This window comes from Streptomyces malachitofuscus (assembly GCF_055571035.1).
On record NZ_JBVIGA010000002.1, the window covers coordinates 451,841 to 509,511 of the forward strand.

Consider the following 57,671-nt stretch of genomic DNA (forward strand, 5'->3'; position numbering starts at 1 on the left):
GTCCGCTGCCCGTACCCGCTCCGGCCGCCGCCACCAGTAGCCGATCAGCGCCCAGCTGGTGGCACCCATCACCTCCCAGGCCATCAGCAGCAACGGCAGCGTGGTCGCCGTGACCGTGGCCAGCATGGACCCGGAGAAGACCAGCATCAGGCCGAAGAGCCGCCCCCGGTTCTCGTCCGGTCCGAACTCGCCCGCGGCGAAGGCCAGGACTGCGGTGGTGACCGCCGCCACCGTGACCACCATGAACGCCGACAGCCCGTCCACCGCCAGACCCGCCCGCAGCCCGGCGAACAGCGGCGCGCTCGATTGGGGCCGGGTCACCGACGCGGCGACGGCCACACCAAGAGTCGCCACGGCCACCGCCACACCGAGAGCGGGAACCAGCCGGTTGCAGCGGGTTCCCGTCACGCCCAGGACCGCTCCCGCGCCGAGGGGGAGGCAGATCAGCAGCCAGATCAGCGCGCTCATCCCTTGAGCTCGGCGGCCATGTCGGTCATGTCGACCTGGCGGGCGCGGTAGATCGCGGTGGTCACGGCGAAGCCCATGGCCATCTCCACCGCCATCGCGACCACGGCCGCCACGATCACCACCTGGCCGCTCGGCGCCCCGGGGGCGAGGAAGTGCCAGAAGTCGGCGGCCGCGACGATGACGCCGCCGATCATCAGCTCGATCCCCATCATGATCATGACGATGGACTGCTGGGACAGCGCGCCGAAGAGGCCGGTGGAGAACAGGCCCGCGGCCAGCACCAGGATCAGTTCGAAGGTCACCGGCCCACCCCTCCGCCGACCGGGTCCTCGGCCGGCCGCTGGTCGAGGTCGTCGCCGAAGCGGTCGTAACGGCCCCGGTGCGTGGCGAGGACGGTGGCACCGACCATGGTGGCCAGCAGCACGAACCCCAGGATGACCATGGTCAGCATGTGTTCGGCCATCAGCGCCCTGCCGACCTGGAAGGTCGTGTCCCGGGGCCGGGACGCGGTACGGTCCGGCCAGGGCACGAGGAAGATCCCGGCGACCAGCGCCGTGAAGACGACGCCGCTGATGGTGAGGGCACCGCGCGTGTTGTGCAGCATCGACATCGGCATCAGGCCGGCCGGGTTCATCATGTAGGCGATCATGAACACGGCCATGATCACCATCTCCATGACCATCATCAGCACGATGACCACGCCCAGATAGGGCAGGCCGAGTACGGCCGTGACGCCGCCGACGCAGACCAGTGACGCCAGCAGCGAGAAGGTGACCCGGGCCATCGAGTTCAGCGTGAACACCAGCACGCCGAAGACCAGGGCGAGCACCCCCAGAGCCACCAGCAGCACGGTGTCGGTCGTGCCCATGAAGCGGTCCCTCCCTTGTCCTATCGGTCGAGGTTCACCAGAGCCGGTACCAGGGCCTGCGCGATCGTCAGCGGGATGAGCACCACCCAGGCGAACTCCACGTACCGGTCCGCGCGGACCGCCGGCAGCCGCCGCAGCACCCACACCAGCAGACCGAGCACCAGCAGCGTCTTGACCAGCGACCATGCCCAGGGCGGCAAGCCCGGCCCGGCCCCTCCGCCCAGGAACAGCGGCACGGCCATGGCCGCGCCGGACGCGAGCCACAGCCACCGGCCGGCCTGGAGCAGCAACCGGTCCGCCCCGGACACCTCGCCCAGGACACCGCCGGCCAGGTCACGGCCCGCCGGATAGGCGAACGGGCCCAGGAAGCTGAACGCCAGCACACCGGCCAGATAGGCGGCGAAGGCGACCGGCATCCACACCGCGTACCACAGCCCGTCCTGCGCGGCGGCGATGTCACCCACCCGCAGCGACTCGGCACCGGTGGCGGCGGAGATCAGCGCGAACATCAGCGGCAGCTCGTAGGCCAGGCCCTGAGCGAGGAACCGGTACCCACCGATCAAGGAGAACGCGGCGTTGGGCCCCCAGCCCGCCAGCCACAGCCCGGCCCAGGTCAGCACCTCCATGGCGTTGAACCACACGACCCCGACCGACGGGTCGGCGACCGCACGGCCGCCGAAAGGGATGACCAGCGTCGACAGCACGGCCGCCACCGGCACGGTCACCACACCCGTCCGCCACAGCAGCCGGTCCTGGGCGGGCAGCCGCCGCGGCTGCGCCACCAGCGCCCGGGGCACACCGAGAAACGGTCGGACCGCGCCGGCGACGCCGACGGGCCGGCCCGCGTCCCTCGCGTCCAGCACCGCGTTCGCGGCCACCGCCAGCGCCGCCAGGACGACCAGCAGTCCCGGAGCGGCCAGCAGCGTCCACCACTCCCCCGCCTCAACCACGCGCCACCTCCACGACGCCGCGGGAGACCAACTCGTCCGGGTCGGGGTCGAGACTGGCCACGACGAGGCGGGCGGCAGCCAGCTCGGCTCCCTCAAGCAACCGGGGCAGCAGCGCGATCAGGGCGGCCGACGGCGGGTTCTCGGCACTCCACGGACCACGCGGGCTCTCCTCCACCGCCACGTCCAGAGGCGAGGAGTCCTCCAGCCGCGGCAGGTCGTGCCCGATGTCGGTGAGCCACTGCCGGTAGCGGGCGGTCACATCCCCGCCGGCCCGCGCCGCCGGCCCCCTCACCCCGAACTCCCGCGCCTCGTGTGCCGTGACGACGCCGATGCCGCGGGTCAGCCAGGCCAAGGTGCGGGACCGGCCGACCCTGCGGGTGAAGCGTTCCAGCCGAGGCGCGACCGCGGCACGAGGCGCGCCGGACAGCAGGTCGTCCCGCAGCCTGCGGGCCCGCACCGCCTCGGCGGGCCAGCCCGCCACCGCCAGGAGCCGACCGAGGCTGTCGAGATGCGCTGCCGCGCGCCGACGCACCGCCTCTCCCAAGGGCACCGGCTGCCCGGAGACCGCCCGCAGCCACGGCTGAGCCCAGAAGGCTTCAGCCGCTGCGCCGTCAGAGGGCCTTGCCGGTCCGTCGACGTCGACCTGCTGGACCACGTCACCTTGCAGCACCAGGCGGACCGTCAGGCCCGCGGGCCAGTCGGCCAGGAATGGCCCCAGCGGCAGATGCAGCTGATCCAGCGTCAGGCCGTCACGGTCCGCGCCCTGCTCTGCCATCGGCAGCCCGCCCGGCATGTCCGTCTGTCCGCCGGCGTGACCGCCATGACCGCTGTGTCCCCCGTGGTCGCCGTGCTCGTCGGCGTCCTGGCCGTCGTGGGGCTGGCCCCCGCCACCGTGCCCCGCTGCCTCGTCCTGGCCGGCCGCGTGCGGGGCGTGCTCGCCGTCGGGCCCGCCGTGGGCGTCATCCGCCCGGCCGACCTCCCTCTCCCCGGCACCGTCACCGTCGTGGCCGGGAGCCTGGTCATCACCCTCGTGCCGCTCCAGTGGGCCGTGTTCTCCCTCCCGGTGTCCGCCAGCTTCGGCCGGGTGTGCGGCCGACTCGTGCTGGTCGGCCGGTGAACCGAGGAGGGCACGGCCGGCGTCCAGCGCGGCCTCCACCTCATCAGCCGTGCGGGCGTGCACCCGGGCGCGCGGTGCGGGCAGGTCCCGCCACAGCCGCTCCAGTGCCGCCCGCAGGTCAGGGCGGTCGGGACCGGCCACGAGGAGCAGATCGGCCTGCGCCGGAGTGGACGCCTGCGGCCAGTCCCGCGCTCTCAGCAGCCGCTCGGCGGCCAGCCGGACCGCTGTCCCGCCCGGCACGGTCGCCAGCAGCACGTGCGGTCGCGCCGCGGCGGCACGCAGGGCCAGGCTGGTCAGGTCCATCGCAGCGCGCCCTCCCGCCACGCGTAGACGACCCCGGTGACGAGGACGGCGAGGAAGACGAACATCTCGATCACCGCGCTCGGCCCCATGGCGGAGATCACGCGCGTCCACGGATACATGAAGACCATCTCCATGTCGAAGGCGAGAAACAGCATCGTCACCGTGTACCAGCGCACATGGAATCGGCTCACCGCGTGTTCCGTGGGCTCCAGCCCCGACCCGAACGGCGCCGCGCCCGGCGTACCGGAACCGATCCGCACCGCCCACGCCGCCCCGTACACACCGCCGACGGCGATCAGGGCGATGCCGAGCAGCGACAGCGCCGCTGCCGTGCCGCTCATACGCCCTCACCGGTCCCGGCGGCGACCCAACGGCCGGACCTGCCCGGCGAATTCCGGCTGCCGCGCGCCGCATGCACCGGCGTCCTCGCGTCCACGGCCATGCGATGCCTCCTCGTGGCACGACTGGCCCGCTGCGTACCCCGGGTGGCACCGGGCATTCCGTCAAGAACCATCCCGCCGCTGACGACCGGCCGGCGTACGGACGGCGTGACGCTCGCACTCGCCGCCCGGCTTTGCAGGTGGCGCACTCGTTCGCGCGGCTGCTGTCGGCGTCGTGGCCGGTGTTGCTTCTCCCGGTCCACCCGCCCGGATCGGCAGGAGAGGTATCGAGCGTGCCTTGACTGCAGTGGTCACAACAGAAGCCTCCAGCGGCGTCCGGCGACGGCTGATGCCGTCCACGTAGGGGTAACACGGCGCCGGACGCCGCAAACCAGACGGCCGCCTCAGGCTGATCATCCTTCCGCGTCGCAGACCAGGAGGGCGATGCGCCACCCGGTTCTCGACCGCCGGCTGGGCGAACAGCCTGCCTGTGTGGGCTTTTGACGGTTGCAACGCCGTTGCGGGCCGGTGGCTGCGGCGATCACTCGTGCCGTGGCTGACGGAGACGGCACGGGATGGCCCTGCATAACGGTCCGCACCGCGTCGGGTGACGACGATGGGCACACGCCCGGCCGCGGAGCCGGTCTTCGAGAGCCTCTCCCCATGCTCGAGCGCGATGCCCGGCGCGGAGGTGTGCTCGGGACCGGGCGTGGCCGTACCCTCCTGCCCTGTGGGCGGCTTTCATATCAGGGACCAGAGCGGGTAGACGGTGCCCATCCCGTGAGACGGGACCTCACAAGTACAAACTCATCTGACTGAGAGTGACGATCTCCATGTCTCAACCGCTTATGAAGCAGGCGGACGAGCAGGGACCGGACCACACTCTGCGTCGGCGCCTCGCCTGGAGCGGTTCCCCGCCCACGGCCGCCCGGGCCCGGGCCGAGGCCGGCGCACTGCTGTCCGCCCTGCAGCGCACCCTGCAGCACACCGTGTCCCCCCGCGCCGCCGACGACGTGCGCCTCGTGGTCAGCGAACTGATCGCCAACGCCGCACGACACGCCCTCGGCCCCGGACGCCTGGAACTACAGGCAGCCGAGAACGGCCGCATCGTGCGGATCACCGTCTGGGACACCTCTCCCGCGCTGCCCCGGCCCCAGCCGACCGACCCCGGCCGTGTCGGCGGACACGGCCTGGAAATCGTCAGAGCCCTCAGCAGCCGCCTATCCGTCCAGCACACCGGCGAAGGCAAAGAGATCACCGCCGACGTACCCCTCCGACAGGCGCGTTCCCCCGACAGTCCCGGGCGGTACCACATCGACGGAGCGCCCGACGGCACCCTGGGATAGACGCCGGACCACCGTGGCTTGGCCCGCACCGCGGGCACACCCGCAGACACGCGGCACGACCGCACCCGGCGAGCGTCGACGCTGGTCAGGAGCGGTCGTGTTCGGAGCGGAGCTGCTGAGCGACGTCGCGCAGTTTGATGTTGTGGTGCTGGGAAACGCGGCGCAGCACGTTGAAGGCGTCGTCTTCGCTCATGCCGTGGCGTTCCATGAGGATGCCCATGGCTTCGCCGATGGCGTGGCGGGTCTCCATGGCGTGTTCGAGCTGGTCGATGGTGCGGGCGCTGGCCAGGGCCACGGCGGCGTGGGAGGCGAGCATCCAGCCGGCGGTCTCGATGTCCTCGGTGAAGGTGCCGGGGCGGCGGGCGTAGAGGTTGAGGGCGCCGAAGTCCTCCTTGTCGGTGTACAGGAGGATGCCGGTCATGCTGCCGATACCGAGCCCGCGGGCCGCTTCCGCGTAGTCGGGCCACTGCGGCTGGGGCCGGGTCATGTCGGTGATCCGGTAGGTGCGCTCACCGCTGTCGCGGCGGGCGAGGTCGTAGCACGGCCCCTCACCGAGCTCGCCCTGGAGGCGGTCGGAGGCTTCGACCATCTCCCCGCACGAGGACAGCGTGATCGCCCGGCCCTTGCGGACCGCCAGGATCCCGGCGGCGTCACATCCCTCCACCAGATCCACCGCCGCCGCCGAGATGGCAGCCAGCGTCTCCTGGACCGACTTCTTCTCCAGCAGATCCCGGGCCAGCTCAGCCATCTGCTCACCGAACCTCTGCCACTGCATGTCGCCACCACCACCCACCTGGGCACGCCGATCGAGCCGTCCGCTCACCCTAAATGCCCCACGCCTGCCCGTCGCCCATTGGGCCGTGCGTATGCCGCTGCCGTTGGGCTCGCGGTCGCGGGCGCACCGTCCGCGAGTCGGTCGGCCAGGTCGGGTCTGCCGGGCGCACACCAGGACTCGGTGGCTCGTACGCACCGGCGGGCAGCTGTGTCCGGCTGTTGGCCGCTCGGACGACGCGGTCGCGAGCCGTGCCGGACTCGGGCGCGACCACGATCTTCACGAGGAGGGACCCGGTGCCGGAACCCCTGCGCGCCCGCGTGCCGATCGCGGAAGCAAGAAGGAAGCGGTGCGGAAGCGGTCGGGGGCTCCTCACGGCAGCACCGCCGCGGGTTTCCTCGGAGGAAGGTGTCCGCCCGGCGCGGTGGGCACGTCGTGCGGGCTGAAGGAGGCCACCCATGCGCGGGCAAGAGGCGCAGTGTCCACGGGGCGACCTGCCCTACGCGGAGCTCAGCCGCGACGAGTACGCGGAGACCGCCGCACGCGACTTCGTCCCGTTCCTGGTCTCGGCGGGCATCACCCTTCTCGAGGGCCCGTGTCCACGGTGCCGGGGGGCCATGTCCGTGCATCTCGTGGAGGACGTCGTCCGGGGCGGCGGGTCCACCGCGGCCACGGCCGATCCGTACCACACCCTCCGGTGCGGGTGCCGGAGCGCACACGCCGGGCGGCCGGACGGCCGTACCGGCTGCGGAGCGTACTGGAACATCGTCGTGGCACGGGCGGAACCGTCGTGACCGGGCCGGTACTGCGGCCCGGTCCCCCGGCGACACCCCGCGACCTGCACCGGGCACAGCATCGCGAGGAACTGCTGAACGGGGCGGAGCTGGAGCGCATCCGATCGGCGGCGGTCGCCTGGCGCAACGGACTGGGCGGGCTGATGGCCGGGCTGATCGGCTTCGGTCTGGTCAAGGGCCGCTCCGACATCACCCAGCTCGCGCCCGCGCCGGGCATCGCGGTGGGCGTGCTGCTGGCGCTGGCCGCCGTGACCGGCGCAGTGGCGGCCTGGTGGGTGTTGCGGGCCGCGCACGGCATGCCCCGGGTGCTGCCCGCCGACCGGCTGCCGGGCCGGGTCGCGGACGAGCACGGGCAGGCCACCGCCGCCGCGCGTGACCTGCGCCGCGGCAGTGCCCTGGTGGTGGCGCACGCGGTCGTGCTGATCACCGCGGTCGGCGTGACCTGGTACGGCCCGGCCCGGGCGAAACCCCGGGTCGAGGTGATCACCCCCGACGTCACCGCGTGCGGCGTCGTCCGGCTGGTCGAGAACGGCACCATGACCGTACGCACCGGGAGCGCGGACCTGCGCATCAGGCTCGGAGAGGTGATCGGCCTCAGCGCGGTCGACTCGTGTCCGGCCCGCTGAGGCCCGCCGGTGGTCAGTGGCCCATGTGCACGAAGGGCGCCCACAGCGTGACGGCGCCCTCGGACGCGGCGATGTCCCGCAGTCTCCGCGTCGCGCCGTGCAGGGCCCGCGCCACGTCGTCCGCGGTGGGGTCGGCCCGCTCGGCGACGGCGGCGAAGACCGCCTTGGCCGCTTCGGCGATGGCCGCGTCGTTGGCCGTCCACAGCGAGCCGATCACGTCCCGCCAGCCCGCGAAGCGGAGTGCGGCGGTCAGACTGATGGCCTCGTCCATGTTGACCAGTCCCCCGTTGGCCGTCTCGCACGCCGCCAGGAAGGCCAGGTCACCGCTGTGGGCTTCGCCCGCGAGCCGAGCCACCGTCAGCACTCCGTCGTGGAGCAGCAGTCCGCCGCGGGACGGGTCGGCGAGGTCCTGTCTGCCGTGGCAGCCGAAGTGGGCGTAGCGGTGCCCCCGCAGCTCGTCGAGCACCCGCGCCCCGGTGGCGCTCACGCGTTCCAGGAGGGTGTGCCGCTCGTCCGGGAACAGGTCGGCCAGCGTCTGCTTCTCCAGCAGGGCGAGCCCGGGGTGGCCCTCGGTCTCCGGCATCGCGACGACGAGCAGCCGCGCCGGTTCGGTGTGCGGCGCCGGGGCCGGCTCGGCGGCGGTCAGCAGGTGGAGGGTCGGGGTGTACGAGGAAACGACCCGGTCCATCACGGTGTCGCCGGGCTCGCTCCCGACGCCGTGGCGACCCGCGGCGTGCAGGGGCACCAGCGACAGCACACTCGTCGGACACCACCAGATCCGGGGCAGGTCCTCGGCATCGGCCCGCGGGGCGTGGCCGAGCGCCGTCATGACCGGTTCCGCGATCATCTCCCAGGCCCACTCCAGCAGGTCCCGCGCGTGCGCGTTGCGCTGCGCACGGTCCGCCGCGACCTCCCCGAGCAGCACACCCAGATGCGCGAAGAGGGTGTCGAGCGCCTCGCCGAACACGATCCCGGGCAGCGGCACCACCCGCACGCCGGCGGCCGAGACCACCAGCGCGTCACTGCGCCAGCGACTGAAGTTGACCAGTACGGCGTCCCCGTCGACGGCCCAGTGCTCCCTCAGGTGGGGCAGGGTCACCTCGGCCGGTTCGCCGGCGGACGCGGCGGCGAGCGACTGGGCCCAGATCACCCCACGGCCCCGTTCCAGCAGTTCCACGGCCAGGGCGGGGTCACCGGTGTTCAGCGCGCACGCCGCCGCGTCGGCGGCCAGTCCGATCCAGGCCCGTCGCGCCAGGTGCAGTTCCTGGTCGGACCGGTCGAGTCCGCGGTGGGCCAGCAGCGGCAGGGTGTGTACGGCGATCCGGTATGCCTCGAGTGCCGAGGTCCAGGCGTGGCGTTCGGCTTCGAACATGGCCCATTTCTGGGCCGTGTCCAGCCGCGCCCAGGCATTGACGCCGTCCGTCCGGGTCACCTCCCGCCAGGCGGCGACGGCGGTCTCGGCGTCGTCGGCGTCTCCCGTCAGGTCGTACCGCATGCGTGCCGCCGTGGCCCGGTTGGTCAGGATCTGGCCGCGGCTGCGGTGCTCCCGGGGCAGCACCGCCATCAGCGTGTCGCTCGTCGTTCTCGCCTCGTCCAGGTGGTCCACGCGGGCCAGCAGTTCCCCGGCCCACATCAGGGTGGCGACATGGTGGTTGAGGATGTCGCTCCGGGCCGGGTGCGCGGCCGGGAGGCTCCGGACCGCCTCCCGGCTCGCCTCCACCGCCTCCGTCAGCAGGCCCTCGTCGCCGTCGGCGCGGCGACCGGCGTGGCTCAGGACGAGCGCGAGGTGGGAGAGGACCAGGGGCCTGTCCGCATGGTCCGGGCCGGCCGTCCGCGCGGCTTCGCGGCACCGTCGCACCGCCTCCTCCAGGTGACCGCCGTCCTCGGACATCTCGTACTCGAACAGCAGGGCCATCCCCAGCGCAGCGAGGAACGGCGCGCGGTCGGGAAAGTCGGCCGGCACCCCGTCGCACACCTCGCGCAGCAGTCGCATCCCGTCGGTCAGGTCCTCGCGCCGACCGACGGCCTTGAACCGGCTGACGAGCGCGCTTGCGACGCCGTGGGCCACCAGCACCCGCAGCAGGGGGTGCGGCCACTCCCCGTCCAGCAGGGGTCGTCCGAGCGAGATCGCCTCGTCGAGGTGGGCGGTGTCGCCGCCGTCCCCCTCGTACCGCAGGCACAGCGCCGTCACCCGGTGTCCGACCGCCACGAGACGGGCCGGATCCCCCTCGGGGAGGAGGCCGAGCAGGTCCCGCGACTCGGCCGACAGCCGCATCAGGTCCTGCGCCGATCCACTGAGGCGGTAGCGCAGCAGCAGCGCGCTCAGGAGCTGGATCCTCGCCCCCGCGGGATCGGCCGGCGCGTTCTCCGCCCGCCGCGTGAGGTGGCCGACCAGCGCGTCGAGGCGGTCGGCGGGCAGCCTGCCCAGCCCGGCCTCGGTGAGCTGGAGGTCGATCTCCTTCTCCTCCCTGTCGGCGCGGGCCTGTTCCGCCAGTGCGGTACGGGCCTCACGGACCCGGTTGAGCAGCCTCCCGAGCATGCGTCACCTCACCTCGTGCTCAGGGCGTCGGACCCGGCGGCGCCGTGGCCCGGCAGCACGCCCAGTCGCCTCGCCGTGCTCTCGATGTGGCGGATCGCCAGCACGAGCAACCCGATGTCGTCCAGGTACACGGGGTCCGGAAGCAGGTCGACGGGGCTGAGCGTGTAGAGGAGGGACACGTAGAAGACCATCTTGTTCGAGAAGGGCATCTCCTCGTGGCGGAGCAGCTTGGAGACCTTCCACAGTTTGACCGTGAGCGCGATCGCGATCCCCAGCATGGTGACGACCGCGACCGCGATGACGATCAGCAAGACGGTGGGCAGTCCACTCATCGGTTCCTCCTGCGCGTTCACCGCACCGCGCGAACGGGCGGACGGGGCATGCGCCCGTGACACCCATGGGACAGTCGCTGCCGCTTCCGCGGGAATCACCCGCCGCTTCCGGTGTGCTTCCGGACGGCTTCCGGTGGGAGAGCGGGGGCCCGGTCGTAGGCGTGCAGGGCACCGAAGTCCCCGGCGCTGAGCCAGTCCTGCCCCTGGCGGCGGACCGGGCACCCGGCGAGTTCCAGCCGGCTGGCGAGTTTCGACCGGAAGTCGGGGGTGTCGGTGACCGTGATGTGGTTGAGGCCGCCGAGATCGGTCGCCGGGCGCAGTTCACCGAACTGGAGCAGTACGGTGCGGGAGGGCTGGAAGGCGAGGGCCATGCCCAGTTCCAGCAGGACGTTGGGACGGGCCTGGAGGCCCGGTTCGCGCTCCGCCCGTGGTTCCCTCGGTCCGTGCAGGCCGGGGTGGAGGTGGACGATGTCGTCGGGGGTCAGCAGCACGACGACCGCGCGGGCCAGCGGAATCGTCCGGGCGACGGCCTCGCCGAGCGTGGGGGTCGCCTTTCCCGTGCGCCTGACCACCTCCTCCCACTCCAGGGGGTTCAGTCCGATGGCGCGCAGGAAGTCGAACACCGCGCGGCGGGCCGGTTCGTCCCGGCCGTGGACGACGAAGACGTTGCGGGCCGGATCGGAGTCCTCCGTGCCGGTGGACGGGCCGGGTTCACCGGGCGCCTCGGCAGGCGGCTCCGGCGCGGAAGCCGGACTCGGGGCGGGGGTCGGCGCGACGGCGGGCGGCCCGCCGGACGCGGACGTCAGCGCGGCCCGCTCGGCGGCCACCGCGAGGTAGGCGAGTTGGTCGTCGAGGCGTTCCAGGAACGAGCGGGCGAGAGCCGCGTCGTCGGCGAAGGGCCCCCCGGGGGTCAGCATCCCCTCCAGGTCGAAGGCCCGGGTGAGATTGTCGGCGGCGATCTCGACCGTCCGGTGCATCTCCTGCAGGCCGGTGCTCAGCAGGAGGGCGTCGAGCCGGCGCAACCGCAGCAGGTCCGCGTCCGCCCCGCCGCCCGCCCCGAGTGCGCGCAACCGTGCTGCGAGCCGGTCGATCGACTCCCGCAACTGGCGTGCCTGGCCGTCGCGTCGCCACACGCGGAGCTGGTGGCGGAGCTTGGCGGCGTGCGCCAGGTAGCGGGCCAGCGGCGGGATCCCCGTGTCGCCGTTCGACCAGACCCACGCGCTGGCCACCGGGTCGGCGTCCGGGCGGATCGCCAGCACGAACCGCCGTCGCGCCCGTTCGTCGGGCGCGGCGGGGTGCTCCCACAGCGCCGCCGCGCCGTCCGGGAGTACGACACCGGGTTGGGAGCCGGGCGGTCCTTCCGCGCTCTCGGGAAGCAATGCGTGCAGCGACGCGCGGAGTTCGGGCGCAGCCGCTCGTATGCCGGCCTCCGCGTCCACACGCGTCAGATGGAGCCGGGCCTCACCGATCATCAACGGCAGGTGGTCGGCGACCAGGGTGTGCCACTGGTAGTCCTGGGTCCGCCACCACGGCCATCGCGTGCCGGTGGCGCCGTCCGCGGCCAGCCGGGCCTCCGGCGGAGCCAGTGCCACCGAGAGAGTGAGCAGGTCGTGGTGGCGGCGCAGGATCGCCTGGCAGTCGGCACCCGCCCGCTCCAGGGCGGCGACGGCACCCTCGCCGTCGGGAAGGACGTCGTCCAGGCGGTCCGGCGGCACCGGGGGAAGCCCGGTGCCCGGCACGGGCTCCGTCATGCCCAACAGCAGCGCGCACCCGCGCCAGATCTCCTTGAGCCGTCGGTAGGCGGCGGTCGCGTCGGGGCCGTCGGTCGGCGCGTAGAGGTGGGCGACGAACTGCTGGTCAAGGATCATCGATGCTCCCGGTGACCGCCGTCGGTGAGTCCCCTCGCCGGTCGTCCCGGGCGGCCCGCGCGCCGTCGCGGTGCCGTCCGTCCCCGGTCAGCGCCTCCACGTACCGGGCGACCTCGGACAACCGCACTCCCCGCAGGTCCTGCGGCCGTAGGACGATGCGCAGTTCGGGGGTGACCGGCCCCTGCCGGCAGGCCCGGAGGAACGACTCCACGATGATGACGATCACTTGCTCGCCACGGAGCGGGACCCGGGCCAGACCGGCTCCCACCAGCGGTATCGCCACCGGCCGGAGCAGTCCGTGCACCGCCACGGACTCCCACAGCCGCTCCAGTGACAGGCCCAGGTCCTCGGGGGTGGAGCGGGCGACGAGGTCGAGACCCTGGTGGCTGTACGCGACCGCGAACGCCCGCCCCCCGGGCTCCGGCGGTGACAGCGGGACCACGGTTCCTATCGGGTAGCGAAGCCGTTTGCCCTTCGGTTTGTCCCGGGCGGACTCCCGGCGGACCGGTGTCACCGTGCGCAGCGCGGAGCGCAGTTCCCGGTCGAGGAGTGTCCGGTCACCTCCGTAGCGCCGGTGCAGCAACTGTCCCTGGACGCTGTCCCGGCTGATGATGGCGTCCCTCTCGGTGGCGGTGTCGAAGGTGTCGCCGAAACCGGCGACGAGGCTCGCGTCCGTCTCCTCGAAGAGATCGCCCCGCTTGACCACCACCGAGGTACGCAGGGCGGGGAACTCACGCCGCAGGAGTTCCGCCCCGTGCCGTTCGCGCAGCCGCGCGCGGAGCTTGGTCAGGGCGGCGAGGGCTTCGAGATCGTCCGGGCGCTCGGCCACCAGCCGTTCGGCGACCTGCAGGGCCAGTTCGGGATGGCCGGAGTCGGTGTGCAGGGCGATCAGTTCGGCGCAGACGGATTCGTAGGTCGTGGTCAGCCGCCGTATCAGGGGCTCGGCGAAGACCGCGTCCGCCACCTCGGGAAGTGGCCTGCCCCGCCACAGGCCGAGTGCCCTGGTGAGGAGCACCGTCGCGGTCGCCGGGGCGGCGTGCGCGGCCTGGTTGAACAGGCCGGTGAACTCCAGGACGTCGAGCTGTTCCGGGGTCAGCACCAGACGGTAGGCCGAGTCCCGGCCCTGTCCCGTCAGTACCTGCTCGGTGCGCAGCACCGAGGTGCCGTCGCCCGGCCCCGCGGAGTCGAGGGCGCGGCGCAGTTCCAGGACCCGTTTCTGGACCTCGGTGCGGTGCGGGCGGCCGATTCTGCCACGGACCGGTTCTCCCCAGAGGTCCGTGTAGAGGTCGCCGCAGGGCACCGCCTCACCCTCGGCCGTGACGAGCCGGAGCAGCAGCCTGGTGGTGAGGGGGGTGAGTCCGATGTCCTCGCCGTCGCGGCGCACCGCGGTGGTGCCCAGAACGCCTATGCGGATGCACGTCACTCACGACTCCATCGCCGACCCCGTTCCCCCTGGGGGGATATCGAGCCTACCAAGAGCGTTCGGGGGCGCACCGTACGTAAGTATGTTCCCCTCCCGGTGAGCCTGGGCAGCCCATAGGCTGAAGTTCATGCCGCAGCCCCACTCGCCCTCGCCCCGGTCGTCGCCCGACGGGGACGGCAGGACAGCGCTCGTCGCGCAGGTCCTCACCCTTCTCCAGCACTCGGTGGCGACATGGCAGTTGCCCGACACCGACTGGCAACGGCTCGAGGAGCCCGTCGACGCGCTGACGGCCGCGGGAGCCGACAGCGACGTGGCGACCCTGCGCAGGGCGCTGGTGCAGCTGCAACTCGCGGCGCCCGACCGCATCACCCGGGCGACCAGGCCCGCGGCGACCGCCGCGCCCGCCCGGCTCCGGGAGAGGGTCAACCACTTGGTGCACACGCTCCGGGGCGGCGGCGAGGAGCCCGTCCCCGACCATGCCCCGCGGCCCGCCGACGAGCCGCGCGGCATCGGGCGCAACGACTGACGTCGGCGACGGCATGGTCAGCGGTTTTCAGCCAAGATAATCCGGAGTTGACAGTTCCGCATGCAGGTCTTTCGGTTCATCATTTCCGCACCTCGCCGTGGCGGGACGTCCACGGTTCACACGGCGGGGCTTCCCGTCGAGCCGGCCGCACATTGACGGGCACCTTTGACAAGGCGAGTTTCTGTCACATGTGATGCCCGCCACACGAGTAAAGGCTTGATGATGGAAGCGTAATGAGTCGTACTGTTGAACTAACGTCGCATTAGCGGACGGAAGGGTCAGTGAGCACCGGGGAGACACCCGCATGTCATCTGGCCATTTTCGGGGAGAGCGCGAGAAGTCTGACCACTTTCTCGTGATGCATCACTGAAATTCACACAGTCTTCGGGGGACTGAAACGCGATGGCGGGGAACGTAAAATCCGATAAATCCGGCGAAGGTCTGAAGATTGGCCTCTACATCGAAGATGATGTGCTTCGAGCGGGCCTGGCCTCGCTCCTGTCGCAGATCTCAAGCATGGTCGAGATAATCCCTCCGGACGATTTCTCGCGTCACCGGCCGGTGGGGCCCGCGGTGTCGCTCGATGTGTTCGTGGTGACCAGTTCCAATCGATTCCACGGTTCGAAGGATGAGGGCTGGGGCGGCTTCAGCGCGCCGCGCGTGCTCATGATCCTCGAGGAACCCGAGCTGGGCTCTGAGGTGGATCTCTTCTCCGACTATCCGGCCGACAGCTATCTGATGCGGACGGGGCTCACGGTGGAGGCTCTGGGCCAGGCCCTGTCACAGGTCGTGTCGGGGCAGATGCTCATGCCGCTCAGTGTGGGCCGCATGCTGATGAGCCGGGCCGTGGAGAGCCCCACCCCGGCGGCCACGCTCACCTCGCGCGAAACCGGTGTGCTCCGTCTGCTCGCCGAAGGGCTGAGCAACAAGCAGATCGGCAGGCGGCTGGACATCTCCGAGCACGGTGCCAAACGGCTGGTCGGTTCCGTGCTCGCCAAGCTCAACACACCGAACCGCACCTCGGCGGTCGTCCTGGCCATCAAGGCGGGGCTCCTGTGAGGCGCCCAGCGCCTCTTGGGCAGAGTTCTGGACGCCCGGGACGTGCACCGGCGGCTACATGGGGGGCGCGTCCGCGCCGGTGGCCGGCCGGGTGAAGTGGGCGCGGGAGTCGCGCCGGTACAGGAGGATCAGCGCGGCCAGGCCGACCAGCCAGGAGACGACGGCGAGGATCACGGAGAGGACGCCGGTCGGGTCGGCCAGGCTGATGAGGGTCATGACGGTGGCGATGGCGAAGAGGACGGCGGACGTGACGCGGGCCCAGTTGTGGCCGGCCTTGGCGGCCCAGGCCATCCACAGCCAGAGGGCCGCGCCGATCAGGCTGAAGACGATGCCGGAGGCGATGACGAGACCGCTGGAGACCTCGGTGCCCGAGTCACCGGATCCCGACAGGTCGCCGCTGAGCTCGTCGGCGGTGCTGATCACGACGATGATCTCGCACAGGGAGAGCACGGCGCCCGCGTACATGAGCCTGGCCGCGGTCAGGACCGACGGCGGGGTCGCACGGTATCCGGTAGGGGTCTGCGGTTCCTGGGGGTAGGACGAAAAGCTCACTGCTTGCTCCTGCGTGGTTCGGCCGGGGGGATGTCAGGTGTCTCGCCTGCGGAGCAGCACCGCGGCTGCCAGCAGGGCGGTGAGGACGTAGGCGACGAAGACCCCGTAGCCGGTCCAGGGGCCGAGCATCGGGTTGTCGCCGGTGGTGGGGCGGAGGCTCCAGATGGCGGATCCGGCGTTCGTGGGAAGCCACTTGACGACGTGTGCCTCCCACGCGGACGGCAGGAAGTTCGCCAGGAGCGGGACGACGAACAGCAGGCCGATCGCCGTCGAGATCGCCGCCGCGGTGTTCCGCAGCAGGGCGCCGAGGGCCAGCGCGAGGAGGCCGCCTGCGGCCAGATACAGGCCCCCTCCGACGACGGCGCGCAGCACGCCGGGGTCGGTCAGCGCGACGTGCAGGTCGAGGTGGGTGACGGTGTCGGCGGCGCCGTCCCGGTCGGTGACCGTGGCCTTCGCGAAGAAGCTCTGGCCGATGAAGAACGAGACGAAGCTGCAGAGCAGTCCGCAGGCAAGCACGACGCACGCCAGGACGGTCAGCTTCGCGGTGAGGACGGTGACGCGCCGCGGGACCACGGTGAGGGTGGTGCGGATCGTTCCGGTCGAGTATTCGGAGGTGATGGCCATGGCGCCGATCACCGCGACGGTCAGCTGACCGAACATCAGCCCGGACATGCTGTCGCGGACCGGGTCGACGTCGGCCAGGAACGACGGCTCGAGATGCGCCGAGACGGCCCAGGCGAGCAGGGCACTGGTCCCGATGGTGAGGACCACGGTGGCGACGAGCGTCCACACGGTCGACCGCAGCGACCGGATCTTCGTCCACTCCGAGCGGAGCACGCCGCCGAACGTCAGGGTCGCGGCGCGTGCTTCGGGGGCAGCGGCAGCGGCAGCGGCAGCGGCGGGCTTCATGACCGCACCTCCGCTTCCGGTGCTCCGGCGGACGGGCTCGCCTGGTATTCGACGCTGGACCTGGTGAGCTCCATGAACGCCGCTTCGAGCGAGGCCTGCACCGAGACGAGCTGGTGGATGCGGACCGCACCGTCGAAGGCCAGATCCCCGACGCGCACGGCGTCCAGCCCGCCGACGACCAGCGAACCGTCGGGTTCGGACCGCACGGTGCCGCCGTGGTCCTCGAGCAGCGCGACGAGCCGGGCCGGCTCCGGGGTGGTCACCCGCACCTCCGTCCGGCAGTTGCGCTCGATGAACTCGTCGACGGTGCAGGACGAGATGAGCCTGCCCTTGCCGATCACGACCAGGTCGTCTGCGGTGTGCTCCATCTCGGACATCAAGTGGCTGGAGACCAGCACCGTGCGGCCCTGCGCCGCCAGTTCCCGCATCAGGCCGCGGATCCACACGATCCCTTCGGGATCCAGCCCGTTGACGGGTTCGTCGAAGAGCAGCACCTCCGGATCGCCGAGGAGCGCCACCGCGATGCCCAGGCGCTGTGACATGCCCAGGGAGAAGCCCCGCACCGGCCTGCGGGAGACCTCGGCGAGCCCGACGAGTTCCAGCACCTCCTGCACGCGCCGTCGCCGCAGGCCGTGGGTGTGAGCGAGCGAGAGCAGATGGTCGTAGGCGCTTCTGCCGCCGTGGACGGCCCGGGCGTCCAGCAACGCGCCGACCGTCGACAGCGGGCTGCCGTGCCGGGTGTAGGGCTGCCCGCAGACCGTCACCGAGCCGCCGGAGGGGGCGTCCAGCCCGACGATCATGCGCATCGTCGTGGACTTCCCCGCGCCGTTGGGTCCGAGGAAACCGGTCACCCTGCCGGGGAGCACGTCGAACGACAGGTCGTCGACCGCCAGACGTTCGCCGTACCGTTTGCTGAGATGTAACGCCTCGATCACTCATTTTCCTTTCCTACGGGACGAGTTCGCCGTGGCTCACCCGCCGCTGTCGGTGAGGGCACGCATCACCCTCGCCTGCTCCACATCGACGCCCTGGCGGCGCAGGTCCGCTGTCTCTTCGGCGGTGAAACCCGCCCCGCACCAGGCCGAGACCTCGTCGATGGGTACGCCCGCGCGCCACCAGTCGGTCATCACCGAGATAGCGTCCGCGCCCTGCGCGGCCACACGTTGGGCCTCCGCCGGGGAGAACCCGAGGGCGTGGAAGAGCTTGGCCTCTCCGGCGTCGAGCGACCGTTCGGCCCAGGCGACGGCTTCGGTGCCGTGCCAGCCGAGGTCGATGTACGGCCTGGCCTTCTCCGCCGGGATACCGGCGCGCAGCATCGCCCGCATCGTGGCGGCTTCCTGTTCGTCCAGGGTGCGGCCGACGCCCCGGCGGGACCGGCCCGGGCGCAGCCGCTCGGTCCACCGCTGGGGGCGGGGGTCCTCTCCGGCCAGGTGCCGTTCCGCGGCCTCGGCCGCGGGGACACCGAACTCCCGCCAGCGGACGGCGTCGCGGGGGGTCATCCCGGCGCGCAGCATCCTGTCGACGGTGTACGGGGTGGCACCCGCCGTGCGCCATTCACGCGCTTCGTCGGGCTTGTACACGCCCGAGGTGCGCCAGCGGTCGGCGTCGTCGAGCCCGAACCCCTCGGCGATCCACCGGCGGGCCTCGCCGACGGCGTAACCGCGCTCCCGCCAGGCGTGCAGCGGTTCGGGAGCGGGCGCACCCTGGTCCGACCGCCGGCCCGGCTCCTCCGGCTCGTCCGGATCTTCCTCGAAGAAGGCGACGTTCATCGTTCTCTCTCCTCCACGTCTGCGGGGATGCGGACCCGGGCCGCCCAGTCGGGGGCCCGGCCGTCGTCCCCGATCAGACAGACCAGCACCTTCGCGGGCGGTCTGCGCTCGGGCCAGGGCGTCTGACCGTCGGTCATGACGAGCACCAGGTCGGGGGCGGGCCGCAGCTCCATGGCCGCCTCGAGGCCGGCCCGCATGTCGGTACCGCCACCTCCGACCAGCCGGAGTTCCGCGGCCTTCCTGATCTCCTGCACGGGATGCGCCTTGGTGTCGCAGCACAGGACGCGGAGCCTGCGGCCGGGCCCGCTGACCTTGTCGATGATGCCCGTGACCTCGCCGACCAGGCGTTCGAGCACCGGTGCGGTCACGCTGCCGGAGGTATCGAGCACCAGAGCCGTCTCCGGCACCGGACGGGTCATGGCGGGCGTCACGAAGTCGCCGTAGGCGGCCGCCCGCCGTGACGGGCGGCGGTAGCTGAAGTCGACCCGGCCGGATGTCTCGGTCAGCCCCTTGCGGATGAGCGAGCCGACCTGCGCGCGCCAGTCGATCCGGGGCCGGAGTCTTGCCTCGGCCCAGCGCACCCAGCCGCCGGGCACGTCGCTGCGCGCGCTGGCCCGCTCCTGGATCCCGGCCGCGAGCGAGCGTTCCAGCATCTCCCGTTCCAGCTCGGACAGTCCCGCGCCGCCCGCCCGGTCCCAGGGCCGTTCGATGCCGTCGGCGGCGCTGCCGCAGTCCACGGCGTCGGACAGGGTGGTGCCGCCGCGGACCAGGGCGTCGTCGAGCACATCGAGCAGGCTCAGGTACTCCTCGGCCATCCGGTTGCCCGGCAGGCCCAGTTCACGCGGTGAGACGACGCCGTCGGGGCCGGTGAGCCCCTCCGTCTCCAGATCGTCGTTGATCTCGGCGTCCGCGGCCTGGTTCCAGCGGTGGGCGGCGCTGTCGCGCTGCCCCTCGAGGCCCATGGCGTGCGTGGGTCCCGTGGCTCCGGGAGCGGGACGTACCGGGGACCTGGCGGCGTGGCCCCTGACCAGGTGCCCGACCTGGTGCAGCAGCCACCACCCCGTGCGCTCGACGGGGTTGGCGAGCACGGTCGCCGGGTCGATGTGCACGACCCAGTTCGTGTTGGCCGGGAAGGCGGCCAGACCCGGGTCGGGCACCCAGGCACCGGTGTCGGGGTCCGTGCCGGGTTCGAGGAGGGCGGGCGTGAGGGCGAAGATCGCACTGGCGAGGTAGGGGGCCTGGTGGCAGGCCCACAGGCGTGCGCCCGCGAACTTGGCCATGACCTCGTCCGTTGCCGTGCCGGGGTTCATGGCAGCAGGCCCGCCACCCGCAGGATGGGCGCCAGTTCGAGCATCGCGGCGGGCGGCGCGGCACCCTCGGGCCGGCCGGCCACCAGGGCCCTGGCCGAGCCGGCCGCCACGTCGGGGGCCGACTTGGCCACCCGCGCGATGACCGACCAGGCCCGTTCCCAGGTGTCCCGGCCGCCGTCGGCACGGACATGCGCGACGAGCGCCCCGAGCAGGGCGTGCAGCTGGTCCAGGCGTTCCGGCAGCGGGGCCCGCGGGTCGGTGAGCAGGGTCTCCGGGTCGGGCAGGTCGAGGCTGCGCAGCCAGGTGATCAGCTCGAACCCGGCGGCGTCACCGACGGCGCCCAGGACGAGTGCGGCCTCCACCTCCGGGCGGGCGCCGGCGTGTTCGCAGGCGGCGACGGCCTTGGCGGCCATCTCCCAGGTCCTGGGGCTCGGCCATCCGCGACCCGCCCGGTCGGCTCCGTCGGGTACGGCCACGACCAGTTCCGGACGGACCCGCAGGAAGGCGCCGACCAGGGACCTGGCGCGGGCGACGGTGTCGTCCGGCGGCGGGTCCTTGTGCACGAGGGCGGGCACAATGAATCCGCCGGCGAAGCCCGCGGCGATGTCGGCCGCCTCGACCTGCCAGTCCAGGTGGATCAGCCGGTTGGCCAGCGGGGCGGACAGGTCCCAGCCGTCGGCGGCCTGTTCGGGCGGGTTGGCGGCGGCCACGATCCGCACGGCGTCGGGCAGCCGCAGGTCGCCGACGGTGCGTTCGAGCACGACCCGCAGCATCGCTGCCTGCACGGCCGGCGGAGCGGTGGTCAGCTCGTCGAGGAACAGCAGGCCCGAGCCGCCCGCGGCCAGCCGTTCGGCCCAGCGCGGCGGGGCGAACCAGGTGGTCCCGTCACGGATGACGGGCAGCCCGGAGAAGTCGCTGGGTTCCCGGATGGAACCGATGACCACCTCGACGGGCAGGTCCATGGCGTCGGCCAGGGCGATCACCGACGAGGTCTTCCCGGTTCCGGGGGCACCCCAGAGGATGACCGGCAGGTTGGCCGTCACCGCGATCGCGACGGCGTCCTGGACGACTGACTGGTGAGCCATTCACGAACCTCCGGAAGTCTGTGTTCGGGCATGCCGAATCACCGCGTCCGCGCCCGTGCGGGCGCGAAGCGGCCGATGGTGACGGCTGGTTCAGTCGTCGCTGCGGAAGAGCCTGCGGCCGCCGTGCTTCTTGTGCACGGCCTGCCTGCTCACGCCGAGGACCTCGGCGATCCGGGCCCAGCTCCTGCCCTGGGTGCGTGCCCGCCGGACCAGCACCGCCTCCTGGCGTTCCAGCACCTTGCGCAGTTCGGCGATCGCGGCCAGGGCCTCGATCGGGTCGCCGTCCCCGGTGCGCTGTGCGAGCCGGGTGAGCTGGGGGAGCTCGTCACTGTCCATGAACGCAACTTTAGTTGACACCCCCTCGAGTGTCAAACGTGGTTGACACTCGAGGGGAGGCGGCCGCGTCAGGAGGCCAGGAACTCCAGCAGGTGGCCGTTGACCTGGTCGGACTGCTCCATGTAGCCGAGATGCCCGCAGCCGGCGACCTCCAGGTACCGGGCGCCCGGCATGGCGTCGGCGACCTCACGGACCATGTGCGGCGGGCAGAGCAGGTCGTCCGCGAAGCCCATCACCAGGGTGGGTGTGGAGATGGCCCGGTAGGCCGGCAACCGGTCGGGCAGCTCGTCGAGTTCCAGCTGGCGCCGCAGCCCGGGCATGGTCCCCTCGGGAATCTCGAAGACCTCCAGCCAGTAGCGCGCGGCGTCCTCGTCGTCCATCGTGCGATGGCTCAGGTAGCGCATCATCTGAACCGTCGCGCGGTACCCGGCGGGCAGGTCCACCTTGGCGTCGTACAGGTCCCGCTCGGCCCGGGACAGGGCCAGCCGCATGGCGTCGGTCCGCCCGCGCGTGGCCATCAGCACGGCCCGGCCGACCAGATCGGGCCGGGCGACCAGCAGCTCCTGAACGATCATCGCGCCGAGCGAGAACCCCACCAGCCGGCAGCGGGTGAATCCGAAGTGCTCGATCAGCGCGACCGTGTCGTCGACCATGTCCGCCAGGGTGAAGTCACCGGTGTCCTCGGGCGAGAGGCCACGGCTGTCGAACGTCACGACCTGGTATCCGGCCGCCACCAGCGCCGGCACCTGGTGGAGGTGCCAGACCCGTCCGGCCGCGCCGCTGCCCATCACCATCACGACCGGCTCGCCGGCACCGGTGACCTCGGCCTTGAGCGTGGTGCCGCCCGTCGGCACCCGCACCTGGCTGCGCCGCCCGCTCACCCGTCCACCTCCGCGGGCACCGGGGACCCGGCGGTGACGGCACGGTCGCCGCTGAGCAGCTGCCCCCGCGCCAGGTCCCGGTAGAGCTCGTCCTCGGCCATGAGTTCGTCGTGGGTGCCGGTCCTGCGGACGCCGCTGTGGTCCAGCAGCACGATCACGTCGGAGGCCGCGACCGTGGACAGCCGGTGGGCGATCACGATCATCGTGCAGCCCGCGGCGAGCTCCTCGATCGCTTCACGCAGCGCCGCCTCGTTGACCGAGTCGAGCTGCGAGGTCGCCTCGTCCAGCAGCACCAGCCGGGGCCGGCTCAGCAGGAGGCGGCCGATGGCCAGCCGCTGGCGCTCGCCACCGGACAGCTGCGTGCCGCGGTCACCGATCTCGGTGTCCAGGCCGTCGGGAAGCCGGCGGACCAGTGCGCCCAGCCGGCTGGCCTCCACCACCGCGTTCAGCTGGTCCTCGGTGGTGGCCGGCGCGGTGTAGAGCAGGTTCTCGCGCAGCGTGCCCGCCAGTGCCGGGGCCTCCTGCTCCACATAGCCGATCTGGCGGCGCAGCTCGTTGAGCGGGATGTCCGCCAGATCGCGGTCGCCGAGCAGGACACGGCCCGTCTCGGGCTCGTAGAAGCGTTCGAGCATGGCCAGGACGGTGGTTTTCCCGACGCCGGAGGGGCCCACCAGTGCCGCCTTGGCGCCGGCCGGGATATGGAAGGACACGTTCCTGAGTACGGGGACGTCCTCGCGGTAGCCGAAGCTCACGTTCTCGAACGTCACCGACGAGGGCGGGCCGCTCGACGGCGCGGCCGGCCCGGCGGTGCCTCCGCTCCCGGCGAGCGGGACGGCGTCGCCGACCACGGGCGCCGCGCTGCCGGGCATCGGCTCGACCTCCATGTCGTTCACCGCCGCGATGCGGGCGGTGGCGGCCGAGGCCTTCTGCAGCTGGGTGACCGCACCCACGATGATCATGATCGGGGAGGCCAGGTACAGGATGTAGAGCAGGAAGGCCACCAGGTCGGCGGCCGAGATGGTCCCGTTGGCCACGCGCACACCGCCGACGCCGAGGACCATCAGGAACGACAGTTGCACGGCGAGGCCGCTGGCGACGCCGACGACGGCGTCCAGTTTCACCGACCGCACGCCCGCCGTGTACGAGGTGCGGGCCCACTCACTGATCCGCTCGGACTCGCGCTCCTCGGACACGCTGGCCTTCACCGTGCGGATGGCGCCCAGGGCCCGCTCCAGGCCGGCGGTCATCTGCCCCAGCCCTTCCTGCGCCCTCTCGGTGGCGGTCTTGATCCGGCTCAGCGCGGGAACCACACCGAGGCCGACGACCAGCAGGACCGCCAGCACGGACACCAGTTGCACCCAGTCCAGGTAGGCCATCAGCGCGATCGCGCCGACGAGCATCACCACGGAGGAGACCGCGTCCAGCACGTTGGCCGTGATGACCGACCGCAGCAGGGTGGTGTCGGCTCCGGCGGTGGACAGCAGATCGCCGACCGAACGGCGGTCGTACTCCTTCATGCGCAGCCGCAGCAGCCTGCGCACCAGCGTCAGTCGCAGTCCCAGAACCATGCGCTCCCCGGAGCGCTCCAGGATGAACAACTGGATGCCGGACAGCGCGGCGCCGCCCAGCACCAGGGCGACGAGAAGCAGGATGGGCCTCATCAGGCCTCCGTCCTGACCAACCCGCTCCAGCACCTCACGTGCTGCCAGAGGCTGGGCCAGCGCGGCGCCCGAGCCGAGCAGCCCCAGGCCGATACCCACGAGGAGCGCCCCCCGGTAGGGCCTGGCGAACCTCAGCAGTGCCTTTAAGCCCGCGGGATCGAACTGCTCCTCGGCGGTGTCCGGCTGCTTCTCCTTTCCCGTCCCGGCCGGAAGTTCCTCGGCCCTTCGTACGTCACCCATCCTGTTCCCCTCACCTATCCCTCGTTCGTCAGCTCGCCAGGACAGCGCGGGCGGTCCGCTTGGTGGCGGTCACTCCCGCTTCCGCCATGCGCCGCAGATCCCGTGTCACGCTCACCCGCTTGAGCCAACGGTCCGTGCCGTCGAAACGAGCCCGGAACGGGCGCCGGCCGTGGACACAGCGCTGGTTGTCCAGGAACAGGTAGTCCCCGGGCTCCAGAACGAGGTCGCCGAGCTTGCTCTCGATCTCTCTTTTCAGCTCCTCCAGAGCCGACTCCGCCTCCGTGTCCTCGTCGTCCGCGACCACGGTGAAGTCGGCGTCGACACACAGCGACCGGCTGCCCGCCATCCCCGACAGCACCCGGGCCGGCGGCGGGTCGGACCACGCGCCGACGTCGTCGGAGCCCGTGGGGCTGTGCGAGGTGTCCGGCCTCTGGTGGTAGCGCGGCTGGCTCAGCACGGACCGGGTGTGCTCGGTGAGTTCCAGCGAACGCAGTTCCGCCAGCGTGGTCGGCACCCTGTCGGGGTTGCGTACGCAGGCCAGTCCCAGGTAGTCGGCCCGGTACGGGTGGAAGGCGTCCTCGGTGTGCCAGCCCAGTTCGACCGCGCTGCTCGCGCTGGTCTGCGACTTCTGCTCCTGCTCGCTGGGCACGATGTCGTGTACCAGTCTCCCCGCCTGCTGGGTCTCCCAGCCGAACACGTCGCCGAGCAGGACACCGAACAGCACCAGGCACACCTCCGGCGGCAGCGCCGGCCGCGACGGGTCCCGTTCGAACTCCGGCGGAGTCGGCGGCAGGTCGGCGTCGCGCAACCGGTGCCCGCGGATGCGGAAGCTGCCGAGGTCCGGGCTCAGCCTCACCTGTTCGATCCACCGGCGCAGACCGAAAGGCAGCCGCTGGGCGAACAGCCGCGCGTCGGCTATGAAGCGCGGGTCCTCCACGTTGTCGTACGCCGTGGCGACCTCCGCGGCGATCTCGTCGAGCAGGCGGCTCTCGTCCTCGCTGAGGACGTAGACGTCGTGCGGGCGGGACGGGCCCGCCGGGCCCGTGCCGCCGGTGACGGCACGGGCCGGCGGAACTGTCGTCGAACGGCGGTTCTGCACGTCAGCCCTTCCGCTTCGGGCCGACATACCAGACCTTGTCGACGTAGGCGGAGCACTCCTCGACGGTTCCGGTGAAGTCGAGACGCTCCCAGCCGAGCGGAACCTCCTTGTTCTCCAGCCAGAGGGAGTGTTCGCCCTTCTCGTTGCGCAGAACGGTGTAGGTGCGGGTGTCGACGTCGTTCCTGGTGCTCATGTCACTCCTCGTCAGGGTTTTCTCAACGGACACGCGACGGCTCACAGCGGCCTGAGCCGTTCGCGCAGTGCCCGGGCGACGGCCTGGACGGCCTCGCCCGACATCAGGGATGCGTGGCCGGCGGCCACGTTCTCCTCCTCGGTCTCCCCCGTCAGCACGGGAGCCCAGGCGGCCTTGGTGGCCGTGGACTCCGGCCGCGGGCTGCCGTCGTCCTCCAGGCCCGCGACGAACAGCAGCACGCGTCCGTCGAACGGGGCGGGCCGGTAGGAGCGGTAGGCGTCGAGTTGGCGGCGGGCCAGCTCTCGGATCGGCTCGGGGACCTCGGGGTCGTCGAGCAGGGCGCGGTCCTCGGGGGTCAGCTCGGATGCGGCCGAGGAGGTCAGGGCGGGCGGCAGCGAGCTGTCGAGCAGGGCCACCAGCGGCGGTTCGTGCCCGGCGGCCCGCAGCCTGCGGGCCATCTCGAGCGCCAGCACACCGCCCAGCGACCAGCCGGCCAGCACGGTGGGCGGCACGGCTCCCGGCTCCTCCCCCGGCAGGTCCAGGAGCAGGTCGGCGTACGCGGCCGCCATCTCCTCGATGGTCCGCCCCTCGGTGCGGCCGCCGTCCAGTTCGGGGGCCTGGATCCCGAGGACCGTCCGGTCGTCGCCGAGCTCCCGGGCCAGTTCCAGGTACGGGTAGGCGCTGGCACCGGCCGGGTGGACGAACACCACCCGGGGCGGCCGGGAACCGGAGCTGAACGTCACGATCCGGTCCGCGGGCCCGGGTTCGCCGTTGCCGGTGCCCCGGCGGTCGATCTCGGCCGCGAGTTCGGCGACGGTGGGCCGGGCGAACACCTCCCGTACCGGGAGCCGGACTCCGGTGACCGCCTCGATCCGGGTCAGCAGCCGGATCGCGGCCAGCGAGTGGCCGCCCACCGCGAAGAAGTCGTCCGCGGCGCCGACGCGGTCCAGGTCCAGTTGCTCGGCCCACAGTGCGGCCACGAGCTCCTCGGTGGCGGTGCCCGGCGGCACGTACTCCGCCTGCAGCGGCCCCTGGACGCCGAGCGCGGCCAGCCCTTGCCGGTCGACCTTGCCGCTGGGCGTCAGCGGCAGGGCGGGCACGGCGTGGAACGCCGCCGGGATCATGTGCTCCGGCAGCACTTCCGCGAGGTGGGCACGGAGTTCGGGAACACCCGGGGGACGCTCGCCGAGCACCAGGTGGGCGGCGAGGTGCCGGGCACCGCCCCGTCCGTGCGCGAGGACGGCGGCGTCCCGCACCCCGGGGTGGGTCTTGAGGACCGTCTCGATCTCGGTGGGCTCGACCCGGAAGCCGCGGACCTTGATCTGTTCGTCGGCCCTGCCGATGAACTCCAGGGTGCCGTCGGGGCGGTGGCGCACCAGGTCGCCGGTGCGGTAGAGCCGCTCGCCGGGTCCGGCGGCGAACGGGTGGGCCACGAAGCTCCGCGCGGTCGGGCCGGGCCTGCCCAGGTACCCGCGGGCCAGTCCCGCCCCGCCCAGGTACAGCTCCCCGGTGGTTCCCCGGGGCACGGGGTTCATCGCGGCGTCGAGGACCCACGCCTCGGTGCCCGCGATCGGCCGTCCGATCGGGATCGGACCGGCCAGTGGGTCCAGATCGCGGGAGATCGGGTGGCAGCAGGCGAAGGTGGTGCTCTCCGTCGGCCCGTAGCCGTTGACGATGCGGATCGCGGGCAGTGCGTCGAGGGCGGCCCGGACGTGGTGGGCCGACAGTGCCTCACCCCCGATGAGCAGTTCCCGCACGCCCGACAGCACCTGGGGGTCCTCGTCGACGACGACGTTGAACAGCGAGGAGGTCAGCCAGAGCACGCTCACCTCGCGTCCGGCCAGCAGCTCGCGCAGGCCGTCGACGCCCGTCGCGCCGGGAGGGGCGACCAGCAGCCGGGCGCCGTGCGCGAGCGCGCCCCACAGCTCGAGGGTCGAGGCGTCGAAGGCGACGGGTGCGAGCTGCACCAGGGTCTCGTCCGGACCGAGCCGGGCGAACTCCTGGCCGGTGATGAGGCGGACCACCGCCCGGTGGTCGACCAGCACGCCCTTGGGGCGGCCCGTCGATCCGGAGGTGAACATCGCGTAGACCGCCGAGTCGGGACCCGCGCCGGTGGCGGGCGCGTCGTCGCGGACGTCACCCTCCCCCTCCGCCGGGTCCTCCAGGACGACGACCGTCGCGTCCGTGCCCGGGAGCCGGTCGCGCAGCCGGCGCTGGGTGACGATCACCGACGCCCCGGCGTCCTCCGTCATCAGCGCCAGCCGTGCGGCCGGGTACTGCGGGTCGAGCGGGACGTAGGCGGCGCCCGCCGTGAGCACGGCGAGCAGGACGACGGGAAGGTCGAGCGACCGCTCGACGCAGACCCCGACGAGGTCGCCGTCGCGCACGCCGGCGGCACGCAGCCGCCGGGCCAGCCGGTTGGCGTCCGCGACGAGCCCGGCGTAGGTCAGCTCCCGGCCCTCGAACTCGACGGCCACCGCGTCCGGACGCCGCCGTGCCTGCGCCGCGACCAGCTCGTGCAGCGCCTCGGGAGGCAGCGGCACGACGGGCCCGCGTGCGCCGCGTTCCGCCTCCGTCCGCTCCTCGGCCGACAGCAGGGGCAGGTCGGACAGGGCCGTCCCGGGGCGGTCCGCGACGGCCTCCAGCAACCGCACGAAGCGCTGCGACAGCAGCTCGACGGTCTCCTCCTCGAACAGCTCGGTGGCGTACTCGAAGACCCCGGCGAAGCCCTCGTCGGAGGTCACCATGTGCAGGCTGAGGTCGAAGTTGGTCGTGGTGACGGGCAGTTCGAACGGCTCCAGCTCCAGACCGGGCGGACGGAGGTGGCCGCCGGGCACGTTCTGCAGCGAGAACACCGTCTGGAACAGCGGGTGGCGGTCCAGGCTCCGGGTCGGGGCCAGCTCCTCCACCAGCAGCTCGAAGGGCATGTCCTGGTGGTCGTAGGCCCGCAGCGCGGTCGCACGCACCCGGTCCAGCAGTGCGTCGAACCCGGGGTCGCCGCCCAGGTCGCCGCGCATGACGAGGGTGTTGACGAAGAAGCCCACCAGGTCCTGGGTCTCGGGACGGTCGCGGCCGGCGATCGGCACCCCGACGGCGAAGTCCTCCTGGCCGCTCCAGCGTCCCAGCAGCGCCGTGTACGCGGCGAGCAGCACCATGAACGGCGTCGCGTCGTGCTGCCGTCCGAGGGCGGTGAGCCGCCGGGACAGCTCCTCCGGAACGGTGAAGGTGTGCGTGGAACCCCCCATTCCGGCCACCGCGGGCCGGGGCCGGTCGACGGGCAGCTCCAGCACCGGGGGCATGCCGGACAGCTCGGCCAGCCAGGCGTCGCGCTGCGCGGCGAGCTCGTCGCCGGACAGCCACTGCCGCTGCCACGCCGCGTAGTCGGCGTACTGCACCGGCAGCGGCGGCAGTGCCGCGGGCTCGCCCGCCGTGAGGGCGGCGTACACGGTGGTCAGCTCGGACATGAGGACGCCCAGCGACCAGCCGTCGCACACGCTGTGGTGCAGGCCGAGCGTCAGGACGTGGTCGTCGTCGCCGAGGCGCACCAGGGAGCACCGCAGCAGCGGGCCCGCGGCCAGGTCGTAGGGGCGGTCGAGTTCCTCGGTCACGATGCTTCGCGCCCGCTCGTCCGCGTCCGGGCCCGTCACCTCGTACTCGCTGAGAACGGCCGGCGAGGGCGGCGCCACCACCTGGACGGGTTCGCCGCCGACCGTCGCATAGCGGGTGCGCAGCACCTCGTGACGGTGGATCAGCGTGTCGAGCGCGCCGCGCAGGGCCTCCCGGTCGAGCCGCCCGCGCAGCCGCAGGGTCGTGCCGGTGTTGTACCCGGCGGTGCCGGGGTGGAGCTGCTCCACGAACCACAGCCGCCGCTGGTTGTACGACAGCGCGAGGTCCGCGCCGCGGTCGACGGGGACGAGCGGCGGCAGCCGCCTGCCCTTCCTGCCGCGCACCAGGGCGGCCTGCTCCGCGACGGTCGGCGCGGCGAAGACGTCCCGGAGGGCGAATTCGGCACCGAGCGCGGCCGACAGCCGGGCGGCCAGCTGGATGGAGACGATGGAGTCACCGCCCAGGTCGAAGAAGGACTCCTCGACCCCGACGTACGGCAGTTCCAGCACGTCCGCCCAGACCGCCGCGACGATCTCCTCGGTCGGGTTGCGCGGCAGGGTGGCGGCCCGGCCGGTCCGCAGCTCCTTGGGGTCCGGCAGCGCCCGGCGGTCGATCTTGCCGGACGTGGTGAGCGGCAGGGTCTCCAGGGGCACGATCACGGAGGGCACCATGTGGTCGGGCAGCACGTCGCGCAGCCCGTCCCTGAGTTGGGCGGTGTCCAGGGGCGCCGTCTCCGGTACGACGTAGCCGACGAGCCTGCGCTCGCGGGCGACCACGATCGCGTTGCGCACCTCGGGCCGCCGCAGGAGTGCGGCCTCGACCTCGCCGAGCTCGACCCGGAAGCCGCGCACCTTCACCTGGTGGTCGGCGCGGCCGAGGAACTCCAGGACGCCGTCGGCACGCCATCTGCCGAGGTCACCGGTGCGGTACAGGCGGGCGCCCGGGACATCGCCATACGGGTCGGCCGTGAACTTCGCGGCCGTCAGTCCCGGCTGCCCCAGGTAGCCGCGGGCCACCCCGACCCCGCCCAGGCAGATCTCTCCGACGGTGCCGGGCGGCACCAGCTCCGCGCGGTCGTCGAGCAGGTAGACGCGTGTCCCCGCGATCGGCCGGCCGACGGGCGGCGTGTCGCCGTCGTCGGGGTCGCACAGATGGACCGTGCTGTCGGCGGTGGCCTCGGTGGACCCGTACACGTTGAGGACCTGTTTGCCCGCCCATGCCGCCGTGAGCTCGGCGGGCACCCGGTCGGAACCGGTCAGCACGGTCCGCAGTTCGGGCACGGTGTGCGGGTCCAGGCCCGCCCAGGCCTGCGGCGGCATCTGCAGATGGGTGACCCGGTGCTCGCGGAGGATCCCGGCGAGCCCCTGGTCGGGGAGCAGCTGGTCCTGCGGGGCCAGGATCAGCCGCCCGCCCGCGCAGAGTGTCATCAGCAGCTCCTGAACCGACAGGTCGAAGCCGAGCGGCGCGAAGCTGAGCACCCTGCTGTCCTCGTCCAGGCCGAACTCGTCGATGTCGGCGGAGATGAGGTTGGCCAGGCCGCCGTGCTCGACGAGCACGCCCTTGGGACGCCCGGTCGAGCCCGACGTATACATGACGTACGCCAGTCGGTCCGGCGTGATGTCGAGCGGACCGTCGCCGGGCGCCGCGGGACAGTCCCCGATCGCGAGGGGCACCGCCCGGCCGGTCAGGCGGGGCGCCGGCCCGGTCGAGGTCAGGACGGTACGGGCCCCGGTGTCCTGGAGATACAGGGCGAGCCGGTCGTCCGGGTACCGCGGATCCAGCGGCACGTACATGGCCCCGGCCCGCAGGACCCCGAGCACGGCGACCGCCCAGTCCACCGAGCGCTCCAGCAGGACCGCGACGGGTTCCTCGGCACCGACGCCGCGGGCGCGCAGGGCCGCGGCCACCCCGCGCACCCGGGCGTCCAGCTCGCGGTGGCTGATCACGGTGCCGTCCGTGGTCTCCAGCGCCACGGCGTCCGGCCGGGCGCGTGCGATCTCGGCCAGCCGGGCCGGCACGAGCGTCGGCCGGGTCGCGGCGTCGGGTCCACGTCCGTGCGTCAGCAGCGTCCGGACGTCCTGGGGGGACAGCGGGGACAGCTCGGCGACCTGCGCGTCCGGCCGCCGCGCGATCTCCAGCAGCAGGGCCAGGAAGTCGTCGGTCAGTTTCCGGACGGCCTCGGCGGTGAAGCGCCGCTGGTCGTAGTAGAGGTGGCAGGTGAACCGCTCCCCGCCCACGAGCGCGATCGACAGCGGGTAGTTGATGTGTTCCCGCATGTCGACCGAGGTCAGCCGGAGGTCGAGTTCGGACGCTTCCTCGGGCAGCGCGCCGAACGGGACGTTCTCGAAGACCAGGAGGGATTCGAAGAGCGGCTCGTTCGGCGGGACGTCGCTCCACCGCTGCACCGACACCAACGGGCTGTGGCCGTACTCCCGGGCCTGCGCCTGGTCCCGCTGCAGCCGGTCCAGGCAGTCCGCCACCCGCTCGGCGTCGTCCAGCCGGACCCGGACCGGAAGGGTGTTCATGAACAGGCCGACCATGTCCTCGACCCCGGTCAGCGAGGCCGGACGTCCGGCGTCGACGGTGCCGAACACCACGTCGCGCTCGCCTCCGTACCGGCCGAGGAGCACCGCCCACGCCGCCTGGGCCAGCGTGTTCAGCGTCCACCGGCCCGAGCGGGCGGCGTCGGTGACGGACACGGTGTCGGCCTCCGACAGCGACACCTCCCACTCGCCCGGCGGTGTCTGCGGCAGGCCGGGCCGGGCCGGACGGTCGACGCCGAGGGGGGTGGCGGTGTCGAAGCCGGCCAGCGCCCGTTGCCAGTAGGTCTGCGCGGCGTCGGGGTCCTGCCGGTCGAGCCAGGCGATGTAGTCGCGGAACGGGCGCACCGGAGGAAGCACGTCGCCCGCGGTCCCCTCCGGGGCGGCGTAGACGCCGAACACCTCCGCCAGCACCGTGTTGACGCTCCACCCGTCCAGCAGCATGTGGTGGAAGCTCCACAGCAGGTGGTGGGTGTCGTCCGCGGTCCGGACGAGATGGATGCGCAGCAGCGGCGCCGCCGAGAAGTCGAATCCGCGGCGCCGGTCCTCGTCGAGCAGTTCCCGGATCAGCCGCTGCTGCTCCTGCTCCTCGGCACCGGTCAGGTCGTGCTCGTGGAACGGGACGGCGACCCGGGCGTGGACCAGCTGAAGGGCCCGGCCCGAGGCGGGGTTCCAGATCGCCGTGCGCAGCACCGGGTGCCGGTCCAGCATCCGCTGCCAGGCGTCGCGCATCCGGTCCGCGTCGAGCGGGCCGTCCAGGCGCCAGTGGATCTGCTCGACGTACATGCCCGCCTCCGGCGCCGCCAGGGCGTGGAAGAGCATGCCGTGCTGGAGCGGGGACAGCGGATAGGCGTCCGTCACTTCGGGGTGGGGTCCGGCCTGACGCTCCCACTCGGTCCGGTAGTGGTCCAGGGCGTCGGCGGGGCCTGCCTCGGTCTCGGTGGAGGCCGGGGCGCCGGCCGCCGCCTCGGCGAGCAGGGCGACGGTCGGATACTCGAAGACGAGCTTGGGGGTCAGTACGACGCCCTGCGCACCGGCGCGGGTCACCACCTGCAGGGACAGGATGGAGTCCCCGCCGAGTTCGAAGAAGTTGTCGTGGACGCCGACACGTTCGACGCCGAGGACATCGGCCCAGATGCCGGCCAGGGTCCGCTCGGTGGGGGTGCGCGGGGCGACATGGACGGCGCCCGTGCCCAGCCTCGCCTCGCCGGACGGGACGAGCGCGGAACGGTCGAGCTTGCCGTTCGGTGTCCGGGGCAGCTCCTCCAGTGCCACGAAGGCGGCCGGCAGCATGAAGTCGGGCAGGCTCTGCCGCAGGTGGGCGCGCAGCTCGCCGACCGCGGGCGTCTCGGTCTCCGCCGCCGTCGTCAGGTAGGCCGTCAGACGGTCGTCGTCGGCCGTCACCACGGCCTCCCGCACGGCGGGATGGGTGAGCAGCGCCGCCTCGATCTCGGCCGGCTCGATCCGGAAGCCCCGGACCTTCACCTGCTGGTCGGCGCGGCCGATGTACTCGAGGGTCCCGTCGGTCCGCCGGCGGCCCAGGTCCCCCGTGCGGTACAGCCGGGCGCCCCGCCCGCCGTGCGGGTCCGCGACGAAGCGCTCGGCCGTCGCCCCGGGGCGGTGCAGATAGCCGCGGCTCACCCCGGTCCCGCCGATGCAGATCTCGCCGACCACACCGACGGGCACCGGTTCCAGCCGTCCGTCGAGCACGTAGACGCGGGTACCGGGCATCGGGCGCCCGATCGACGGGGTGCGGCTCCCGTCCACCGGGGCCAGGGTGCTGTCCACGGTGCATTCGGTGAGGCCGTACATGTTCACCGCCGACAGCCCGGGGGCGTCGGCGAGCCTGCGCCACAGCCGCTCGCCGACGCGCTCGCCGCCCACCCAGATGCGCAGCGGCCCCGTGAGCCCGGCCTCCAGCAGCGCCTCGAGCTGTGTGGGGGTGCAGTCGATCAGGTCGAGACCCGCCGTCCGGATGTGGGCGACGCAGGCCGCCGCGTCCCGCCGGAGCTCGTCGGGGACGATGTGCAGCGTCGCACCGTGCAGCAGCAGGAGCAGCTGCTGGACGGAGGCGTCGAAGGAGAGCGACGCCATGAGGCTCACCCGCGGGCCGTCCAGGCCGGCGAGCTGCTCCCCGAGCGTCCTGGCGAGCTCGACCGCGCTCGAGTGCTCCACCATGACGCCCTTGGGACGTCCGGTGGAACCGGAGGTGTAGATGACGTAGGCGACGTCCTCGGGCGTGGCCGGCAGGGGCGGATCACCGCCGTCGTCGGGCCCGGCCGGTTCGCCGGTCTCCAGGTCCCGATCCAGGTCCAGGGTCGTCCCGGCGAACTCGGGGAAACCGCCGGCCCCGGTGATCGAGGCCGTGGTCACGAGGAGGACCGCCTCGGCCTCCGCCAGCATCGCGGACAGCCTGGCCCGCGGGTGGGCCGGGTCGAGCGGCAGATAGGCGCCCCCTGCCTTCAGCACACCGAGCACGGCGGCCACGGCGTCGATTCCCCGGTCCAGGCACAGCCCGACGATCGAGCCGGGGGCGACGCCCTCCGCCCGCAGCCTGCGGGCGATCCGGTCGGCCCGCGCGTCGAGCTCGCGGTACGTCAGCGTCCGGTCGCCCGCGACGACCGCCAAAGCGTCCGGGGTGCGGGCCACCTGACGCCTAAACAGCTCCGGCAGGGTGGAGGGGGCCGCCTCCCGCGCCGTCGCGTTCCAGCCGGTGATCACCCGCTCCCGTTCCTCGGGGTCCACCAGGGACAGCTCTCCGAGCGCGGCCCCCGGGTTCCCGGTGATCAAGTCCAGCGCGCGCAGGTAGTGGCGGCCCAGCCGCTCCACCGCCGCGGCCGCGTAGCGGTCCCGGTCGTAGGTGAGGTTCACCGAGAGTTCCGCGCCCGGGACGACGACCGCGGTCAGCGGGTAGTTGGTCCGCTCCCGGGTGCTCACCGGGAGGATGGCCAGCTCCCGGCTGTCGTCCTGCTCGGGCGCGGCCCCCGCCGGGAAGTTCTCGAAGATCAGCAGAGAGTCGAACATCTGCTCGCCCGGCGGGATCTCGCTCCAGCGCTGCACGTCGACCAGCGAGCTGTAGCTGTACTGCCGCTGTTCGGACTGCTGCCGCTGGAGTTCGCGCAGCCAGTCGACGACCGGCGTCGAGGCATCGAGGCCCACCCGCACCGGCAGCGTGTTGATGAACAGCCCGACCATGTCCTCGACTCCGGGCAGCTGCGCCGGCCGTCCGGAGACCGTGGTCCCGAACAGCACGTCGTCGCGCCCGCTGTAGCGGGCCAGGACGAGGGCCCAGGCACCCTGGACGAGGGTGTTCAGCGTCAGCCCCCGCGACTTGGCGAAGTCGCCGATCCGCCGGGTGGCCTCACCACCGAGCCGGGTCTCCCATTCGCAGGCGTGATCCGGGTCGTCTGCGTCGTGCCCGGCCGGCCGGCCGGGCTCGGACAGCGGATCCGCAAGGCCCAAGGACGTACGCTCGGTGAACCCTGCCAGGGCGCGTCGCCAGTAGTCCTCGGGTGCCTTCTGCCCGGCCAGCCATGCGACGAAGTCGCGGTACGGGCGAGGGGCCGGAGCCGGCCGGAGGTTCCGGTCGCCGTACCGTGCGAAGACCTGCGACAGGACCGCGCCGGTGCTCCATCCGTCCAGCAGGATGTGGTGGAACGTCCAGACGAGGTGATGGGTCTTGGCGGACGTGCGCAGCAGGCACAGCCTCAGCAGGGGCGCGGCCGCGAGGTCGAACCCGCGTTCGCGGTCCTCCCGCAGCACCTCCTGGATCCGCTCCGCCTGGGCGGCGTCGTCCAGGCCGCGCAGGTCGTGCCGGGCCAACGGCACGCGCACGTCCGAATGGACGATCTGCAGCGCCCTGCCGTCCTCGTCGAGCCGGAACGCGGTCCGCAGGATGGCGTGGTCCTCCACGGTGGCCTGCCAGGCGGCGGGCAGCCGTTCGAGGTCCAGGTCGCCTTCGAGCCGCCAGTGGATCTGCTCGACGTACAGGCCGGAGTCGGGTTCCGCCAGCGCGTGGAACAGCATGCCCTGCTGCAGCGGGGCCAGCGGATAGATGTCCTCGACCGAGCGGTCGGCGAGCGCGTCCAGGGTGTGCTGGTCGAGGCCGGCCAGCGGCACGTCGGACGGCGTCAGTCCGCCGGCGTCCGGGGTCAGGCAGTGCTCGACCAGCGCCCGGAGCCGGGAGACGAACTCCTCGGCCAGTGCGGTGACGGTCGCCCGGTCGTGCAGGTTCGCGGAGTAGGTCCAGTCGATGGTCAGCCGGCCGTCGCCGACCGCACCGCTGACATCGATGAGGTGCGCGCGACGCCCCGTCCCGGCGGCCACGGCCCCGGCGGGCTCGGCGACCGCGCCGAACGGGCCGCTGGAGGAGAGCGAGTCCAGTTGTCCGAGGTAGTTGAAGGACAGTCCGGCGGACAGGGCGGTCAGGTCGTGGGTCAGGCCGTAGCCGACGCCACGGCGCGGGACGGCGCGGAGCTGTTCCTTGACCGCCTTGAGCGCCGGACCCGGAGATTCTCCGCCCGGGGTGAGGGCGACGGGGAACAGGGAGGTGAACCAGCCGACCGTGCGGGAGAGGTCGACGTCGTCGAACAACTCCTCACGGCCGTGCCCCTCCAGCGCGACGGAGACGGTCTCCTGGCCGGTCCAGCCGGTCAGGGTCTGGGAAAGCGCGGTCAGCAGAACGTCGTTGATCTGCGTCCGGTAGGCCGCCGGCACCTCGGTCAGCAACGCCCGGGTCTCCGCCTCGTCCAGTCCGACGGCCACCGACTCGGCAGAGGCGACGGTGTTCTCGCCGCCCGGACGGTCAACGGGCAGGGCCGTGGCGGGGACGGTGTCCCAGTAGGCGTCCTCGGCCGGGTCGGCCGCCTGCCGGAGGCGCTTCGCCCACTCCTTGAACGAGGTGGTCTTGGCCGCGAGCGGCGCACCCTGGTAGGCGGCGGCAAGGTCCTCCAGGAGGATCCGCCACGACACTCCGTCCACGGCCATGTGGTGAATGGCGATGAGCAGCCGGTCCTCGGACAGACGCACGAACCGGGCGACCGGGCCGTTCACCAGGTCCAGGCTTGCCTGGACCTGGTCGGCCGTGCGGCCGTCCGCGTCCTCCAGGCCCTGGCTGTCGGGCTCGGCGAACCACATGCGCGAGCCGTCCGACCGCAGGCGCAGCGCGTCGTGATGGGTGATCAGCGTCCGGACGGCCGTGTCGAGGGCGGCACGGTCCACGCCCGTCACATCGAGCAGCACCGACTGGTTGAAGTGGTTCCGCTCCGGCAGGTCCAGGCCGTAGAACCACGACTGGATGGGCGTGAGAGGTGCCTCGCCGGTGACGACGCCCTGTTCGGCGCGGACCGACTCCACCCCTGCGACCGACGCCAGATCCGCGACCGTGGGGTGGTCGAACACCAGCTTCGGGGTGATGCCCACGCCCTTGGCGCGGGCCCGGGCGACCACCTGGATGGACAGGATGGAGTCGCCGCCCAGTTCGAAGAAGTTGTCGTGGATGCCGACCCGTTCGACGCCCAGCGCCTCGGCCCACACCTCGGCGAGGATCGCCTCGGTGTCGGTCCGCGCGGCCACATAATCGGCCTGTACGGCCTCGGGGGCAGGCAGCGCACGACGGTCGAGCTTTCCGCTCGGGGTCAGCGGCAGGTGCTCCAGGACCACGAACGCCGCCGGCACCATGTACTCCGGCAGCGACCGCATCAGGGCCGCCCGCAGTTCGCCGTGCTCCGGCGACTCGCCCCCGGCGAAGGTGACATAGGCCGCCAGACGGCGCTCACGCCCCTCCCCGGTCACGACCACGACCGCGTCACGCACCGCGGAGTGCGCCCTCAACGCGGCCTCGATCTCACCCAGCTCGATCCGGAAGCCGCGCAGCTTCACCTGGTGGTCGCTGCGGCCCACGAACTGGATCGCCCCGTCCGGCAACTGACGCACCACGTCACCGGTCCGGTAGAGACGAGCCCCCGGTTCGGTCGCGTACGGATGCGCCACGAACCGCTCGGCGGTCAGACCGGGGCGTCCCAGATAGCCTCGCGCGAGACCGGGTCCGCCCACGTACAACTCACCGGTCACACCCACCGGGACCAGCCGCTGCCGGCCATCCAGAACCAGCAACTCCGTATGGACGATCGGGCGGCCGATCGGCACCGTCCGGCCCGCCACGCCCGTCACCTCGTGCCACGACGCGAACGTCGTCGCCTCGGTCGGGCCGTAGACATGGACCAGCCGCGCAGGGGACTCGGCCGCCAGCACCTCGGCCACCCGGCCGGCGTCCACCGCCTCACCACCGAACAGAAGACTGTCCAGGGATCCGAACGCCGACGGATCGACGGCCACGATCTGGTTGAACAGGGCCGTCGTCACGAACAGGGTCGTCACACCCCGGGCCCGCAGCTCCGCAACCAGATCCCCGGGCGACAGCAGAACCTCACGGGACAGGCCCACCACCCGGCCACCGGTGGCCAGCGGACCCCACAGCTCGAACGTCAGCGCGTCGAACGACGCGTCCGCGGCCTGGGCGACCACCGCGTCCGGGCCCAGCTGCACATAGTCGGCGTCCCACACCAGCCGGACGATCGACGCGTGCTCGACTCCCACGCCCTTGGGCCGGCCCGTGGAGCCCGACGTGTAGACCACATACGCCAAGTCGCCGGGCGCCGCACCGGACTCGGGGTCCGTCACCGGACGGGCCTCGACGGACGCGCGGTCCGCCTCGTCGTCCAGCACCACCACGGCCATCTCGGCGGCCACAGCGGGCAGTCGCTCCAGGCACGACCGCTCCGTCACCACCGCCGTCGCACCCGAGTCGTCGAGCATGAACGCCAGCCGGTCGGCCGGGTGGTCCGGGTCCAGCGGCACGTACGCCGCACCGGCCTTCCACACGGCCAGCAGCGCCACCGGCAGCTCCACCGACCGCCGCAGGCAGACCACGACGGGCGAGCCCACGTCCACCCCGCGGGCCCGCAGTTCACCCGCCAGCCGGTTGGCGCGCCCGTCCAGTTCGCCGTAGGTGAGCGCGACGCCGTCGTACTCCACCGCCACCGCGTCCGGCCGCAGCCGCGCCTGCTCGGCGACCAGAGCGTGCACCGGCACGTCCGGCAGCTCGGGAGTCGCCCCGCCGCGCCCGGCCAGCAGCGCACCGTGCTCGGCGTCGTCCAGCGGGGAGAGATCGGCCACCAGCGTGGACTCGTCGCAGCGGGCGATGCCGTCCAGCAGGCGCAGATATGCCTCGGCGAGCCGCTGGACCGTCGCGGTGTCGATCCGCCCGACGTCGTGGAAGGCGTGCAGTCCGATGCCGTCGCCGGGGACCACGACCATCGACAGCGGGTAGTTGGTGTGCTCCGCGGTCTTCATGGAGGTGACGGCGAGCTCCTGGGGCCGGTCGGACTCCGGCGCCGCTTGGAGGGGGAAGTTCTCGTACACGAAGAGCGTCTCGAAGAGGGGCTCTCCGGCGGGGGCGTCGCTCCACCGCTGCAGGTCGGCCAGCGCGCTGTACTCGTACTGCCGCAGTTCGGCCTGTTCGCCCTGGAGCCGCCGGAGCCAGGACCGGACCGGCTCGGAGTCGTCGATGCGGACCCGGACCGGCAGGGTGTTGATGAACATGCCGACCATGTCCTCGACGCCGGCGAGATCCGCGGGGCGGCCCGAGACCGTGGTGCCGAAGACCACGTCGTCCTTGCCGCTGAACCGCGCCAGGAGCAGGGCCCAGGCGCCTTGGAGCACGGTGCTCGGCGTGAGGCGCTGTGCCCGTGCGAGGCGGGACAGCGCCGCCGTCAGCTCGGAGGGGAGAGCGGTCTGCCAGTGACCGGGCTGTGCGGCGGGTGTCTCCTCGTCCTGCTCCTCGTCGCTCTGGGCGATGCCGAACCAGGTGGCGGGGTCGTCCCCTTGGAGCTTGGTGCGCCAGAACGACTCCGCCGCGGCGTGGTCCTGTTCGCCCAGCCATGCGAGGTAGTCGCGGTAGGGGCGCACCGGACGTTCCGGGAACGGGCCGGGCGCGTGGTAACGGCCGAACACCTCGCCGAGCACCGCGTTGACGCTCCAGCCGTCCAGGTGGACGTGGTGGAAGGTCCACAGCAGGTGGTGGGTCGTCTCGCCGGTCCGCAGCAGCCGGATCCGCATCAGCGGAGGGGCGGCGAGGTTCCCTCCCTGGACGCGGTCGTCCTCCCTGACCGCCTGGACGCGGGCGTCCTGCTCGATCGCGGTGGCTCCGCGCAGGTCCTCCTCGAAGAACGGAACCGGCACTCCCCTGCGCACGATCTGAAGGGGGCGGTCCACTCCCTCCCAGAGGATCGAGGTGCGCAGCGCCGGATGGCGGTCCAGGGTGGCCTGCCACGCGGCGCGCAGGCGGCCGGGGTCCAGGGGTCCGTCCAGCTTCCAGTGGGTCTGCTCGACGTAGACGCCCGAAGTGGGGTCGGCCAGGCTGTGGAAGAGCATGCCCTGCTGGAGCGGGGACAGCGGGTAGATGTCCTCGATCGAGCGGTCGCCGAGGACGAGCCGGTCGAGCGCCTCCTGGCCGAGGCCCGCCAGCGGAACGTCGGCCGGGGTCAGGCCGCCCGATCCGGGCTCGGTGCAGTGCCGGATCAGCGCCCGCAGCCGGGTGAGGAACTCGTCGGCGACGGCGGCGATCGTCTCGGGGCGGTGCAGGTTCCGCGAGTACGTCCACAGCAGGCTCAGCCGGTCCTCGCTGACGACCGCGTCGATCTCGACGGCGCAGGCGCGCCGGCCGGAGGCGGCCGTGTTGGATCCGGCCGGCTCCGGCAGGGGGGCGAAGGCGGTGCCCCGCGCGCCGGCGGCCTCGCCGGTCCCCGAGGTGTCGATCCGCCCGAGGTAGTTGAAGTTGACGGCGCTGGGCATCCCGCCGGGCGCGTGCTTCAGCCCGTGGCCGATGCCGCGCCGCGGCACCGCGCGCAGCTGCTCCTTGACGGCCTTCAGGGCGGCTGCCGGCTCGTCCCCGCCCGGGGTGAGCGCGACCGGGAACAGCGAGGTGAACCAGCCCACCGTGCGCGAGAGGTCCACGTCGTCGAAGAGGTCCTCGCGGCCGTGGCCCTCCAGCGCGACGGAGACCGACTCCTGGCCCGTCCACCTCGACAGCGTCTGCGCCAGCGCGGTGAGCAGCACGTCGTTGATCTGCGTCCGGTAGGCCGCCGGGACCTCGGTCAGCAGGGCCCGGGTCTCCTCGGCGTCCAGCTGGACCGTCTGCTGCCCGCCGGAGTCGATCGTGTTCTCCCCGTCCGGGAAGTCCAGCGGTACGCCGGTGACGGGCACGCTCTCCCAGTACGCGTCCTCGTCGTCCAGCGCGCCGCTTCCGGCCAGCTCCGCCAGCCGGTGCGCCCACTGCCTGAACGAGGTGGTCTTCGGGCCGAGGTGGACGTCGCGCCCGGCCAGGGCCTGGTCGTAGCCGGTGCCGAGGTCCTCGAGGAGGATGCGCCAGGAGACCGCGTCGACGGCCATGTGGTGGACCGCGATCAGCAGCCGGCCGGGCGACAGCAGGACGAACCGGGCGACCGGGCCGTTCACCAGGTCCAGGCTCGCCTGGACGTCGTCGGCGTCGCGGCCCTCGGCGTCCTCCAGTCCCTGCGCGTCCGGCTCGGCGAACCACTGCCGGTTGCCGTCGGAGCGCAGGCGCAGCGCGTCGTGGTGGGCGAACAGGGCCCCGACCGCCGCGGCGAGGGCGCCCCTGTCCAGGCCCTCGACATCCAGTAGCGCCGACTGGTTGTAGTGGTTCCGGTCCGGCAGTTCCTGCGCGTGGAACCAGCGCTGGATCGGGGTGAGCGGCGCCTCGCCGGTCACGGTGCCCTGTTCGGCGTGGACGGTCCCGAGGCCGGTGGCATCGGCGGCCTCGGCCAGTTCGGCGATCGTCGGGTGGTCGAACAGCTGCTTGGGAGACAGCCCCAGGCCGCGCCGCCGCAGCCGGGCGACGACCTGGATGGACAGGATCGAGTCCCCGCCCAGCTCGAAGAAGTTGTCGTGCGCTCCGACCCGGTCCAGGCCCAGCACCTCGGCCCACACCTCGGCGACGGCGGTCTCGACGGGGCCGCGCGGGGCGACGAACGCGGTGGCCAGGGCGGGCCGTGCGCCCTCGGGCGCGGGCAGCGCGCGCCGGTCGACCTTGCCGCTCGGCGTGAGCGGCAGGACGTCCAGGACCACGAACGCGGAGGGCACCATGAAGTCGGGGAGCGAGCGCTGCAGGAACGCCCTCAGCTCGCTCGGGCCGGGCGGTGTCCCGCGCGGTACGACATAGCCCACGAGCCGCTTGTCCGTGCCGCTTCCGACCACGTCGACGACCGCGTCGCGCACCTCGGGGTGGGCCGCAAGGGCCGCCTCGGTCTCGCCGGGCTCGACGCGGAAGCCGCGGAGCTTGACCTGCTTGTCGACGCGGCCGATCACCTCGAGGGTGCCGTCCGGCAGATACCGTCCCAGGTCCCCGGTCCGGTAGAGACGGGCGCCGGGCTCCTGGGCGAACGGGTCGGCCACGAAGCGGCTCGCCGTCTGTCCGGGCTGCCGCAGATAGCCGCGGGCCAGGGAGGGGCCCGTCACGCAGATCTCTCCAGGTGCGCCGGTCGGCACCGGCTGCAGCCGGTCGTCCAGGACGTGGACACGGCTGTTGGGCAGCGCGCGGCCGACCGGGACGCGGTGCGGTGACAGCCCGGTCCCGGCGGGGGTCAGCTCGGCGAGCGTGCAGCCGACCGTGACCTCCGTCGGGCCGTACGCATTGAGCAGCCGGCAGCCGGAGTTCTCGGTCAGCTCGAACCAGCGCCGGACCGCGCCCGGTTGTGCCTGCTCGCCGCCGATGACCAGCAGCCGCAGCGCGTCCGGAACGGTCTCGACCGTGGCGACCAGCTCGTGCCAGTAGGCGGTGGGGAGCATCAGGACGTTCGCGGACAGGTTCTCGCAGGCCTTCAGCAGGTCGGGCGGGGTGGGCGTCGCGGTACCCGCGAACACCAGGGTGGCTCCCCCGGTCAGACAGGGCATCAGCTCGTCGATGCTCGCGTCGAACGCGGGCGAGGAGAACTGCACGACCCGGTCGCCCGCGCCGATGGAGTACAGCCGCTGTGCGGCGGCGACATAGGCCGCGAGGGCGCCGTGCTCGATCAGGGTGCCCTTGGGGCGCCCGGTCGATCCGGACGTGTAGATCACATAGGCGAGGTCGTCGGCCGAGAGGTCCGACGGATCGGGTGCGTGCTCGTCGTGGCTCCAGGTGTCCGGCGCGTCGAGCAGGACGACGCGCGCGTCCCCCGCGGGCAGGCCGCCGGACGTGTCGCGCCGGGCCAGGACGATCTGCGCGCCCGTCTCGGCGAGGATCAGCCCGGTGCGTTCGGCGGGATACGCCAGATCCAGCGGGACGTACGCGGCGCCGGCCGCCAGCGTCCCCAGGAGACCGACGACCATCTCGAGGGAGCGCTCGGCACCGACCGCGACGAGCGTTCCCGGCCCGGCGCCGAGAGCGCGCAGGTGACGCGCCAACCGCTCGGTGGTGGCATGCAGTTCGCCGTAGGTGATCTCGCGGGCGCCGTCGACGACCGCCAGCGCGTCGGGCGTCCGCCGGGCCGTGCGGGCGAACTGCTCCGGCACCATCTGCTCGGGGACGGTCAGGACGTCGTCGTTCCCGCCGGTCAGCAGGACGGCCCGCTCGTCCTCGGTGAGGGGCGAGAGCTCGGCGACCAGGTCGTCGAGCCGCCCGGGTATCTGCTCCAGCAGCCGGAGGTACTGCGCGACCAGCCGTTCGACGGTCGCGTCGTCGATGCGCCGGCGGTCGTACGACAGGTCCAGGGCGAGGCCGTCGCCCACGACGACCGCGACGGAGAGCGGGTAGTTGGTGTGTTCCCGGTTGTCGATGCCCGACATCCGCAGGGTCCGGGCGTCGTCCTCGGAGCCGTCCGACGGTCCGGCGGCGGTGGCGCTGACGGGGTAGTTCTCGAAGACGAAGAGCGTCTCGAACAGCGGCGCTCCCGCATCGACGTCGCTCCAGGACTGGATCTGTGCGAGCTGGCTGTACTCGTACTGCCGCAGCTCCGTCTGCTCCTTCTGGAGCCGGTCGAGCCATGCGCCGACACGTTCCGCGTCACCGATCCGCACGCGCACGGGCAGTGTGTTGATGAAGAGACCGATCATCTCCTCGACACCGGACAGGTCGGCCGGCCGGCCGGACACGGTGGTGCCGAACACGACGTCCCGGGTGCCGCCGTACCGGGCGAGCAGCAGCCCCCAGGCCGCCTGGGCGATGGTGTTCACGGTGAGGTGGCGCGAGCGTGCGAGGGCGGTGAGGGCGTCGGAGACGTCCCGGCCGATCGCGGCCCGGTGGGTTCCCGGTTCGGAGTCGCCGTCGCTGTCCGCCCGGCCTGCGGGCCGGGCGAACGTCAGCGGCGTCGGCGACTCGAATCCGTCCAGAGCGGTCCGCCAGAAGCGCTCGGCGGCGGACGCGTCCTGCTTCCCGAGCCAGTCGATGTACTCGCGATAGGGCCGCACCGGGCGTGCCGCGAACTGCGGGTCCCCGTAGCGGCCGAACACCTCGTTGAGTACGGCGACCAGGCTCCAGCCGTCGAGGAGCACGTGGTGGAAGCTCCAGATCAGCCGGTGCACCCGCGGCGCCAGCCGGACGAGGGTGACCCGCAGCAGCGGGGCCCGGGCGAAGTCGAAGCCCTCGGCCTGGTCCGCGTCCAGCAGTTCCCGCAGTCTCCGCTCCTGCTCGGCCCCGGACACTCCCGCCAGATCGTGCCGGGTGAACGGCACCTTCACCTTGGCCCGCACGACCTGCACCGGCTGCTTGGTCTTCTCCCACAGGAAGGCCGTACGCAGGATGGGGTGGCGGTCGACGGTCTCCTGCCAGGCCCGTTCCAGGGCCCGCGGGTCCAGCTCGCCTTCGAGCAGCCACTGCGCCCGCTGGAAGTACATGCTCGAATCCGATGCGAGCAGCCCGTGGAAGAGCATGCCCTGTTGCAGGGGAGACATCGGGTAGATGTCCTCAACGTTGCCCCGACTCTGTTTCATCGGTGGTTACTCCTTGTCCAAGTCGTCGAGGGCGTCGAGCAGCGAATCGAGCTCGCCTGCCTCCAGGCCTGCCAGCGGGAAGTCGGAGGGGGTCACTCCTCCGGCCTCCGGACTGAGGCAGTGGTCGATGAGCACCCGCATCCGGGCGATGAAGTCCTCGGCGAGGCCGGTGACGGTGGCGCGGTCGTGCAGGTTCGACGAGTACGTCCAGGCGACGTTGAGCCGGCCGTCGCGGACGGCGGCGTTCACGTCGAGGGTGTGCGCGCGGTGGCCGAGGAGCGACACCGGCCGGCCGGCGGGTTCGTCCACCGGGGTGAACGGTTCGTCGCCGGTGGCGGTGCCGCCGTCGAGCTGTCCGAGGTAGTTGAAGGACAGCCCGGTGGGCAGCGCGGTCAGGTCGTGGGTCAGGCCGTAGCCGACGCCACGGCGGGGGACGGCGCGGAGTTGTTCCTTGACCGCCTTGAGCGCCGGACCGGGTTCCTGCCCGCCCGGTTCCAGGGCGACGGGGAACAGGGAGGTGAACCAGCCGACCGTGCGCGAGACGTCGACGTCGTCGAACAACTCCTCACGGCCGTGGCCCTCCAGCGCGACGGAGACGGTCTCCTGGCCCGTCCAGCCGGTCAGGGTCTGGGAAAGCGCGGTCAGCAGAACGTCGTTGATCTGCGTCCGGTAGGCCGCCGGCACCTCCGTCAGCAACGCCTGCGTCTCCGCCTCGTCCAGCTCGACCGCGAGCGACTCGGCCGAGGCCAGCGTGTTCTCGCCGCCGGGGTGGTCGACGGGCAGGGCGGTGGCCGGGACGGTGTCCCAGTACGCGTCCTCCGCCGGGTCGGCCGCCTGCCGGAGACGCTTCGCCCACTCCTTGAACGAGGTGGTCTTGGCCGCGAGCGGGGCACCCTGGTAGGTGGCGGCGAGGTCTTCGAGCAGGATGCGCCAGGAGACTCCGTCGACGGCCATGTGGTGGACGGTGATCAGCAGCCGGTCCCCGGGCAGGAGCACGAACCGGGCCACCGGGCCGTTCACCAGGTCCAGGCTCGCCTGCACGTCGTCCGCGGTGCGTCCGTCCGCGTCCTCCAGGCCCTGGCCGTCGGGCTCGGCGAACCACTGACGCGTGCCGTCCGACCGCAGACGCAATGCGTCATGGTGGGTGAGGAGCGTCTCCACCGCCGCGGCCAGGGCCTGCCGGTCGGCGCCTGCGACGTTCAGCAACACCGACTGGTTGAAGTGGTCCTGCTCGGGGAGCTCCTGACCGAAGAACCAGTCCTGGATCGGGATCAGCGGTGCTTCGCCCGTCACGACGCCCTGCTCGGCCTGGACGGACTCCACTCCGGCGACCAGGGCAAGGTCGGCGACCGTGGGGTGGTCGAACACCAGCTTCGGCGTGATTCCCACCCCCCTCGCACGGGCACGCGCCACCACCTGGATGGACAGGATGGAGTCCCCGCCCAGCTCGAAGAAGTTGTCGTGCACGCCGACCCGTTCGACACCCAGGACCTCGGCCCACACCTCGGCCAGCACCAGCTCGGTACGGTCCCGGGGAGCCACGTACTCGGCGTGCACGGCCTCCGGGGCGGGCAGGGCGCGCCGGTCCAGCTTGCCGCTCGGAGTGAGCGGCAGCTTCTCCAGCACCATGACGACGGCCGGGACCATGTATTCCGGCAGAGAGCGGGCCACGAACTCCCGCAACTCCTCCTGCTCGACGAGATCCTCGCCGGCCGGGGTGACGTAGGCGACGAGTCGCTGGTCGTGGACCAGCACCACCACGTCCTGCACCGCGGGGTGTCCGGCCACGGCCGCCTCGACCTCGCCCAGCTCGATCCGGAAGCCACGCAGTTTCACCTGGTCGTCCGCGCGGCCGACGAATTCGAGCACACCTTCGGCGGTCCACCGCACCACATCACCGGTGCGGTACAACCGGTCACCCGGCCCGCTGCCGAACGGGTCCGCGACGAACCGCTGGGCGGTCTGGCCCGGGCGGTGCAGATAGCCTCGGGCCACGCCGGCGCCGCCGATGAACAGTTCGCCGGAGACACCTGTCGGGACGGGTTCCATGCGCTCGTCCAGCACGTACGCCGTGGTGTTGCCGAGGGGCCCGCCGATCGGCACGCCCTGCGCTCCTTGCTCCAGTTCGGGGACGGCGTAGGTGCAGGCGAAGGTGGTCGTCTCGGTCGGGCCGTAGCCGTTGACCACCCGCAGGCCCGGTACCGCCTGCTGTGCCGCCCGCACATGGCGGACGGACAGCGCCTCACCGCCGACCAGGATCCGTTCGAGGCCGGTCAGCACCGAGGGGTCCTCGTCCACGACGGCGTTGAACAGGGAGGCAGTCAGCCACAGGTTTCGCACCCCGTGACCGGAGATCAGACCCGCGAGGTCGGACACGCCCACGACACCGGGCGGGGCGACCGCCAACCGGCCGCCGTGGATCAGCGCGCCCCACAACTCGAACGTCGAAGCGTCGAACGCCAAGGGCGCCAGCAGCATCTGTGTACTGTCCGGACCGAACCCGGCATAGGTCTGCCCCCACACCAGCCGCACCACCGACCGGTGCTCGACCACCACACCCTTCGGCCGGCCCGTCGAACCCGACGTGAACATCACATACGCGACATCGTCCGGAGCCACCACCACACCCGGATCGGCAGTGGAGCCGGAGAGGTCGTCCAGCAGCACCACCTCGGCGAACCGGTCCGCGAACGACCGCTCGGTCACCACCAGTCGCACATCGGCGTCGGCCAGCATGAACTCGGTGCGCTCCGCCGGATAACCCGGATCCAGCGGCACATAACCGGCCCCGGCCTTCCACACACCGAGCAATACCGCGGGTACTTCCGCACTGCGGTCCAGGCAGACCCCGACCAGCGAACCCGGCTCCACACCCGCCGCGATCAGCGCATGCGCCACCTCATTCGCACGGGCATCCAGGTCGGCATAGGAGACGGACTCCTCACCGAACTCCACCGCCACCGCATCCGGACGCAGATGCGCCTGTGCGGACACCAGCTCATGCACGGGCCGGCCCGGCAGGTCGACGGCGGTCGCATTCCACTGCGTCAGGAGCCGGTCCCGCTCGCCCTCCGCCAGCACCGACAGGCTCGTGACCGTGGCGTCCGGCGGAGCTTCGATGAACTGCTCCAGCAGGCCGACGAAGGCCGAGGTGAGACGCTCGGCCCGCTCCGCGCTGAAGCGGGACCGGTCGTAGAACACCTCCACGCCCAGGCCGTCTCCCGGCATGACCACGACGGTGAGGGGATAGTTGGTGTGTTCGCGCAGTCCGAGCGAGGTCACGGCCACACCGTCGCCGAGGGGTTCGGCGCCGCCTTGACCGAGCGGGTAGTTCTCGAAGACGAACAGGGAGTCGAACAGCGACCCGCCGGCCGGGATCTCGCTCCACCGCTGCACGTCGGCCAGCGGGGTGAACTCGAACTCACGCAACGCGGCGTGGTCGTCCTGGATGCCCTGGAGCAGGTCCGTGAGGCGGGCGTCCTCGTCCACCCGGACCCGTACGGGCAGCGTGTTGATGAACAGACCCACCATGCCTTCGACGCCGTCGAGGCCCGCCGGGCGACCGGAGACGGTCGTGCCGAACACGACATCCGAACCGCCACCGAACCGCGCCAGGACCAGGCCCCATGCGGCCTGCGCCACCGAGGCCACCGTCACCCGCGCCGCCCGCGCCACCGCTCCGAGACCGGCCGCGGCCTCCGCGGACAACACCGTGCCCACCCGCCCCGGTTCTGCCTCGGGCTCCGGCAGGTTCGCCGGACGGTCCTCCGGAAGCTCCGTCGGTGTCTCGAAGCCGGACAGGGCCTCCCTCCAGTACGCCTGCGCCGCACCCAGGTCCTGTTCACCGAGCCAGCCGATGAACTCCCGGTACGGACGCACCGGTCCGGGCACCGCACCGGACTCGTACTCCGCGAACACCTCACCCAGCAGCGCGGTCGCACTCCACCCGTCCAGCAGCACGTGGTGGAAACTCCACACCAGGTGGTGCACCGTGTCGGCGACGCGGATCAGCCGGACCCGCAGCAGCGGCGCGTCGGCGAAGTCGAACCCCTGGCGGCGGTCCGCGGCCACGAGTGCTTCGACCTGGGCCTCTCCGCCGGGAAGGTCGATCAGCTCGTACGGGAGCTCGACCCCGGTGTGCACGAGCTGCAGAGGCCTGCCGCTGTCGTCGAGCCGTACCGAGGTACGCAGGATGGGATGGCGCTCGACGGCCGACTGCCAGGCGGCCCGGAGCCTGTCGGCGTCGAGCGGTCCGTCGAGCCGCCAGTGGATCTGCTCGACGTACATGCCCGAGTCCGGCTCGGCCAGGGCGTGGAACAGCATGCCCTGCTGCAGCGGCGACAGCGGGTAGGCGTCCTCGACGGAGCGGTCGCCGTCCACCAGCCGGTCCAGCGTCACCTGGTCCAGACCCGCCAGCGGCACGTCGGACGGCGTCAGGCCACCGGCCTCCTCGGTCAGGCAGTGTTCGATCAGCGCGCGCAGCCGGACGACGAACTCCTCGGCCAGCCCCTCGACCGTCGCGCGGTCGTGCAGGTTGGACGAATAGGTCCATGCCAGGGTCAGCCGTCCGGCTGCCACGGACCCGTTCACCTCGATCGCGAAGGCCCGCTCCCCCGTGGGGGCGGCCGGCGCGCCCATCGGCTCGTCGGCCATGCCGAAGGGGCCTCCGGCAGTACCGCCCGAGTCCATTCGGCCGAGGTAGTTGAAGGACAGTCCGGCGGGCAGGGCGGTCAGGTCGTGGGTCAGGCCGTAGCCGACACCACGGCGCGGGACGGCGCGGAGCTGTTCCTTGACCGCCTTCAGCGCCGGGCCCGGGTCGTCCGCTCCGGGGGTGAGCGGGACGGGGAACAGGGAGGTGAACCAGCCGACCGTGCGGGAGACGTCGACGTCGTCGAACAACTCCTCGCGGCCGTGGCCCTCCAGGGCGACGGTCACGGTGTCCTGGTCGGTCCAGTCGGTCAGGGTCTGGGAAAGCGCGGTCAGGAGAACGTCGTTGATCTGCGTCCGGTAGGCCGTCGGCACCTCCGTCAGCAACGCTCGGGTCTCGGCCTCGTCCAGCTCGACCGCGAGCGTCTCGGCGGACGTGACCGTGTTCTCGCCGCCCGGATGGTCAGTGGGCAGGGCGGTGGTCGGGACGGCGTCCCAGTAGGCGTCCTCGGCCGGGTCGGCCGCCTGCCGGAGGCGCCCGGCCCACTCCTTGAAGGAGGTGGTCTTGGGGGCCGGGGAGGCGCCCTCGTAGGCGGCGACCAGGTCTTCGAGCAGGATGCGCCAGGAGACTCCGTCGACGGCCATGTGGTGGACGACGATCAGCAGCCGGTTTCCGGGCAGGAGCACGAACCGGGCCACCGGGCCGTTCACCAGGTCCAGGCTCGCCTGGACGTCGTCGGCCGTGCGGCCGTCCGCGTCCTCCAGGCCCTGGCCGTCGGGCTCGGCGAACCACTGACGGGTGCCGTCCGAGCGCAGACGCAGCGCGTCGTGATGGGTGAGCAGCGTGTCCACCGCTGCGGCCAATGTCTCCCGGTCCACGCCGGTCACATCGAGCAGCACGGACTGGTTGAAGTGGTTCCGCTCCGGCAGGTCCAGGCCGTAGAACCACGACTGGATGGGCGTGAGGGGTGCCTCGCCGGTGACGAGGCCTTGCTCCGCCTGGACGGACTCCACCCCCGCGACCAGGGAAAGTTCCGCGACCGTGGGGTGGTCGAACACCAGCTTCGGAGTGAGGCCCACACCCCGCGTCCTGGCCCGGGCGACCACCTGGATGGACAGGATCGAATCCCCGCCCAGCTCGAAGAAGTTGTCGTGGACGCCGACCCGGTCGACACCCAGCACCTCGGCCCACACCTCGGCCAGGACCGTCTCGATTTCGGTCCGCGCGGCCACGAAGCCGGTCTCCAGACCGAGCCGCCCGGTGTCCGGGGCGGGCAGGGCGCGGCGGTCCAGCTTCCCGCTCGGCGTCAGCGGCAGTTGCTCCAGGACCACGAACACCGACGGGACCATGTACTCCGGCAGGCTCTGTCCCAGGAACTCCCGCAGCTCGGCCACGCCGGGCACCGGGTCGTGCGCGGCCGGGGTCAGATAGGCGACCAGACGGTCTTCCCTGACCACTACCACCGCGTCGCGGATCGCCGGGTGAGCGGCCAGTGCGGCTTCGATCTCACCGGGCTCGATACGGAAACCGCGCACCTTCACCTGATGGTCGGCCCGGCCCAGGTACTCAAGCGTCCCGTCCGCACGCCACCGTCCCAGGTCACCCGAGCGGTACAACCGCTCACCCGAACCCGCAACGAACGGGTCCGCGACGAAACGCTCAGCGGTCAGACCCGGCCGGCCCAGATAACCACGGGCCACACCAAGGCCCCCCACACAGATCTCACCCGGGACACCGACCGGCACCGGCTCCAGCCGGTCGTCCAGCACATACACCCGCACATTCGGGATACCCCGGCCCACCAACGGCCTGGCATCAGCATCCGCAACGTCCGTCCAGGTCACGTGCACGGTGGTCTCCGTGATGCCGAACATGTTCACCAGGCGCGGACCGGCGGATCCCACCGCGGTGAACCACTCCTGCAGGTGCGCGGTCTCCAGCGCCTCGCCGCCGAAGATCACCCACTTCAGGTGGGCCTGCGACATCCGGCCCGAATGCACCGCCGCCCGCGCCACCTGAGCAAACATCGACGGCGTCTGGTTCAACACCGTCACACCCTCGCCCACCAGCAGACCCCACAACCCCTCAGGCGAACGAGTCAGCCCACGCGGCACCACCACCACACGCCCACCCGACACCAACGCGCCCCACAACTCCCACACCGAGAAGTCAAAGGCGTACGAGTGGAACAACGACCACACATCACCCGGCCCGAACCCGAACCGCTCCCGCGTCCCCGCCAGCAGATTCACCACATTGCGGTGCTCGACCAGCACACCCTTCGGCCGACCCGTCGAACCCGACGTGTAGATCACATACGCCACATCACCCGGCGCGACCTCAACCCCCAACGCGGCAGCGGACTCCTCCCCCACCCCGGCCCCACCGTCAACGACGCACACCTCACCGCCAAAGCCCGCCAGCTCCGGCAGACGCGACACGAACTCGTCCTCGACCAGCAGCAGCTCCGCACCCGAATCGGCCAGCATGAACGCCAGACGGTCCGCCGGATACTCCGGATCCAGCGGCACATACCCCGCCCCCGCCTTCAACACCGCCAACAGAACGACCGGCAACCGCTCCGAACGCCCCACACACACGCCCACCAGCGAACCCGCACCCACACCACGCGCAAGCAACACCCGCGCCAGCCGATTCGCCCACCCGTCCAGCTCCGCATACGACAACACCCGGCCCTCGAACGAAACCGCTGCCGCATCCGGCGTCAGCCGCGCCCGCTCCGCGACCAGTTCATGCACGGGCCCGGGACACACCTCCACAGCCGTGTCGTTCCACGAGCTGAGCAGTTGCAGACGGTCCTGGGGCGCCAGGACGGACAGTGCGTCCACCGGCATGCGCGACACATCAGCGGAGGCCAGTTCGGTGAGCAGGCGAAGGTAGGAGTTGAGGACGCGTTCGATCGCCTCGGCGTCGAACCTCCGCTCGTCGTAGAAGGCGTGGACCGTGATGCCGTCGCCGGGGACGGCGACGACCGTCAGCGGGTAGTTGGTGTGCCCTCGGGACTCCACGACCTCGAAAGTCAGGGCCTGCCGTTGGACGGCGTCCGGCGCGGCGCTGAGCGGGAAGTTCTCGTGGACGAAGAGTGTCTCGAACAACGGGTCGCCGGCCGGGACGTCGCTCCACCGCTGCACATCGGCCAGCGGGCTGTACTCGTACTGCCTCAACTCGGCCTGCTCGGCCTGGAGACGCTGCAACCAGTCTTCGACCGGCTCGCGGTCGTCCACCTGTACCCGCACGGGAAGCGTGTTGATGAACAGGCCCACCATGCTTTCGACGCCGTCGAGGCCCGCCGGTCGACCCGACACCGTCGTCCCGAACACCACGTCCCGGCGGCCGCTGTAGCGCGACAGCAACAGACCCCACGCCCCCTGAGCCAGGGTGCTCAGCGTCAAGCGCTGCGAACGCGCCAGGCGAGCGAGCCCGTTGAGCGTCTCGGCGGGGAGGCGGACCTCTCCCATACCCACGCGGCCCTTTCCGGGTTCGTCGTCGGGCCGGGGCGCGGGACCCGGGTCGAACGGGGTGACTTCCTCGAAGCCCGCGAGTCGCCGCCGCCAGAATTCCTCGGCCGCGTCCAGGTCCTGCTCGCCGAGCCAGCCGAGGTAGTCGCGGAACGGACGCACATGTTCGTCGCCGCCGGCACTCGGCCGCTCGTACCAGGCGAACACGTCCCGCAGCACCGTACTGAGGCTCCAGCCGTCCAGCAGGATGTGGTGGAAGCTCCACACCAGGTGATACGTCGACGCGCCGAGACGGACCAGGCGGATCCGGAACAGCGGACCGGTGTCGAAGGCGAAGCCGCGCAGCCGGTCGGCCGTCACCAAGTCGTCGATTCGGGAGTCGCGTTCCTCCTCGCCGAGACCGCTCCAGTCGATGAGGTCGAAGGGGACCTCGAAACGGCGGTGCACGAACTGCAGGGGTGCGCCCGTGTCGGTGCCGATCGTCGTCCGCAGCACCGGGTGCCGTTCCATCACGGCCTGCCAGGCGTGGCGGAGGCGGTCGGCGTCGAGTTCGCCGTTCACGCGCCAGTGGATCTGTTCGACGTACAGGCCCGAGTCGGGTTCGGCCAGCGCGTGGAACAGCATGCCCTGCTGCAACGGCGACAGCGGGTACACGTCCTCGACCTGGCGGTCCACGAGCGCGTCCAGAGCCACCTGGTCAAGGCCCGCCAACGGCACGTCGGACGGCGTCAGTCCGCCGGCGTCCGGGGTCAGGCAGTGCTCGATCAGCGCCCGAAGCCGGGTCATGAACTCCTCGGCCAGACCGGCGACCGTCGCACGGTCATACAGGTTCGGCGAGTACGTCCATCCGATGCTCAACCGCCCACCGGAGACCGCGCCGTTGACCTCCACCAGGTGCGCACGCACACCCGATTCGGCGGTCATCGCACCGGCCGGTTCCGCCACCACACGCAGCGGACCGTCCGAGGCCACGGCGTCGAACTGGCCCAGGTAGTTGAAGGACAGTCCGGCGGGCAGGGCGGTCAGGTCGTGGGTCAGGCCGTAGCCGACACCGCGGCGCGGGACGGCGCGGAGCTGTTCCTTGACCGCCTTGAGCGACGCACCCGGGCCGTCCCCTCCGGGAGCGAGCGCGACCGGGAAGAGAGAGGTGAACCAGCCGACCGTGCGGGAGACATCGACATCGTCGAACAACTCCTCACGGCCATGCCCCTCCAGCGCGACGGAGACCGTCTCCTGGCCCGTCCAGGCCGCCAGGGTCTGCGCGAGCGCGGTCAGCAGCACGTCGTTGATCTGCGTCCGGTACGCCGCCGGCACCTCCGTCAGCAACGCCTGCGTCTCCGCCTCGCCCAGCTCGACCGCCACCGACTCGGCGGAGGCGACCGTGTTCTCACCGCCCGGATGATCAACGGGCAGGGCAGTGGTGGGGACGGTGTCCCAGTACGCGTCTTCCGCGGGATCGGCTGCCTGCTGCAGCCGGGTGGCCCACTCCTTGAAGGAGGTGGTCTTGGGAGCCGGCGGGGCACCCTCGTAGGCGGCAGCCAGGTCTTCGAGCAGGATCCGCCAGGAGACCCCGTCCACGGCCATGTGGTGGACGACGATCAGCAGCCGGTCCCCGGGCAGGAGTACGAACCGGGCGACCGGGCCGTTCACCAGATCCAGGCTCGCCTGAACATCGTCGGCCGTGCGGCCGCCCGCGTCCTCCAGACTCTGGCCGTCGGGCTCGGCGAACCACATGCGCGAGCCGTTCGAGCGAAGACGCAGGGCGTCGTGATGGGTGAACAGCGTCCGGACGGCAGTGTCGAGCGCCTGCCGGTCCACGCCGGTCACATCGAGCAGCACCGACTGGTTGAAGTGGTTCCGCTCCGGCAGATCCAGGCCGTAGAACCACGACTGGATGGGCGTGAGAGGTGCCTCACCGGTGACAAGGCCCTGCTCCGCCTGGACGGACTCCACCCCGGCAACCGACGCCAGGGCACCGACCGTGGGGTGGTCGAACACCAGCTTCGGCGTGATCCCCACACCCTTCGCGCGGGCCCGGGCGACCACCTGGATGGACAGGATCGAATCCCCGCCCAGCTCGAAGAAGTTGTCGTGGACGCCGACCCGGTCGACACCCAGCACCTCGGCCCACACCTCGGCCAGGACCGTCTCGATTTCGGTCCGCGCGGCAACGAAGCCGGTCTCCAGACCGAGCCGCCCGGTGTCCGGGGCGGGCAGGGCGCGGCGGTCCAGCTTCCCGCTCGGCGTCAGCGGCAGGGCATCGAGCACGACGAACACCGCCGGAACCATGTACTCCGGCATGCTCTGTCCTGCGAACTCGCGTAGCTCCGCCACCCCGGGGAGCGTGCCGCCCGCGGGCGTCAGGTAGGCGACGAGCTGCTGCCTGCGGACCACGACGACCGCGTCGCGGACCGCCGGGTGGGACGCCAGGGTCGCTTCGATCTCGCCGGGTTCCACCCGGAACCCGCGTATCTTGACCTGGTCGTCCAGCCGGCCCAGGAACTCGATCACTCCGTCCGGCCGGTACCGGGCCAGGTCACCGGTCCGGTAGAGCCGGGCTCCCGCGACGCCGCCGAACGGGTCGGCGACGAAACGCTCCGCGGTCAGGCCCGGGCGGCCCACATAGCCCCGCGCGATGCCCACGCCACCGATGAACAGCTCACCCGGCACGCCCGGCGGGACCGGCTCCATCGCGTCGTCGAGAATGTAGATCTCGGTGTTGGCGATCGGCCGTCCGATGGGCACGAGCACCCCCGGTGTGCCCGGTGCGCAGGCCGAGAAGATCATCGCGATTGTCGCCTCGGTCGGACCGTAGCCGTCGTGGAGTTCCGCGCCGGACACCGCGCCGAACCGGTCCACGAGCCGGGTGGTCAGTGCCTCGCCCATGCAGAACACCAGCCGCAGCCGCGCCGGCGGGGTGAAGCCGTAATCCAGCAGGGCCTCCAGCATCGAGGGCACGAAGTGAAGCACCGTGATCCGCTCGTCGGCCACGGCCTGCGCGAGGTACCCGGCGTCGGCGTGGCCGCCCGGACGTGCCATCACCACGGCGGAGCCCGCCGCCAGGGGCCAGAACAGGTCCAGTACCGAGACGTCGAACGTCAGCGGCGTCTTCTGCATGACCCGGTCCTCGTCCGACAGGGGGTACCGGTCCTGCAGGGACAGCACACGCCGCACCAGGCCCCCATGTTCGACGGCCACGCCCTTGGGCCGGCCCGTCGAACCCGAGGTGTAGATCACGTAGGCCACGTCGTCGGGGGCCACCGTCACCTCCGGGTGGGAGGCCGGTCCGTCGATCTCCTCCACCGCCAGGACGACGCCGTCGAACGCGGGCATGCGCTCCACCAGCGAGCGCGTGGTCACCAACACGTCCACGTCTGCGTCGGCCACGATGAACTCGAGGCGATCCGCCGGGTAGTCCGGGTCCAGGGGGACGTAGCCGGCGCCGGCCTTCCATACGCCCAGCAGGACCGGTACCACGTCGAGCCCGCGTTCCAGGCAGACGCCCACCAGCGACCCGGCACCGGCACCGGCGTCGACCAGTGCGTGCGCCACGGAGTTGGCCCGTGCGTCCAGTTCCGCGTACGACATCCGGGCACCCGCGAACTCCACCGCGGTCGCGTCCGCCGCGAGCCGGGCCCGCTCCGCGATCACCTCGTGCAGCAGGAGATCGCCCGGGTGGTCGACGGCCGTGTCGTTCCACTCCCACAGCACCCGTCGGCGCTCGTCCTCACCGAGCAGCGACAGGCCGGCGATCGGTGCCTCGAGCGACGAGGCGGCGATCTGCTCCAGCAGTTCGACGTAGGCGGCGCCCAGACGGCCGATGTCGTCGCCGTGGAATCGGTCCTGGTCGTAGAACATCTGGACCGACAGGGCCTCGCCGGGCATGACGATGGCCGTCAACGGATAGTTGGTCTGCTCCGTCATGGGCAGCGGGGTGATGTCGAGGCCGTTGTCCGCCGGGTCACCCTCGACGCTGCCGAGCGGGTAGTTCTCGAAGACGAAGAGCGACTCGAACAGCGCTTCACCGGCCGGGATCTCGCTCCATCGCTGTACGTCGGCCAGCGGACTGTACTCGTACTGGCGCAGTTCGAGCTGTTCGCGCTGAAGGTGTTCCAGCCACGCGCCCACGGAGGTTCCGCTGTCGACACGGACCCGCACGGGAAGCGTGTTGATGAACAGGCCCACCATGCTCTCCACACCGGCGAGCGTGGGCGGGCGGCCGGAGACCGTGGCACCGAAGACCACGTCCTGACTGCGGCTGTACCTGGACAGCAGCAGGGCCCAGACCCCCTGGGTGAGGGTGTTGAGGGTCAGACCGCGGGCCCGTGCGAGTTCGGCCAGGGCCGCGGTGGTACGCGTCGGCAGGGTCGTCCCGAAGACGCCGGGGCCGGTGTGCCCGTCCCCGGACGCGGCGGATCGCTCGATGCCCAGCTGGGTCACCGAGGAGAATCCGGCGAACTTCTCCCGCCAGTACGTCTCCGCGGCGTGCAGGTCCTGATCCTGCAGCCAGGCGATGTAGTCGCGGTACGGCCGCACCGCCGCGGCGTCGCCGACGCTGCCGGAGCCGCCGTACCGGGTGAACACCTCGCCGAGGACGGAGGACAGGCTCCAGCCGTCGAGCAGGATGTGATGGAACGTGCAGAGGACGTGGTGACCCGAGTCCTCCGTGCGCATCACGCGGACGCGCACGAGCGGAGCGGTCGCCAGCTCGAACCCGCGACGGCGATCGGCCTCGTTCAGGCGGTCGACCTCGGCCTCGGGGTTCTCGACCCCTCGCAGGTCGAGGATGTCGAACGGTATGCGTACGTCGGCCCGGACCACCTGTAGCGGCCGTTCGGCCTGCTCCCATGCGAACGAGCTGCGCAGGATGGGATGGGCGTCCACGGTGGCCTGCCAGGCGTGGCGGAGGCGGTCGGCGTCGAGTTCGCCGTTCACGCGCCAGTGGATCTGCTCGACGTACAGGCCCGAGTCGGGTTCGGCCAGCGCGTGGAACAGCATGCCCTGC

The 57,671-nt window shown here is 72.0% G+C and carries 27 protein-coding genes and 3 pseudogenes (2 of these 30 running past the window's edge); 5 read left to right on the forward strand and 25 right to left on the reverse strand.

Annotated features, from left to right (window positions below; all coding sequences use genetic code 11):
* From ACZ44S_RS04690 to ACZ44S_RS04720, 7 genes and pseudogenes are all read right to left on the reverse strand, one after another.
* Positions 1-468, reverse strand: the 5' portion of a protein-coding gene (locus tag ACZ44S_RS04690) for an NADH-quinone oxidoreductase subunit 5 family protein (RefSeq protein WP_466924307.1). It extends 1,482 nt beyond the left edge of the window; 468 of the gene's 1,950 nt are visible here — the first part of the coding sequence; it begins with the start codon at positions 466-468; the stop codon falls past the left edge of the window.
* Positions 465-770, reverse strand: a complete 306-nt coding sequence (locus ACZ44S_RS04695) for an NADH-quinone oxidoreductase subunit NuoK (protein ID WP_352379485.1) — start codon at positions 768-770, stop codon at positions 465-467. The genes ACZ44S_RS04690 and ACZ44S_RS04695 overlap by 4 nt, the downstream gene beginning before the upstream one ends.
* Entirely contained in the window at positions 767-1,336 is a 570-nt protein-coding gene (locus ACZ44S_RS04700; protein ID WP_466924310.1) for an NADH-quinone oxidoreductase subunit J, read from the reverse strand. The genes ACZ44S_RS04695 and ACZ44S_RS04700 overlap by 4 nt, the downstream gene beginning before the upstream one ends.
* A 20-nt stretch (positions 1,337-1,356) precedes the next feature.
* A complete protein-coding gene (locus ACZ44S_RS04705; RefSeq protein ID WP_466924313.1) occupies positions 1,357-2,286 on the reverse strand; it encodes an NADH-quinone oxidoreductase subunit H in 930 nt (309 codons plus the stop codon).
* A complete protein-coding gene (locus tag ACZ44S_RS04710; RefSeq protein ID WP_466924315.1) occupies positions 2,279-3,706 on the reverse strand; it encodes a hypothetical protein in 1,428 nt (475 codons plus the stop codon). The genes ACZ44S_RS04705 and ACZ44S_RS04710 overlap by 8 nt, the downstream gene beginning before the upstream one ends.
* Positions 3,697-4,047: an NADH-quinone oxidoreductase subunit A gene (locus ACZ44S_RS04715; protein ID WP_466924317.1), complete on the reverse strand. Its 351-nt coding sequence runs from the start codon at positions 4,045-4,047 to the stop codon at positions 3,697-3,699. Before ACZ44S_RS04715 ends, ACZ44S_RS04710 begins: the two co-directional genes overlap by 10 nt.
* 557 nt (positions 4,048-4,604) lie before the next feature.
* A pseudogene (locus ACZ44S_RS04720) lies at positions 4,605-4,691 on the reverse strand (DNA-binding response regulator); the annotation flags it as partial.
* 228 nt (positions 4,692-4,919) lie between these two features.
* Between ACZ44S_RS04720 and ACZ44S_RS04725 the strand changes: the two are divergent.
* Positions 4,920-5,432 carry an ATP-binding protein gene (locus tag ACZ44S_RS04725; RefSeq protein WP_466924319.1) on the forward strand — a complete coding sequence of 171 codons (513 nt, stop codon included), beginning with the start codon at positions 4,920-4,922 and terminating at the stop codon, positions 5,430-5,432.
* 85 nt (positions 5,433-5,517) lie between these two features.
* On the opposite strand, the gene ACZ44S_RS04730 is transcribed toward ACZ44S_RS04725, so the two are convergent.
* A complete protein-coding gene (locus tag ACZ44S_RS04730; RefSeq protein ID WP_466924320.1) occupies positions 5,518-6,207 on the reverse strand; it encodes a GAF and ANTAR domain-containing protein in 690 nt (229 codons plus the stop codon).
* Positions 6,208-6,662: 455 nt separating this feature from the next.
* On the opposite strand from ACZ44S_RS04730, the gene ACZ44S_RS04735 reads away from it, so the two are divergent.
* Positions 6,663-6,998 (forward strand): hypothetical protein, encoded by a 336-nt coding sequence (locus tag ACZ44S_RS04735; RefSeq protein ID WP_466924322.1) that lies wholly within the window; start codon positions 6,663-6,665, stop codon positions 6,996-6,998.
* Positions 6,995-7,624 (forward strand): hypothetical protein, encoded by a 630-nt coding sequence (locus tag ACZ44S_RS04740; protein WP_466924323.1) that lies wholly within the window; start codon positions 6,995-6,997, stop codon positions 7,622-7,624. Before ACZ44S_RS04735 ends, ACZ44S_RS04740 begins: the two co-directional genes overlap by 4 nt.
* A 13-nt stretch (positions 7,625-7,637) precedes the next feature.
* Here ACZ44S_RS04740 and ACZ44S_RS04745 read toward each other — a convergent pair whose 3' ends face one another.
* The 4 genes from ACZ44S_RS04745 to ACZ44S_RS04760 form a co-directional block, all read right to left on the reverse strand.
* Positions 7,638-10,163, reverse strand: coding sequence for a CHAT domain-containing protein (locus ACZ44S_RS04745; protein ID WP_466924325.1), 2,526 nt, complete (start codon positions 10,161-10,163; stop codon positions 7,638-7,640).
* An 8-nt stretch (positions 10,164-10,171) separates the two neighbouring features.
* On the reverse strand, positions 10,172-10,495 hold the full coding sequence (locus ACZ44S_RS04750) for a YkvA family protein (RefSeq protein ID WP_466924327.1): 324 nt from the start codon (positions 10,493-10,495) through the stop codon (positions 10,172-10,174).
* 95 nt (positions 10,496-10,590) lie between these two features.
* Complete coding sequence (locus ACZ44S_RS04755) at positions 10,591-12,363, reverse strand: CATRA conflict system CASPASE/TPR repeat-associated protein (protein WP_466924329.1); 1,773 nt, start codon at positions 12,361-12,363, stop codon at positions 10,591-10,593.
* Positions 12,353-13,786 carry a macro domain-containing protein gene (locus ACZ44S_RS04760; RefSeq protein ID WP_466924331.1) on the reverse strand — a complete coding sequence of 478 codons (1,434 nt, stop codon included), beginning with the start codon at positions 13,784-13,786 and terminating at the stop codon, positions 12,353-12,355. Before ACZ44S_RS04760 ends, ACZ44S_RS04755 begins: the two co-directional genes overlap by 11 nt.
* A 127-nt stretch (positions 13,787-13,913) precedes the next feature.
* On the opposite strand from ACZ44S_RS04760, the gene ACZ44S_RS04765 reads away from it, so the two are divergent.
* Both ACZ44S_RS04765 and ACZ44S_RS04770 read left to right on the forward strand, forming a co-directional pair.
* Positions 13,914-14,312, forward strand: a complete 399-nt coding sequence (locus ACZ44S_RS04765) for a CATRA system-associated protein (protein ID WP_466924333.1) — start codon at positions 13,914-13,916, stop codon at positions 14,310-14,312.
* 402 nt (positions 14,313-14,714) lie between these two features.
* Positions 14,715-15,371: a helix-turn-helix domain-containing protein gene (locus ACZ44S_RS04770; protein ID WP_466924336.1), complete on the forward strand. Its 657-nt coding sequence runs from the start codon at positions 14,715-14,717 to the stop codon at positions 15,369-15,371.
* Between the two features lie 54 nt (positions 15,372-15,425).
* On the opposite strand, the gene ACZ44S_RS04775 is transcribed toward ACZ44S_RS04770, so the two are convergent.
* The 13 genes and pseudogenes from ACZ44S_RS04775 to ACZ44S_RS04835 all read right to left on the reverse strand — a co-directional run.
* On the reverse strand, positions 15,426-15,923 hold the full coding sequence (locus ACZ44S_RS04775; RefSeq protein WP_466924338.1) for a hypothetical protein: 498 nt from the start codon (positions 15,921-15,923) through the stop codon (positions 15,426-15,428).
* 33 nt (positions 15,924-15,956) lie between these two features.
* Entirely contained in the window at positions 15,957-16,832 is an 876-nt protein-coding gene (locus tag ACZ44S_RS04780; RefSeq protein ID WP_466924340.1) for an ABC transporter permease, read from the reverse strand.
* On the reverse strand, positions 16,829-17,767 hold the full coding sequence (locus ACZ44S_RS04785) for an ABC transporter ATP-binding protein (RefSeq protein WP_466924343.1): 939 nt from the start codon (positions 17,765-17,767) through the stop codon (positions 16,829-16,831). The genes ACZ44S_RS04780 and ACZ44S_RS04785 overlap by 4 nt, the downstream gene beginning before the upstream one ends.
* A 36-nt stretch (positions 17,768-17,803) precedes the next feature.
* The gene (locus ACZ44S_RS04790; RefSeq protein ID WP_466924345.1) at positions 17,804-18,601 is read right to left on the reverse strand and encodes a hypothetical protein; all 798 of its coding nucleotides are present in this window, start codon (positions 18,599-18,601) and stop codon (positions 17,804-17,806) included.
* Positions 18,598-19,881 carry a vWA domain-containing protein gene (locus ACZ44S_RS04795; RefSeq protein WP_466924348.1) on the reverse strand — a complete coding sequence of 428 codons (1,284 nt, stop codon included), beginning with the start codon at positions 19,879-19,881 and terminating at the stop codon, positions 18,598-18,600. The genes ACZ44S_RS04790 and ACZ44S_RS04795 overlap by 4 nt, the downstream gene beginning before the upstream one ends.
* Positions 19,882-19,907: 26 nt before the next feature.
* The gene (locus tag ACZ44S_RS04800) at positions 19,908-20,996 is read right to left on the reverse strand and encodes an AAA family ATPase (protein ID WP_466924350.1); all 1,089 of its coding nucleotides are present in this window, start codon (positions 20,994-20,996) and stop codon (positions 19,908-19,910) included.
* A 90-nt stretch (positions 20,997-21,086) separates the two neighbouring features.
* On the reverse strand, positions 21,087-21,332 hold the full coding sequence (locus ACZ44S_RS04805) for a hypothetical protein (RefSeq protein ID WP_190163761.1): 246 nt from the start codon (positions 21,330-21,332) through the stop codon (positions 21,087-21,089).
* 68 nt (positions 21,333-21,400) lie between these two features.
* Positions 21,401-22,213 (reverse strand): alpha/beta fold hydrolase, encoded by an 813-nt coding sequence (locus ACZ44S_RS04810; protein ID WP_466924352.1) that lies wholly within the window; start codon positions 22,211-22,213, stop codon positions 21,401-21,403.
* Entirely contained in the window at positions 22,210-24,114 is a 1,905-nt protein-coding gene (locus ACZ44S_RS04815; protein WP_466924354.1) for an ABC transporter ATP-binding protein, read from the reverse strand. Before ACZ44S_RS04815 ends, ACZ44S_RS04810 begins: the two co-directional genes overlap by 4 nt.
* 28 nt (positions 24,115-24,142) lie before the next feature.
* Positions 24,143-25,213 carry a guanitoxin biosynthesis L-enduracididine beta-hydroxylase GntD gene (gntD, locus tag ACZ44S_RS04820; protein ID WP_466924356.1) on the reverse strand — a complete coding sequence of 357 codons (1,071 nt, stop codon included), beginning with the start codon at positions 25,211-25,213 and terminating at the stop codon, positions 24,143-24,145.
* Position 25,214: 1 nt separating this feature from the next.
* A complete protein-coding gene (locus ACZ44S_RS04825; RefSeq protein WP_190163758.1) occupies positions 25,215-25,406 on the reverse strand; it encodes an MbtH family NRPS accessory protein in 192 nt (63 codons plus the stop codon).
* A gap of 41 nt (positions 25,407-25,447) precedes the next feature.
* Positions 25,448-54,898: pseudogene (locus tag ACZ44S_RS04830) on the reverse strand (non-ribosomal peptide synthase/polyketide synthase).
* Positions 54,881-57,671, reverse strand: a pseudogene (locus ACZ44S_RS04835) (amino acid adenylation domain-containing protein) (its annotated part continues 5,783 nt past the right edge of the window); the annotation flags it as partial. The pseudogenes ACZ44S_RS04830 and ACZ44S_RS04835, both read right to left, overlap by 18 nt.

Excerpts from the sequence above, each read along its gene's own strand:
- ACZ44S_RS04700 (WP_466924310.1), bottom strand. The coding sequence starts at position 1,336 with ATGGGCACGACCGACACCGTGCTGCTGGTGGCTCTGGGGGTGCTCGCC.
- ACZ44S_RS04710 (WP_466924315.1), bottom strand. The coding sequence starts at position 3,706 with ATGGACCTGACCAGCCTGGCCCTGCGTGCCGCCGCGGCGCGACCGCAC.
- ACZ44S_RS04715 (WP_466924317.1), bottom strand. The coding sequence starts at position 4,047 with ATGAGCGGCACGGCAGCGGCGCTGTCGCTGCTCGGCATCGCCCTGATC.
- ACZ44S_RS04725 (WP_466924319.1), top strand. The coding sequence starts at position 4,920 with ATGTCTCAACCGCTTATGAAGCAGGCGGACGAGCAGGGACCGGACCAC.
- ACZ44S_RS04730 (WP_466924320.1), bottom strand. The coding sequence starts at position 6,207 with ATGCAGTGGCAGAGGTTCGGTGAGCAGATGGCTGAGCTGGCCCGGGAT.
- ACZ44S_RS04735 (WP_466924322.1), top strand. The coding sequence starts at position 6,663 with ATGCGCGGGCAAGAGGCGCAGTGTCCACGGGGCGACCTGCCCTACGCG.
- ACZ44S_RS04745 (WP_466924325.1), bottom strand. The coding sequence starts at position 10,163 with ATGCTCGGGAGGCTGCTCAACCGGGTCCGTGAGGCCCGTACCGCACTG.
- ACZ44S_RS04750 (WP_466924327.1), bottom strand. The coding sequence starts at position 10,495 with ATGAGTGGACTGCCCACCGTCTTGCTGATCGTCATCGCGGTCGCGGTC.
- ACZ44S_RS04755 (WP_466924329.1), bottom strand. The coding sequence starts at position 12,363 with ATGATCCTTGACCAGCAGTTCGTCGCCCACCTCTACGCGCCGACCGAC.
- ACZ44S_RS04765 (WP_466924333.1), top strand. The coding sequence starts at position 13,914 with ATGCCGCAGCCCCACTCGCCCTCGCCCCGGTCGTCGCCCGACGGGGAC.
- ACZ44S_RS04770 (WP_466924336.1), top strand. The coding sequence starts at position 14,715 with ATGGCGGGGAACGTAAAATCCGATAAATCCGGCGAAGGTCTGAAGATT.
- ACZ44S_RS04780 (WP_466924340.1), bottom strand. The coding sequence starts at position 16,832 with ATGAAGCCCGCCGCTGCCGCTGCCGCTGCCGCTGCCCCCGAAGCACGC.
- ACZ44S_RS04790 (WP_466924345.1), bottom strand. The coding sequence starts at position 18,601 with ATGAACGTCGCCTTCTTCGAGGAAGATCCGGACGAGCCGGAGGAGCCG.
- ACZ44S_RS04795 (WP_466924348.1), bottom strand. The coding sequence starts at position 19,881 with ATGGCCAAGTTCGCGGGCGCACGCCTGTGGGCCTGCCACCAGGCCCCC.
- ACZ44S_RS04800 (WP_466924350.1), bottom strand. The coding sequence starts at position 20,996 with ATGGCTCACCAGTCAGTCGTCCAGGACGCCGTCGCGATCGCGGTGACG.
- ACZ44S_RS04805 (WP_190163761.1), bottom strand. The coding sequence starts at position 21,332 with ATGGACAGTGACGAGCTCCCCCAGCTCACCCGGCTCGCACAGCGCACC.
- ACZ44S_RS04815 (WP_466924354.1), bottom strand. The coding sequence starts at position 24,114 with ATGGGTGACGTACGAAGGGCCGAGGAACTTCCGGCCGGGACGGGAAAG.
- ACZ44S_RS04825 (WP_190163758.1), bottom strand. The coding sequence starts at position 25,406 with ATGAGCACCAGGAACGACGTCGACACCCGCACCTACACCGTTCTGCGC.